The sequence below is a fragment of the Rhizobium terricola genome (assembly GCF_012927355.1).
In the GTDB taxonomy this organism is placed as follows: Bacteria; Pseudomonadota; Alphaproteobacteria; order Rhizobiales; family Rhizobiaceae; genus Allorhizobium; species Allorhizobium terricola.
In genome coordinates, this window is record NZ_JABBGK010000004.1 from 1 (window position 1) to 57,671 (window position 57,671).

General features: G+C 62.5%; 46 protein-coding genes, 1 pseudogene and 1 riboswitch (1 of these 48 running past the window's edge). Of the genes and pseudogenes, 31 read left to right on the forward strand and 16 right to left on the reverse strand.

Annotated features, from left to right (window positions below):
• Positions 1–539 precede the first annotated feature (539 nt).
• Positions 540–1,970: an aldehyde dehydrogenase family protein gene (locus HHL25_RS17610; protein WP_169594071.1), complete on the forward strand. Its 1,431-nt coding sequence runs from the start codon at positions 540–542 to the stop codon at positions 1,968–1,970.
• A gap of 68 nt (positions 1,971–2,038) precedes the next feature.
• Here the strand turns inward: HHL25_RS17610 and HHL25_RS17615 are convergent, their stop codons facing one another.
• Entirely contained in the window at positions 2,039–2,254 is a 216-nt protein-coding gene (locus HHL25_RS17615; RefSeq protein WP_169594073.1) for a hypothetical protein, read from the reverse strand.
• Positions 2,255–2,414: 160 nt separating this feature from the next.
• Positions 2,415–2,629, forward strand: a riboswitch (cobalamin riboswitch).
• Between the two features lie 52 nt (positions 2,630–2,681).
• Here HHL25_RS17615 and HHL25_RS17620 point away from each other — a divergent pair.
• From HHL25_RS17620 to HHL25_RS17645, 6 genes are all read left to right on the forward strand, one after another.
• Positions 2,682–3,335 (forward strand): energy-coupling factor ABC transporter permease, encoded by a 654-nt coding sequence (locus HHL25_RS17620; RefSeq protein ID WP_169594075.1) that lies wholly within the window; start codon positions 2,682–2,684, stop codon positions 3,333–3,335.
• Between the two features lie 194 nt (positions 3,336–3,529).
• On the forward strand, positions 3,530–4,480 hold the full coding sequence (locus HHL25_RS17625; RefSeq protein ID WP_169594077.1) for a phosphoribosylaminoimidazolesuccinocarboxamide synthase: 951 nt from the start codon (positions 3,530–3,532) through the stop codon (positions 4,478–4,480).
• Positions 4,481–4,594: 114 nt separating this feature from the next.
• Positions 4,595–5,155, forward strand: a complete 561-nt coding sequence (locus tag HHL25_RS17630; RefSeq protein ID WP_315853094.1) for a TetR/AcrR family transcriptional regulator — start codon at positions 4,595–4,597, stop codon at positions 5,153–5,155.
• Positions 5,156–5,314: 159 nt separating this feature from the next.
• Positions 5,315–6,535: an efflux RND transporter periplasmic adaptor subunit gene (locus tag HHL25_RS17635; protein ID WP_169594081.1), complete on the forward strand. Its 1,221-nt coding sequence runs from the start codon at positions 5,315–5,317 to the stop codon at positions 6,533–6,535.
• Positions 6,536–6,576: 41 nt separating this feature from the next.
• Positions 6,577–9,690, forward strand: coding sequence for an efflux RND transporter permease subunit (locus HHL25_RS17640; protein ID WP_169594083.1), 3,114 nt, complete (start codon positions 6,577–6,579; stop codon positions 9,688–9,690).
• Positions 9,691–9,825: 135 nt separating this feature from the next.
• Positions 9,826–11,262, forward strand: a complete 1,437-nt coding sequence (locus HHL25_RS17645; protein ID WP_169594085.1) for an efflux transporter outer membrane subunit — start codon at positions 9,826–9,828, stop codon at positions 11,260–11,262.
• Between the two features lie 115 nt (positions 11,263–11,377).
• Here the strand turns inward: HHL25_RS17645 and HHL25_RS17650 are convergent, their stop codons facing one another.
• Positions 11,378–12,208 carry a cupin domain-containing protein gene (locus HHL25_RS17650; protein WP_169594087.1) on the reverse strand — a complete coding sequence of 277 codons (831 nt, stop codon included), beginning with the start codon at positions 12,206–12,208 and terminating at the stop codon, positions 11,378–11,380.
• A 159-nt stretch (positions 12,209–12,367) separates the two neighbouring features.
• Between HHL25_RS17650 and HHL25_RS17655 the strand changes: the two genes are divergently transcribed.
• Both HHL25_RS17655 and HHL25_RS17660 read left to right on the forward strand, forming a co-directional pair.
• Positions 12,368–13,654, forward strand: a complete 1,287-nt coding sequence (locus tag HHL25_RS17655; RefSeq protein ID WP_169594089.1) for a 4-aminobutyrate--2-oxoglutarate transaminase — start codon at positions 12,368–12,370, stop codon at positions 13,652–13,654.
• On the forward strand, positions 13,651–15,135 hold the full coding sequence (locus HHL25_RS17660) for an NAD-dependent succinate-semialdehyde dehydrogenase (RefSeq protein WP_169594091.1): 1,485 nt from the start codon (positions 13,651–13,653) through the stop codon (positions 15,133–15,135). The genes HHL25_RS17655 and HHL25_RS17660 overlap by 4 nt, the downstream gene beginning before the upstream one ends.
• Positions 15,136–15,266: 131 nt before the next feature.
• Here HHL25_RS17660 and efp read toward each other — a convergent pair whose 3' ends face one another.
• Positions 15,267–15,836, reverse strand: coding sequence for an elongation factor P (efp, locus tag HHL25_RS17665; protein WP_169594093.1), 570 nt, complete (start codon positions 15,834–15,836; stop codon positions 15,267–15,269).
• Positions 15,837–15,983: 147 nt separating this feature from the next.
• On the opposite strand from efp, the gene epmA reads away from it, so the two are divergent.
• The 7 genes from epmA (at position 15,984) to HHL25_RS17700 (ending at position 24,076) form a co-directional block, all read left to right on the forward strand.
• Entirely contained in the window at positions 15,984–17,048 is a 1,065-nt protein-coding gene (gene epmA, locus HHL25_RS17670) for an EF-P lysine aminoacylase EpmA (RefSeq protein ID WP_169594095.1), read from the forward strand.
• Complete coding sequence (locus HHL25_RS17675) at positions 17,045–18,085, forward strand: lysine-2,3-aminomutase-like protein (RefSeq protein ID WP_169594097.1); 1,041 nt, start codon at positions 17,045–17,047, stop codon at positions 18,083–18,085. Before epmA ends, HHL25_RS17675 begins: the two co-directional genes overlap by 4 nt.
• A 187-nt stretch (positions 18,086–18,272) precedes the next feature.
• The gene (locus tag HHL25_RS17680; RefSeq protein ID WP_169594099.1) at positions 18,273–18,524 is read left to right on the forward strand and encodes an acyl carrier protein; all 252 of its coding nucleotides are present in this window, start codon (positions 18,273–18,275) and stop codon (positions 18,522–18,524) included.
• A complete protein-coding gene (locus HHL25_RS17685; protein WP_169594101.1) occupies positions 18,524–19,705 on the forward strand; it encodes an acyl-CoA dehydrogenase family protein in 1,182 nt (393 codons plus the stop codon). The genes HHL25_RS17680 and HHL25_RS17685 overlap by 1 nt, the downstream gene beginning before the upstream one ends.
• A gap of 5 nt (positions 19,706–19,710) precedes the next feature.
• A complete protein-coding gene (locus HHL25_RS17690; RefSeq protein ID WP_169594103.1) occupies positions 19,711–20,619 on the forward strand; it encodes an amino acid--[acyl-carrier-protein] ligase in 909 nt (302 codons plus the stop codon).
• Positions 20,620–20,623: 4 nt separating this feature from the next.
• Complete coding sequence (locus HHL25_RS17695; RefSeq protein WP_169594105.1) at positions 20,624–21,592, forward strand: DUF1839 family protein; 969 nt, start codon at positions 20,624–20,626, stop codon at positions 21,590–21,592.
• 9 nt (positions 21,593–21,601) lie between these two features.
• The gene (locus tag HHL25_RS17700; protein WP_169594107.1) at positions 21,602–24,076 is read left to right on the forward strand and encodes a glycoside hydrolase family 2 protein; all 2,475 of its coding nucleotides are present in this window, start codon (positions 21,602–21,604) and stop codon (positions 24,074–24,076) included.
• Positions 24,077–24,091: 15 nt separating this feature from the next.
• Here HHL25_RS17700 and HHL25_RS17705 read toward each other — a convergent pair whose 3' ends face one another.
• The 5 genes from HHL25_RS17705 to HHL25_RS17725 all read right to left on the reverse strand — a co-directional run bounded on the left by HHL25_RS17705 (position 24,092) and on the right by HHL25_RS17725 (position 31,149).
• On the reverse strand, positions 24,092–25,882 hold the full coding sequence (locus tag HHL25_RS17705) for an alpha/beta hydrolase (protein ID WP_169594109.1): 1,791 nt from the start codon (positions 25,880–25,882) through the stop codon (positions 24,092–24,094).
• 25 nt (positions 25,883–25,907) lie between these two features.
• Entirely contained in the window at positions 25,908–27,440 is a 1,533-nt protein-coding gene (locus HHL25_RS17710; protein ID WP_169594111.1) for a lipopolysaccharide biosynthesis protein, read from the reverse strand.
• A gap of 131 nt (positions 27,441–27,571) precedes the next feature.
• Entirely contained in the window at positions 27,572–28,702 is a 1,131-nt protein-coding gene (locus HHL25_RS17715; RefSeq protein ID WP_169594113.1) for a GumK N-terminal domain-containing glycosyltransferase, read from the reverse strand.
• Entirely contained in the window at positions 28,699–29,898 is a 1,200-nt protein-coding gene (locus HHL25_RS17720) for a glycosyltransferase family 4 protein (RefSeq protein WP_169594115.1), read from the reverse strand. Before HHL25_RS17720 ends, HHL25_RS17715 begins: the two co-directional genes overlap by 4 nt.
• 174 nt (positions 29,899–30,072) lie before the next feature.
• Positions 30,073–31,149, reverse strand: a complete 1,077-nt coding sequence (locus HHL25_RS17725; RefSeq protein ID WP_169594117.1) for a glycoside hydrolase family 5 protein — start codon at positions 31,147–31,149, stop codon at positions 30,073–30,075.
• Between the two features lie 362 nt (positions 31,150–31,511).
• Here HHL25_RS17725 and purU point away from each other — a divergent pair, with 362 nt between their 5' ends.
• From purU to HHL25_RS17740, 3 genes are all read left to right on the forward strand, one after another.
• Positions 31,512–32,396, forward strand: a complete 885-nt coding sequence (gene purU, locus HHL25_RS17730; protein WP_169594119.1) for a formyltetrahydrofolate deformylase — start codon at positions 31,512–31,514, stop codon at positions 32,394–32,396.
• Between the two features lie 111 nt (positions 32,397–32,507).
• The gene (locus tag HHL25_RS17735) at positions 32,508–35,435 is read left to right on the forward strand and encodes an aminotransferase (RefSeq protein WP_169594121.1); all 2,928 of its coding nucleotides are present in this window, start codon (positions 32,508–32,510) and stop codon (positions 35,433–35,435) included.
• Positions 35,436–35,611: 176 nt separating this feature from the next.
• The gene (locus HHL25_RS17740) at positions 35,612–36,016 is read left to right on the forward strand and encodes a DUF3307 domain-containing protein (protein WP_169594123.1); all 405 of its coding nucleotides are present in this window, start codon (positions 35,612–35,614) and stop codon (positions 36,014–36,016) included.
• A 3-nt stretch (positions 36,017–36,019) separates the two neighbouring features.
• On the opposite strand, the gene HHL25_RS17745 is transcribed toward HHL25_RS17740, so the two are convergent.
• Complete coding sequence (locus HHL25_RS17745; RefSeq protein ID WP_169594124.1) at positions 36,020–36,922, reverse strand: LysR family transcriptional regulator; 903 nt, start codon at positions 36,920–36,922, stop codon at positions 36,020–36,022.
• Between the two features lie 222 nt (positions 36,923–37,144).
• Here HHL25_RS17745 and HHL25_RS17750 point away from each other — a divergent pair, with 222 nt between their 5' ends.
• From HHL25_RS17750 to HHL25_RS17760, 3 genes are all read left to right on the forward strand, one after another.
• Positions 37,145–38,428 carry an NAD(P)/FAD-dependent oxidoreductase gene (locus tag HHL25_RS17750; protein ID WP_169594126.1) on the forward strand — a complete coding sequence of 428 codons (1,284 nt, stop codon included), beginning with the start codon at positions 37,145–37,147 and terminating at the stop codon, positions 38,426–38,428.
• Positions 38,429–38,491: 63 nt separating this feature from the next.
• Positions 38,492–40,033: an L-piperidine-6-carboxylate dehydrogenase gene (gene amaB / locus HHL25_RS17755; RefSeq protein WP_169594129.1), complete on the forward strand. Its 1,542-nt coding sequence runs from the start codon at positions 38,492–38,494 to the stop codon at positions 40,031–40,033.
• Positions 40,034–40,198: 165 nt separating this feature from the next.
• Complete coding sequence (locus HHL25_RS17760) at positions 40,199–41,740, forward strand: bifunctional aminoglycoside phosphotransferase/ATP-binding protein (RefSeq protein WP_169594131.1); 1,542 nt, start codon at positions 40,199–40,201, stop codon at positions 41,738–41,740.
• A gap of 85 nt (positions 41,741–41,825) precedes the next feature.
• Here HHL25_RS17760 and HHL25_RS17765 read toward each other — a convergent pair whose 3' ends face one another.
• Genes HHL25_RS17765 through exbB form a run of 3 tightly spaced genes read right to left on the reverse strand, consistent with a single transcriptional unit; the run spans position 41,826 to position 44,296 of the window.
• Positions 41,826–42,758, reverse strand: a complete 933-nt coding sequence (locus HHL25_RS17765; protein WP_169594132.1) for an energy transducer TonB family protein — start codon at positions 42,756–42,758, stop codon at positions 41,826–41,828.
• Positions 42,755–43,231 (reverse strand): TonB system transport protein ExbD, encoded by a 477-nt coding sequence (exbD, locus tag HHL25_RS17770; RefSeq protein WP_169594134.1) that lies wholly within the window; start codon positions 43,229–43,231, stop codon positions 42,755–42,757. The genes HHL25_RS17765 and exbD overlap by 4 nt, the downstream gene beginning before the upstream one ends.
• A 6-nt stretch (positions 43,232–43,237) precedes the next feature.
• The gene (gene exbB, locus HHL25_RS17775) at positions 43,238–44,296 is read right to left on the reverse strand and encodes a tonB-system energizer ExbB (protein WP_169594141.1); all 1,059 of its coding nucleotides are present in this window, start codon (positions 44,294–44,296) and stop codon (positions 43,238–43,240) included.
• Between the two features lie 319 nt (positions 44,297–44,615).
• Between exbB and ppsA the strand changes: the two genes are divergently transcribed.
• From ppsA to HHL25_RS17800, 5 genes are all read left to right on the forward strand, one after another.
• Positions 44,616–47,012, forward strand: coding sequence for a phosphoenolpyruvate synthase (gene ppsA, locus HHL25_RS17780; protein ID WP_169594143.1), 2,397 nt, complete (start codon positions 44,616–44,618; stop codon positions 47,010–47,012).
• Between the two features lie 219 nt (positions 47,013–47,231).
• Positions 47,232–48,470, forward strand: a complete 1,239-nt coding sequence (locus HHL25_RS17785) for an ABC transporter substrate-binding protein (RefSeq protein WP_205927912.1) — start codon at positions 47,232–47,234, stop codon at positions 48,468–48,470.
• Positions 48,471–48,583: 113 nt separating this feature from the next.
• A complete protein-coding gene (locus HHL25_RS17790) occupies positions 48,584–49,486 on the forward strand; it encodes a carbohydrate ABC transporter permease (protein ID WP_246701881.1) in 903 nt (300 codons plus the stop codon).
• The gene (locus HHL25_RS17795; protein WP_169594147.1) at positions 49,483–50,376 is read left to right on the forward strand and encodes a carbohydrate ABC transporter permease; all 894 of its coding nucleotides are present in this window, start codon (positions 49,483–49,485) and stop codon (positions 50,374–50,376) included. Before HHL25_RS17790 ends, HHL25_RS17795 begins: the two co-directional genes overlap by 4 nt.
• A 4-nt stretch (positions 50,377–50,380) precedes the next feature.
• On the forward strand, positions 50,381–51,490 hold the full coding sequence (locus HHL25_RS17800) for an ABC transporter ATP-binding protein (protein ID WP_169594149.1): 1,110 nt from the start codon (positions 50,381–50,383) through the stop codon (positions 51,488–51,490).
• A gap of 28 nt (positions 51,491–51,518) precedes the next feature.
• Here HHL25_RS17800 and HHL25_RS17805 read toward each other — a convergent pair whose 3' ends face one another.
• Positions 51,519–52,442 carry a 1-phosphofructokinase family hexose kinase gene (locus HHL25_RS17805; protein WP_169594151.1) on the reverse strand — a complete coding sequence of 308 codons (924 nt, stop codon included), beginning with the start codon at positions 52,440–52,442 and terminating at the stop codon, positions 51,519–51,521.
• A gap of 120 nt (positions 52,443–52,562) precedes the next feature.
• Positions 52,563–53,245 (reverse strand): annotated as a pseudogene (locus tag HHL25_RS17810) (phosphoribosyltransferase).
• A gap of 204 nt (positions 53,246–53,449) precedes the next feature.
• Here HHL25_RS17810 and HHL25_RS17815 point away from each other — a divergent pair.
• Positions 53,450–54,070 carry a riboflavin synthase subunit alpha gene (locus tag HHL25_RS17815; RefSeq protein WP_169594154.1) on the forward strand — a complete coding sequence of 207 codons (621 nt, stop codon included), beginning with the start codon at positions 53,450–53,452 and terminating at the stop codon, positions 54,068–54,070.
• 5 nt (positions 54,071–54,075) lie between these two features.
• Here HHL25_RS17815 and HHL25_RS17820 read toward each other — a convergent pair whose 3' ends face one another.
• Positions 54,076–54,519 carry a response regulator gene (locus tag HHL25_RS17820; RefSeq protein ID WP_246701882.1) on the reverse strand — a complete coding sequence of 148 codons (444 nt, stop codon included), beginning with the start codon at positions 54,517–54,519 and terminating at the stop codon, positions 54,076–54,078.
• 161 nt (positions 54,520–54,680) lie between these two features.
• Here HHL25_RS17820 and HHL25_RS17825 point away from each other — a divergent pair, with 161 nt between their 5' ends.
• Positions 54,681–55,067 carry a hypothetical protein gene (locus HHL25_RS17825; RefSeq protein WP_169594156.1) on the forward strand — a complete coding sequence of 129 codons (387 nt, stop codon included), beginning with the start codon at positions 54,681–54,683 and terminating at the stop codon, positions 55,065–55,067.
• Positions 55,068–55,137: 70 nt separating this feature from the next.
• Positions 55,138–55,638 carry an MgtC/SapB family protein gene (locus HHL25_RS17830; RefSeq protein WP_169594158.1) on the forward strand — a complete coding sequence of 167 codons (501 nt, stop codon included), beginning with the start codon at positions 55,138–55,140 and terminating at the stop codon, positions 55,636–55,638.
• 40 nt (positions 55,639–55,678) lie between these two features.
• Here the strand turns inward: HHL25_RS17830 and HHL25_RS17835 are convergent, their stop codons facing one another.
• The gene (locus tag HHL25_RS17835; protein WP_169594160.1) at positions 55,679–55,867 is read right to left on the reverse strand and encodes a DUF3008 family protein; all 189 of its coding nucleotides are present in this window, start codon (positions 55,865–55,867) and stop codon (positions 55,679–55,681) included.
• A 160-nt stretch (positions 55,868–56,027) separates the two neighbouring features.
• On the opposite strand from HHL25_RS17835, the gene glgX reads away from it, so the two are divergent.
• A protein-coding gene (gene glgX / locus HHL25_RS17840) for a glycogen debranching protein GlgX (RefSeq protein ID WP_169594162.1) crosses the window boundary here: on the forward strand, positions 56,028–57,671 show its 5' portion. It continues 435 nt past the right edge of the window; the window shows 1,644 of its 2,079 coding nt (coding positions 1–1,644); the start codon lies at positions 56,028–56,030; the stop codon falls past the right edge of the window.

Here is a 57,671-nt window from a genome sequence, read left to right on the forward strand (position 1 = left end):
ACCTCGCGCCAAACCCGAAAGCCCGGCTTCCCAATCAGCATCTCAGCCAATTTAGAAGAGTTTCTCTAGAACGAAGGACTTCGTCGCCAGCAGCGCCGCCGCCCTCGTCAGTGAGCGGGGTTATAGAATCGCTTCTTCCGGCAGTCAACAGCCTTTTGTCAAAAAACTGTCTTTTTCTATAAGGCACTGAATTAACTAAGCTATTTCGAAACACGCTCGGATGCGGCCGCCACCGAGTGCCCAAAAGCCCTCTTTTGGACAGAGACAGCATCATATAGAGGGCAGTACCCCGCTCCGAGTGCCATCGGGCGCTGCACGCTGACCGCGAAACGAACGCCACTGGCCTCTCTCTGGTCGCTGCCGGTCGCTACTACGAACTTCGCCTATATATAGGGAGAGCGGCACGATCAGGGGCGCAAGGCAGATATATCAGCCTTGCCAACTCATGCCTGGCCTGACAATTTGCCGCCCGGACCAGAATTCTTAAGGTGCGGCCCATGCGGCTATCACCGAAACACCACGGATCGGAAGGACACTCCATGACATTCAACAATCTCATCGCCGGCGAATGGGTCGGTGGCAACGCCTCGGAAAACCGCAGCCCCTCCGACACCAATGATGTGGTCGGCCTCTATGCACAGGGCACACCGGACGACATGCGGGCTGCCATTGCCGCCGCCAAGGCCGCATTCCCCGCCTGGTCGCGGTCCGGCATCCTGGAACGCCATGCCATACTGAAGAAGACCGGCGACGAGATCCTAGCCCGCAAGGAAGAGCTCGGCACGCTGCTCGCCCGCGAGGAAGGCAAGACGCTGCCGGAAGCGATCGGCGAAACCATCCGCGCCGCACAGATCTTCGACTTCTTTGCCGGCGAATGCCTGCGGCTTGCCGGCGAGAGCCTCCCCTCCGTGCGCCCCGGCATCGGTGTCGAGATCACCCGCGAACCGATCGGTCCGATCGGCCTCATCACGCCGTGGAACTTTCCGATCGCAATCCCAGCCTGGAAGATCGCCCCTGCTCTCTGCTACGGCAACACCGTCGTCCTGAAGCCGGCCGAACTGGTTCCGGGCTGCGCCTGGGCAATCGCCGACATCCTGCATCGTGCCGGACTGCCGAAGGGCGTCTTCAACCTCGTCATGGGCAAAGGCTCGGTCATCGGTCAGGTCATGCTCGACAGCCCGGATCTCGCCGGCATCAGCTTCACCGGTTCGGTCGGCACCGGTAAGCGCGTTGCTCTTTCCTCGATCGAACATGGCCGTAAGTATCAGCTGGAAATGGGCGGCAAGAACCCCTTCGTCATTCTCGACGACGCCGACCTTTCCGTTGCAGTCGAGGCCTCGCTCAACTCCTGCTTCTTCTCGACCGGCCAGCGCTGCACCGCATCGTCGCGCCTGATCGTGACCGAAGGCATCCATGACCGCTTCGTCGCCGCCCTGGTCGAGCGCCTGAAGTCGGTGACGGTGGACAATGCCCTGAAGGCCGGCACCCATATCGGGCCGGTGGTCGACGAACGCCAGTTGATGCAGGACATCGACTATATCGACATCGGTCGCTCGGAAGGCGCAAAGCTCGCCTTTGGCGGCGAACGCCTGAACCGCGAAACGCCCGGCTTCTATCTCCAGCCGGCGCTCTTCACCGAAGCCAGCAACCAGATGCGCATTTCACGCGAGGAGATCTTCGGACCGGTCGCTTCCGTCATCCGCGTCAAGAACTACGAGGAAGCGCTCTCGGTTGCCAACGACACCCCGTTCGGTCTCTCGTCGGGCATTGCCACCACGAGCCTCAAGCATGCGACCCATTTCCGCCGCAACGCCGAGGCCGGCATGGTGATGGTCAATCTCCCGACGGCGGGCGTCGACTTCCACGTGCCCTTCGGCGGCCGCAAGGGCTCGTCCTTCGGTCCGCGCGAACAGGGCCGTTACGCCGCGGAATTCTTCACCACGGTCAAGACCCAGTACACGCTGGCCTGATCCGGCGCCGCTGCGGGGCGGGCTTCAGTCGAATGCGAAACGGGCCGGAATTCCGGCCCGTTTGTCTTTCATCCGTTGGTGATCAGGATCAGGATGACGAACATGGTCGGCACGGCCACAAGCGCCGGAATGATGATCGCCGGATAGCCGAAGGCGAATATCGCAAGCAGCCACAACAGCAAGAGGTTGACGATGAAGAGCACCTTGGCGGTGGTCGGGCCGCTCACGGCCTCCTTCAGCATCCAGCCGAACACCGGCACGTGATAGATCATCCTCGCAATCATCGCACAGTCCTTTCCGGGCAGCGCCCAGTTCTTGATATTTGTCACCCCTAGCGACCGGTTGCGGCTGCCGCAATGCGGCAAAATGACATTCGTCAGGAACGCCGAACAACAATCGCGACATGGCAGATGACGCTTATGGACAGATGCGTGGCGGCAGTCCTATTAGTGTGTCCGTGATGGTTCCAACGACCCGGACGGCGAGGTGGACGAAGAGGGAATACGGTGAGGACTACCCATCAGGGGCCGAAACCGTGGCTGCCCCCGCAACTGTGAGCGGCGAGCGACGTCCAGAGTGCCATTGGCCAGACGGCTGATAAGGCGGACCGAGAGCGAAGACCCGCAAGCCAGGAGACCTGCCATCACCTGAGCCACGAGCGTGGCATCTCACGAAAGACCGCGCGGTGGGCGCGGACGAAAGGAATGACAAATGCATATTGAAGTTGGAATTATCGACCCGATCCGCCTTGCCCTGGCAAATGCGGCCGCCCTCGCCGTTGTGGCCTCTCAGGTTCCGGCTATCGTCAGGAACCCGCTCAACATTCCGAAGGCAGCGCTCGCGGCCGTCGGCTTTTCCGCGATGATGCAGATCTGGCACCTGCCGGTCGGCCCCTCCGAACTGCACCTCATCGGTGCGACCACCATCTACATGCTGTTCGGTTTTGCGCCGGCCATGCTCGGCTTCGCGTTCGGCCTCGTGCTGCAGGCCTTCCTGTTCGAGCCGGGTGACATTCCGCATCTCGGCGTCAATGCGCTCTCCCTGATGCTGCCGATGATTGCCGTTCACTACAGCTTCGGGCGCCGACTGTTCGACGCCGGTCTCAAGGACCGCTTCAGCCTCGGCAAGGTCCTGCGCATCGATGCAGTCTATTATGCCGGCGTCTCAGCAATGGTCGGCTTCTGGCTGATGATCTCGAACGACAGCTTTGCCGTCACGGACTGGGCCACCTGGGTTGCCGCCTATTTTCCAGTCTTCGTCGTCGAGGCCTTCATCACATTCGCAGCGGTGACCTTGATCCGCAACATGCGTTCGAACGGCATCGTCGCCAACATGACGGAAGTGAACCGCCTGACCTTCGCCTGATCGGGCGCAGTCAAACCGCAAGAAGCGGAGAAGACGAAGCGCGGGCCATGGCCCGCGCTTTTTTCTTTGAAAAAGCCCGCCGCTTGCGCTACCGGCCTCTCAGAAGCCGGCGGCGCTTGACATGCGGCCGGTTAAAAACCACGGTCCGGTTGGCTCGCCTGCCGTTTCGACCCGCTCACCAAAGGGTAACGCCGTTGCGCATTCTGTCCGAAGCTCACTTTCCCGAACTGCCGAACTACTACCGCGGCAAGGTGCGGGAGAACTACGACCTGCCCGACGGTCGCCGGATCATCATTTCCACGGACAGGCTCAGTGCCTTCGATCGGATCCTCACCTGCATTCCCTACAAGGGGCAGGTCCTGACCCAGACTGCCCGCTACTGGTTCGAGAAAACGGCCGACATCTGCCCGAACCACGTCATCGACTATCCGGACCCCAATGTCGTCGTCGGCAAGCGGCTCGACATCCTTCCGGTCGAGATCGTCGTGCGCGGCTATCTTGCCGGCACCACCGGCACCTCGATCCTTACGCTCTACAAGAAGGGCGAGCGCAGCATGTACGGCATCACCTTGCCGGATGGTCTGCGCGACAACCAGGCCTTGCCCGAGCCCATCATCACCCCGACCAGCAAGGCCTTCGACGGTGGGCATGACGAACCGCTGAGTGCCGCCCAGATCGTCTCGGAAGGCCTTCTGACGCAAGAACAATGGGACACCGTCTCACGTTATGCGCTGGCCCTCTTCGCCCGCGGCCAGAAACTCGCGGCCGAACGCGGTCTGATCCTCGTCGACACCAAGTACGAATTCGGCACCGACGCAGACGGCAACATCCTGCTGGCGGACGAGATCCACACCCCGGACAGCAGCCGTTACTGGCTGGCCGACAGCTATCCGGAAAGCTTCGAGAAGGGCCAACGCCCGGCGAGCTTCGACAAGGATTTCGTGCGCGCCTGGGTGGCGGAACGCTGCGACCCTTACAAGGACGAGATTCCGGAAATCCCGGTTGAACTGGTCGAGGAGACCTCAAAGGTCTATATAAGAGCCTACGAGACGATCACCGGCCGCAAGTTTGTGCCGGACGATCGCGAAGCAACACCGCGCGAGCGCGTCAAGGCGAACCTCGCCGCCTATTTCCCGGGGAGTTGATACCAGGTGCCAGCCTCGCAGAAAGGTCTTCGGTCAGCGGAAGTCGAACGCGCCTGCCCCGGCGCGCGCCCGACACGGCGTCCGCGCCGACCGGCCGGCGAGACGCGCGAGGACATCCTCAACACGGCCGAGCATCTTTTTCGCACCCGTGGCTATTCCAGCGTGGCGATCGCCGACATCGCAACCGCACTCGGCATGTCGCCGGCCAATATCTTCAAACATTTTCATTCGAAGACGAGCCTGGTGGACGCCATTTCGGCCCGTCATATCGAGAAGATGATCGCCCGCCTTGGCGGTCACGACACGGAGAAGCCGGCTCCGCTGCAGCTACTCGAGTTCGTCAAGCATCTCATGCAGAGTCATCTGCGGGATCTGGCTGAGAACCCCCACATATTCGAGATGGTCGTCCTGACGGCAAAGGACGACCTCCAATGCGGTCACCGCTATCGGGATATGTTGCTGGCCGACCTCGCCACCATCGTCGACGCCGGCATTGCCGAAGGTATCTACAAGGTCACCGACAGCCACAGGGCGGCCAATGCGGCCTTCCTGGCACTCGCCTGTGTTCTCCATCCCGTCATGATCGCGAACGAGAAGGCTGACATATTGGCAACACGCTGCGAAGATGTCGTGGCGCTGATCAATGCCGCACTGCAAAGTCCGCTTGCAAAGTGACGATTTCTTCCATACGTCACTAGCCGGAATTCACATTTTGCAATTCTTCCGATCCTCCCGTCGGCTGGCTCGCTGCGAATTAACAGGAGTTAATTTTGAAGCCGAACCGGTTTATTGTACCGCTGGATCGCCCGCCACATTGATGACCCGGAAAAGACAATGAATAGACACATCAAGCTGACCTCGGCCCTCCTGCTCCTCTCCGCCGTCCTGGCCGGCTGCAACGATGCCGGAACGGCCGGCAATGGTGCGGCAGGTGCCGGAGCCGGTGCGGAGCGCCCGCCATCACCCGTCAGCGTCGTGGTGCTGAAGAAGGCCGTTCAGCCGCTCACCACGCTTCTGCCGGGTCGAGCATCCGCATTCCAGGTCGCGGAAATCCGCCCGCGCGTCAGCGGCATCATCAAGGAAATCGCCTTCAAGGAAGGCAGCGAGGTGAAGGCCGGCGACGTACTCTACAAGATCGAGGACGACACCTATCAGGCCGAAGTCGCGCAGGCGAAGGCAAGCCTTGCCAAGGCCGAAGCAAGTGTGCCGAGTGCCGAGGCGAACCTTGCCCGCTACGAGCGTCTCGTGAACAGCGGCGCCACCCAGATCGAGTTCGAGAACGCCAAGGTGACGCTGCTTCAGGCGCGCGCCGACGTGGCGCAGGCACGGGCTGCGCTGAACGTGTCCCAGATCAACCTCGACCTCACCGAGATCACCGCCCCCTTCGAGGGCGTGACGAACACGTCGAAATTCTCGATCGGCAACGTCGTGACGGCCAATCAGTCCGATGCACTGATGACGCTGCGCCGCCTTGACCCGATCTATATAGACCTCACGGAATCGAGTGCCAACCTGCTTCGTCTCCGCCAGGAGATCGCCGCAGGCCGAATGAACAAGAACGAGAATGACGCAACGGCCGACATTCGCCTGACGCTGGAAGACGGCATCGAATACCCGCATGCCGGCAAGCTCGACATGTCTGAAATGGCCGTCAGCGAAACGACCGGCACCTACTCGATCCGCGCAGTCTTCGACAATCCGGACAACCTGATCCTTCCCGGCATGTATGTTCGCGCGAGCGTCACCGTCGGCAGCGAGGACGGCTACCTGATCCCGCAACGCGCCGCGACCCGCAACGCTCGCGGCGAATTGACGGCGAAGTTCGTGACGGCGGAGAACAAGGTTGAAACCCGGACCTTCGTCAACAGCCACATTTCCGGCAATTCCTGGCTCGTCACGGATGGCATCGCCGACGGCGACAAGCTGATCGTCGATGGTTTCCAGTGGATCGGCGATGGTGCGACGGTCGCCCCGGTCGAGGCGACCGTGGATGCGAGCGGTTTCGTCGTCGAAGCGCCGAAGGCGCAGGACGCAGCGCCGGCCGCGAAGCCCTGAACGGGCTCGGCAGGCAGTACAAAGGCGCTAAGGGGTAATCCATGGCCAAGTTCTTCATTCACCGTCCGATTTTCGCATGGGTGATCGCGATCGTCATCATGCTGGGCGGCGCGCTCGCGATCTCGACGCTCTCCATCTCGCAATATCCGGACATCGCGCCGACCACCGTTCGCATCAGTGCATCCTATAGCGGCGCAAGCGCCGAAACCGTCGAGAAGTCGGTAACCTCGATCATCGAGGACGGCATGACGGGTCTCGATGACCTGAGCTACATGACCTCGTCGTCCAGCACCGGGCAGGCCTCGGTCACGCTGACCTTCGGCAACAGCATCGAGCCGGACATCGCCCAGGTCCAGGTCCAGAACAAGCTGCAGCTCGTCCAGTCGCAGCTCCCCGACATCGTTCAGTCGGCCGGCATCTCCGTTACCCGTTCGACCTCGAGCATCCTGCTCGTCGGCGCACTGGTCTCTACGGACGCCAAGCGCCAGCCGGTCGAACTCGGCGACATCTTCGCGACCCAGATCGAAGACCAGATCAAACGCCTCGAAGGCGTCGGCAGCATCGAGGTGTTCGGCACCGGCTACGCCATGCGCGTCTGGCTCGACCCCTTCAAACTCAACAAGTTCCAACTGACGCCGACCGACGTCACCGCCGCCATTCAGGCGCAGAACACCCAGGTGTCTGTCGGTTCGATCGGCGGCCAGCCGGTCGTCGAAGGCCAGCAACTGAATGTCACCGTTACGGCCCAGAGCCAGCTGCAGACCGTTTCCGACTTCGAATCCATCATCCTGAAGGTCGAGACCGACGGCGCGACTGTCCGCCTGAGTGATGTGGCCCGCATCGAGATCGGCCAGGAAAGCTATGGCACCAACACCCGCGCCAACCGCAACCCGGCGACCGGCTTTGCGGTGAACCTTGCCACCGGCGCCAACGCGCTGGACACGGCCGATCGCGTGAAGACGGCGCTTGCCGCGATCGCACCGTCTCTGCCGGAAAACGTGATCATCACCTATCCCTATGACACGACGCCGTTCGTTCAGCTCTCGATCGAGAAGGTGGTTCACACCCTTATCGAGGCGATCGTCCTGGTCTTCTTCGTCCTGCTGATCTTCCTGCAGAACCTGCGCGCGACCTTCATCCCGATGATCGCCGTGCCGGTCGTCCTGCTTGGCACCTTCGGCATCCTCGCCTTGACGGGATACTCGATCAACACGTTGACCATGTTTGCCATGGTTCTGGCGATCGGCCTCCTCGTCGACGATGCGATCGTCGTCGTTGAGAACGTCGAGCGCATCATGTCGGAGGAAGGCCTGTCGCCTATGGAGGCGACGGAAAAGTCGATGGGCGAAATCACCGGCGCCATCATCGGCATCGCGCTCGTCCTGACCGCCGTGTTCATCCCGATGGCCTTCTTCGGCGGCTCTACCGGCATCATCTATCGGCAGTTCTCCATCACCATCGTCTCGGCGATGCTGTTGTCGGCTCTCGTCGCCGTCGTGCTCACACCGGCTCTCTGCGCCACCATGCTGAAGCCGATCGATCACGAAAAGGAAAAGCGCGGTCCCGGCGCCTGGTTCAACCGCAACTTCGATCGGACCACCAAGGGTTACGTGTCGAGCATCGGCTACCTGCTCAATCGTCCGCTCCGCGTCATGCTGATGTTTGCAATTGTCATCGGCGGTGTGGCCTGGTTCTTCGCCCGCCTTCCGAGCTCTTTCCTCCCGCAGGAAGACCAGGGCGTGCTGATGACCATCGTTCAGCTCCCGAACGGCGCCACCACGGCTCGCACCGAGGAAGTCATCAAGAAGATCGAGGACTACTATCTCGAGCACGAGAAGGAAGCGATCCAGGACGTCTTTGCCGTCTCGGGTTTCAGCTTCACAGGCCAGGGCCAGAACTACGCAATGGTCTTCGCCAAGCTGAAGGACTTCGACGAACGCACCAAGCCAGAGCTTGCGGCTGGCGCAATCGTGCAGCGTGCCATGGGTTACTTCTTCACGCTGCGTGACGCCATGGTGTTCCCGCTCCAGCCGCCGGCAATCCCGGGTCTCGGCACTTCGAGCGGCTTCTCCATGTATCTGGTCGACAGCGGCAAGAACGGCACCGATGCGTTGACGACCGCTTCGAAGCAGCTGCTTCAGATGGGCAACTCGAACCCCAACGTCAGCTCGCTGCGCTCCAACAACCCGGATGCCGAAAGCCAGCTCAAGATTCTCCTCGACCAGGAGAAGATGGGCGCAATGGGTCTCGATATCGCTACCGTGAACTCGATGCTCTCGACGATCTTCGCCGGGCGCGACGTCAACGATTTCACCCTCAACAGCGAGCTGAAGCCGGTCTATGTCCAGGGTGATGCGCCCTACCGCATGCAGGCCGACGCCATCAGCCAGTGGTTCGCCCGCAATGGCGATGGCGAGATGGTGCCGTTCTCCTCGTTCAGCAACGTCGAATGGGTGAGTGGCGCACCGACTCTCTCGCGCTTCAACGGCGTCAGCGCCATTTCGCTTGACGGCGCTGCCGGCGCCGGGGTGAGCTCGGGCACCGCCATGGACACGATGGAAACCCTGACGTCCCAGTTGAACGGTGGTTACACCGTCGCCTGGCAGGGCATCTCCTACCAGGAACGGCTTTCGGGTTCGCAGGCCCCGATGCTCTACGCCCTGTCTGTCCTGATCGTCTTCCTGTGCCTTGCCGCCCTCTATGAAAGCTGGTCGGTTCCGTTCTCCGTCATCATGGCGGTTCCGGTCGGGGTGCTCGGGGCGGTCGCTGCGGCCCACCTCTTCGGACAGGCCAATGACGTCTACTTCAAGGTCGGCCTTCTCACCACGATCGGCCTGGCGGCGAAGAACGCGATCCTGATCGTCGAATTCGCCCGCGACCGGCAGGATCAGGGAGCAAGCCTGCTCGACGCGACGCTCGAGGCGGCTCGTCTTCGGCTGCGCCCGATCATCATGACCTCGCTTGCCTTTATCCTCGGCGTCGTACCGCTCGCCATTGCAACGGGGGCGGGCTCTGCGGCCCAGAACTCGATCGGCATCGGCGTCCTCGGCGGCATGCTGGCGGCCACCCTTCTCGGGATCTTCTTCGTGCCGTCCTTCTTCGTGATCATCAGGAAGCTCACAACCCGTGCAAAACCGAAAGAAGCACTGTCATGATGACCTGTCACTCTTTACGTTAATCAGATATTTACCATAGTTGATTCCTCATGGAACGACAGGCGAAGCGGCAGGACGACATGACGACACGCCTGCCGCGCGACGCAAACCGAGCAAGATAATTAGGATAATATGATGGTATCCATTCGCGTAGCCGCCCCTCTAGCACTGCTGCTGCTCTCGGGTTGCGTCACCGGTCCGGATCACACGCCGCCGCAGACCCCGCTTCCGGACAAGTTCGCCGAAGGCGGCAAGAAGAGCGCGGGCGACGTGTCGCTGGCACCATGGTGGACGGCGTTCAATGATCGTCGCCTCGATGGCCTGGTCGAAAAGGGCCTGTCCGAGAACCTCGACGTCCTTCAGGCGCTCGAGCGCATCACCTCTGCGGAAGCGAACGTCGTCGTCGCAGGCGCGGGCGCCCTTCCGTCTCTGACCCTCTCGGCCGAGGAATCGGTCAGCCGCACGACCGGCACGCGCGACTATGAGACCCGCACCACGGACACGACCTCGACCAGCAGCGGCGGCCTCGGCGTCTCGTGGCTGCTCGACCTCTTCGGTCAGTATCGCCGTGCCAAGGAGGGCGCTGCCGCCTCGCTCGACGCAGCCTATGCCAGCGCCGACGTCGCCAAGCTTTCATATCTGTCGGATCTCGTCACGTCCTACATCAATGCGCGCTACTATCAGGAGCGCATTGCCATCGCGAAGAAGAACCTCGCTTCGCGGCGCGAAACGCTTGAACTGACCAAGCTTCAGCTCGAAGCCGGTGCGGCATCGCGTCTTGACGTCGTGCAGTCGGAAGGCCTCGTCAACCAGACGCTGGCGGACCTGCCGGGCCTGGAAACCAACTTCCGCAAGTCGGCGCATCACATCGCCACCCTGCTCGGCCTGCCGGCTTCGGCTCTGATCAGCGACCTGCAGAAGGGCTCTCCGCAGCCGATCGCCCGCCGCAGTGTCAATGCAGGCGTTCCGGCCGACCTGATCCGCAACCGCCCCGACATCCGCAAGGCCGAACGCGATCTGGCCGCCGCGACGGCCGAAATCGGCGTCGCCGAAGCGCAACTCTACCCGTCGATCACCCTCGGCGGCACGATCTCTCCGTCCTTTGTCGCGACGAAGGGCCTGACGGGCAGCTTGACCTCCTGGTCCTTCGGCCCGAGCCTTACCCTGCCGATCTTCGACGGCGGGCGCCTGAAGGCCAATGTCGACATCGCCAACTCCACGGCTCGCGTCCAGTACATCGCCTGGAAGGCCGCCGTTCTGAATGCAGTCGAGGAAGTCGAGAACGCATTGGCCGCCGTCAATCGTGACAGCCAGACGGTGAATGCCCTTCGGGCAACCGTTCGCTCCTACGAAGAGGCGCTGTCTCTCTCGACGGCAAGCTACAAGGATGGTGCGTCTTCGCTGCTCGACGTGCTCGATGCGCAGCGCTCGGTTTCCTCCGCCCAGGCAAGCCTCGCGGCTGCCGTGCAGCAGATGGCGGCCGACTACGTCGCGCTCAACGTGGCGATCGGTGGCGGTTACGCCTTCGACACCAAGGGCACCAGCGGCACCAAGGTCGCCAAGGCCATGTGAGGCATACGTCGAGCATCGCTCGAGAGATCAGACCCGGCACCGAAAGGTTGCCGGGTTTTTTCATGGCTGTAGACAAGAGGATGGGGAACACCGGTTGTTGGCCGGGATGGAGCCGTCAGAAGGTGGCCGGCGTGTTGATCCAGATGAGCACCGTCTCGCCATCGGACCGGTTATGCCAGGAATGGGGCCGCCGACTTTCGAAGTAGAAACTGTCACCGGCATTCAGCTCGAAGAACTGGTCACCGTCGAGGATGATCTCCAGGCTGCCCGACAGCACATACATGAACTCCTCGCCCTCATGCTGATAGGCGCCTTCGCTGGAAGCACCTGGGGCGAGCTGGAAGCGGTTGCATTCCATCTGGTTGCGCCCTTCGGCGAGCACCTGGATCGCAACACCGGATGACGTGGTCGGCCATGTGGGCCACTTCCCATCCCGGATCAGTGACTCCTTGCCCTTCCCCCGCTCCTGACCACTCAGGGACGCGATCGTCGTACCGAGGAAGGCGGCGACGCCGTGCAGAGCCGTGAAGGAAAGCCCCTGCGAGGTTCGTTCGAACGTGGAAAGCTGGGAAAACGACACCCCTGTCGCCTGCGCGACCGCTTCGAGGGTCTTCCCCGCGTCTCGCCTGAGCCGTCGGACCTTCAGTCCGACAGGGATCTCGGCAGCATCGGCGTTATCCTCCGGGACGGCCTGGGCACCCGACGGCGTTTCAGCCGTCCCTTCATCGCGCAAATTCTCGCGGATCGCGACGGGGTTCAGGCCCTTTTCGCTGCGCAGCCAGGCGATCGTCTTCAAACGCTCGACCAGAGCGCGATCATAGAGCCGCTGCCCCGACGGGGTGCGGATCGGCTGGATCAAGTCCTGCGTTTCCCATAACCTCAAGGTCGAGGGAGAAACCCCCGCCATTCTGGCGGCTTCGGCAATCTTGAAACGGATATCATCCATGAGGACCGAACCCTGTCAGCGCGATGTCATCGCCATGTGTGATAATTGCGACAAACCATATTGCAAGTCTACAGAAAAAATGTAGGAAATATTGCAGCCTTGCGATCGAACAAGAATGGCCGACGCTGAGGGTCAACCGCTTACCAGAGGAATTTGAGAATGAAGAACTCCGAAATCGCAGTTCGCAAGAACGATGCCATCTCGCGTGGCGTCGGCATGACCACTCAGGTATACGCCGCCAAGGCGGAGAACGCCGAGGTATGGGACGTCGAGGGCCGCCGCTACATCGACTTCGCCGGCGGCATCGCGGTTCTCAACACCGGCCATCGCCACCCGAAGGTCATCGACGCCGTCAAGAAGCAGCTCGACTGCTTCACCCACACCTGCCATCAGGTCATGCCCTACGAGAACTATGTCGCGCTCGCCGAGCGGCTGAACAAGATGGTTCCGATCGCTGGCCCGAAGAAGACGATTTTCGCGACCACCGGCGCTGAAGCCGTCGAGAACGCGGTCAAGATCGCGCGTTGCGCCACCGGCCGCTCGGCCGTCATCGCCTTCACCGGCGCCTTCCACGGCCGCACCTTCATGGGCATGGCGCTCACCGGCAAGGTCGTTCCCTACAAGGTCGGTTTCGGCCAGATGATGGGCGACGTCTTCCACGTCCCCTTCCCGATCGAACTGCACGGCATCAGCGTCGAGGAATCGCTCGACGTTCTCGACAAGCTGTTCAAGGCTGACGTCGACCCGAAGCGCGTCGCCGCGATCATTCTCGAGCCGGTGCAGGGCGAAGGCGGCTTCTACGAAGTGCCGCGCGCTCTGATGAAGGCCGTGCGCCAGCTTTGCGACGAGCATGGCATCCTGCTGATCGCCGACGAAGTCCAGACCGGCTTTGCCCGTACCGGCAAGGTTTTCGGCATGGAAAACTATGACGTCCAGCCCGACCTGATGACCATGGCGAAGAGCCTGGCCGGCGGCTTCCCGCTGTCCGCCGTCACCGGCCGCGCCGAACTGATGGACGCCCCCGGCCCGGGCGGCCTTGGCGGCACCTATGCCGGCAACCCGCTGGCGATTGCTGCAGCCCATGCCGTTCTCGACGTCATCGAGGAAGAAAAGCTGTGCGACCGCGCCAACCAGCTCGGTGGCCGCCTGAAGCAGCGCCTTGAAGCTCTCCGCGCCGACGTGCCGGAAATCTCCGACATCCGTGGCCCGGGCTTCATGGTCGCGGTCGAATTCGGCCAGGCCGGCTCCACCAAGCCGAACCCGGACCTCACCAATGCCATCCGCCTGAAGGCACTCGAAAAGGGCCTGATCCTGCTGACCTGCGGCGTTTACGGCAACGTTGTCCGCTTCCTGTCGCCGATCACCATCCAGGACGAGGTTTTCAACGAAGCACTCGACATCATCGAAGCATCCATCCGCGAATGCGCAAGCGAGGCCAAGAAGTGACCATTTCGACCGTTCTCACATCCAAGCTCAAGGACGCATCGCTCGCGACCGACAAGGCTCTTGTCGGCACCGAGTGGCTGGCGAAGTCCGACAGCGGTAAGACCTTCGAAGTCACCAACCCTGCAAACGGCGACGTGATCGCCGTTCTGCCGGATCTCGGCAAGGCAGAGGTAGCCCGCGCGATCGAAGCAGCAGACAAGGCGCAGAAGGCATGGGCGAAGAAGACCGGCAAGGAACGCGCCGGCATCCTTCGCAAGCTTTACGACCTGATGGTTGCCAATGCAGACGACCTGGCAACCATCCTGACCATGGAAATGGGCAAGCCCTGGCCTGAAGCCCGCGGCGAAATCCTCTATGGCGCATCCTACGTGGAATGGTTCGGCGAAGAAGCCAAGCGCGTCTATGGCGATACCATTCCGGGCCATCAGGCAGACAAGCGGCTGATCGTCATCCGCCAGCCCGTCGGCGTGGTCGGTGCAATCACGCCGTGGAACTTCCCGAACGCCATGCTGGCCCGCAAGATGGCTCCCGCCGTCGCCGTCGGTTGCAGCATGGTTTCGAAGCCGGCCGCCCAGACCCCGCTCTCGGCGCTGGCGCTTGCCATCCTTGCCGAACGCGCGGGCCTGCCGCTCGGCGTTTTCTCGGTCGTCACCTCGACCGACGCCGCCATGGTGGGCAAGGAGTTCTGCGAAAACGACAAGGTCCGCAAGCTGACCTTCACCGGCTCGACCAATGTGGGCCGCATCCTGATGCGCCAGGGTGCCGACCAGATCATGAAGCTCGGCCTGGAACTGGGCGGCAACGCTCCGTTCATCGTCTTCGACGATGCGGATCTCGACGCCGCGGTCGAAGGCGCGATGATCTCGAAGTACCGCAATGCCGGCCAGACCTGCGTTTGCGCCAACCGTCTTTACGTTCAGTCGGGCGTCTATGACGCCTTTGCCGCCAAGCTCGCCGAGCGCGTCGGCAAGATGAAGGTGGGTGACGGCTTCGCGGAAGGCGTGACCACCGGTCCGCTGATCGATACCAACGCCCTGAAGAAGGTCGAGGAACATGTGTCCGACGCCGTCTCCAAGGGCGCCAAGGTCGCCGTCGGCGGCAAGCCGGCCGACCAGGGCGGCCTGTTCTTCCAGCCGACGATCCTGACCGGCGTCACTTCCGACATGAAGGTTGCCGTTGAAGAAACCTTCGGCCCGGTTGCGCCGCTCTTCAAGTTCGAAACGGAAGAGGAAGTCATCGAACTCGCCAACAACACCGAGTTCGGTCTCGCCTCCTATTTCTACTCGAAGGACGTGGCCAAGATCTTCCGCGTCGCCGAGGCGCTGGAATACGGCATGGTCGGCATCAACACCGGCCTGATCTCGACCGAAGTCGCTCCGTTCGGCGGCATCAAGCAGTCCGGCCTTGGCCGCGAAGGCTCGAAATACGGCATCGATGACTACACGGAACTGAAATACATGTGCCTCGGCGGCATCGAATAAGCCGCAGGCCCATTGAACAAAGGATCCCCGGCCCTCGCGCCGGGGATTTTTTTGCGTGTTTGGACCACAAGAAAAAGGCCCGGCGCCTGTGGCGGCCGGGCCTTTTCGTCAGATCGAATGAGAATCGGAAATCAGTTCTTGGCGCGCTCGACGTAGGAGTTGTCTTCGGTCGCGATGACAACGCGGGTACCGGCGTCGATATGCGGCGGCACCAAGGTGCGGATGCCGTTCGACAGTATGGCCGGCTTGTAGGACGACGAAGCCGTCTGCCCCTTGACGACCGGCTCGGTCTCGGTGATTTCCAGCGTCACGTGACGCGGCAGTTCGATGGCGAGCGGCACGCCTTCGTGGATGGACAGAACGCAGGTCATGCCTTCCTGGAGATAGGCCTTCTGATCACCCATCGTGTCGACATCGACGACGACCTGATCATAGCTTTCCGGGTTCATGAAGTGGAAGCCTTCGCCATCCTCGTAGAGGAACTGGAAGTTCAGGTCTTCGACGAATGCACGTTCGACCTGCTCGGTCGTGCGCCAGCGTTCGGACACCTTCACACCGTCGACGATGCGGCGCATGTCGACCTGGGTGACAGGCGTGCCCTTGCCGGGGTGGAAGTTCTGGGCAGTGAGCACGACGTAGAGCTTGCCGTCCACGTCGAGAACGTTGCCCTTGCGGACCGAAGAGGCGATGACCTTGACCATTGGAATTCCTTGTAACTGCAAAAGGCCCGTCGTAAAGGACGACACACTGTCCCAGTCGACGTCTTCTTTGAAACTTTCCTGGGCGCAACTAACCCAAAATCGGCGAAATAGCCAGCCCGTGTTGCAACAAGGACCGAGAAAGCCGGAATGAACGATCGCCATCGCTCCTCAGCCGCCTGGTGGACGCCGTCGGCCCATGCCGACCGACGCCCCTTCCTGCTTGGCCGCAACGCGATCCAGGCAGCCTTTCGCCGATACTTCGCCGAACGCGACTTTATCGAAGTCGATACGGCGACGTTGCAGGTTTCCCCCGGCAACGAGGCACACCTGCATGCTTTCGCCACCGAGGCGATCGGCAATGACGGCATTGCCTCACCGCTCTATCTTCACACCTCGCCGGAGTTCGCCTGCAAGAAACTGCTGGCCGCGGGCGAGCCGCGCATCTCCTGTTTCGCCCATGTGTACCGCAATCGAGAACGCGGGCCTCTGCACCACCCCGAATTCACGATGCTCGAATGGTATCGCACCGGCGAAAGCTACGAAGCCCTGATGAGGGACTGCGCGGCCCTTCTTGCCCTCTCGGCCGAGACGATGAAGACGCGCGGTTTTACCTATCGCGGTCAGCGCTGCGATCCCTTCCTCGAGCCGGAGCGCCTGTCGGTCGCCGAAGCCTTCGATCGCCATGCCGGGATCGACCTGCTGGCGTCCGTCTCCGCCGATGGATCGACCGACCACAACCACCTCGCCTCCGAACTTCGCAACGCAGGCATCCGCGTGGCCGGAGATGACACCTGGGCGGATATGTTCAGCCGCGTGATCGTCGAAAAGGTCGAGCCGCATCTGGGTTTCGGCCGCACGACCATCCTCGACGAATACCCGGTCTGCGAGGCCGCCCTTGCCCGCCCCAGCGCAAGGGATCCAAGGGTCGCGGAACGCTTCGAACTCTATGCCTGCGGCGTCGAGCTCGCCAACGCCTTCGGCGAACTGACCGATGCGGACGAGCAACGCCGGCGCTTCGAGGCGGAGATGGCGGAGAAGCAACGCGTCTATGGAGAAACCTATCCGCTCGACGAGGACTTTCTCGAAGCGCTGGCTATCATGCCGGATGCCTCCGGCATTGCCCTCGGTTTCGACCGCCTTGTGATGCTGGCAACCGGCGCATTAAGCATCGACCAGGTGATGTGGGCACCGGTCGCGGAGACGGGCCGGTGAGATCGTCAAGCCTGCATAGCATCGACGACCTCGTCGGCGCAGGGCTCGTCGCCGAGGAAGAGCGTGGCGCGATCGAACCTGTTGCCGCGCGCTATGCCGTCGCTCTGACGCCGACCGTCGCTGCCTTGATCGACAAGTTCGACCCGACAGATCCGATCGCACTGCAATACATCCCGCGCCCCGAAGAACTGAAAGAGACGCCGGAGGAACGCGCCGACCCAATCGGGGATCACGCCCACAGCCCGGTCGAAGGCATCGTCCACCGCTACCCGGATAGAGTCCTCCTGAAGGCGGTGCATGTCTGCCCCGTCTACTGCCGCTTCTGTTTCCGGCGCGAGATGGTCGGCCCGCAGGGCGACGGAAACCTGGCGCCCGCAGCGCTGGAAAAGGCGCTCGACTACATCGGTGCGCATCCGGAAATCTGGGAGGTCATCCTGACCGGCGGAGATCCGCTCGTGCTCTCGCCGCGCCGCCTGAGAGAGATCACGAAGAGGCTGGCAACGATGCCGCACGTGAAGATCCTGCGTGTCCACAGCCGGGTCCCGGTCGTGGACCCCGATCGCATCAGCGCGGAGATGATCGAGGCACTGAAGATCGGCGGCAAGACGGTCTATGTGGCCCTCCATGCCAATCATCCGCGCGAGATGACCCCTGCAGCCCGTCAGGCATGCACGCGTCTGATCGACGCAGGCGTCGTGATGGTCAGCCAGAGCGTCCTGCTGAAGGGGATCAACGACGAACCGGACGTGCTCGCCGATCTCATGCGGGCCTTCGTCGAGACCCGGGTCAAACCGTACTATTTGCACCATCCGGACCTTGCGCCCGGAACGAGCCACTTCCGCCTGACGATCGCCGAGGGACAGGCGATCTTGCGCGCGCTGCGCAGCAAGGTTTCAGGGCTCTGCATCCCGACCTACATCCTCGACCTGCCGGGCGGACATGGCAAGGTGGCCGTCGGCGACGACAGCCTGAAGGAGATCGAACCCGGCCGATACGCGGTCCTCGATCGCCTCGGCGCGGAGCGTTCCTATCCCTGAATCTGCGATGAAATTCCGGTCCTGAACGCACTTCGGAGGCCTCCGGAGCACTCTCTTTCGCCGCGTGTCTGCGCTCAGTCAAACCGCTCAGTTTTCCTTAACTACGGCATTTAGCGGAATCTTATGCTTTCGAGCCTAAGAAATCATCCAACATTTTGGAAGAATAGTATCCGGGAAGGGGAAGTACATGAACGAAACGATCCGTACCTTGTTGACGAAACTCGGCGGCCTGCCGGTTTCCGTCGACACCCTCGCCAATGACGCCGATCTTTATGCGGCGGGGCTCTCCTCATTTGCTTCCGTACAGCTGATGCTCGGCCTTGAAGAAGCCTTCGACATCGAGTTTCCGGACCACCTGCTGAACCGCAAGTCCTTTGCCAGCATTGCCGCCATCGAAGGCACGGTCACGTCCATTCTCGAGGACAGGAAGGTCGCCTGATGGACCTCTCGAGCAAATCCGTCGAAAAGAGCCTCAAGGCTCGCGCTATGCGCGTCGCAACGGTTGCGGCCGCCTATGCGGATGAAGTTGATAAGGTCGGTCGCTTCCCCCGTGAAGCGATCGATGCGATGAAGGCCGAGAAGCTGATGGGCATCATGATCCCCGTCGAGTTCGGCGGCGAAGGCCTCTCCACTTCGGAGATCGCCGAAGTCTGCACCATCCTCGGACAGTCTTGCGCTTCGAGCGCCATGATCTTTGCCATGCATCAGATCAAGGCATCGAGCCTCGTCTGCCATGGTACCGAGGCGGACTGGCACCGCAACTTCATGCGTCGCGTGGTAGCCGAGCAGCTGTTGCTTGGCTCCGCGACGACAGAAGCCGGCATCGGCGGCAACATGCGCAACAGCATCTGCGCGATCGAGGTTAAGGACGGCCGCTGCTACCTTGAGAAGGATGCGACCGTCATCTCCTACGGCGCCGACTGCGACGCCATCCTGATCACCTCCCGCAGCCACAAGGACGCAGCGTCGTCCGACCAGGTCATGACCGTCTTCCTGAAAGAGCAGTACACGCTCGAGCACACCCAGACCTGGGACACCCTCGGCATGCGCGGCACCTGCTCGGATGGCTTCATCTTCCGCGGCGAAGCACCGGCCGAGCAGATCCTGCCCCAGCCCTTCGCCGAAATCGCCGCCCAGTCGATGTTGGCAAGCGCCCATCTGCTGTGGAGCTCGCTGTGGTACGGCATCGCCGTGGACGCCTTCGCCCGCGCCCAGAATTTCGTCCGCGCCGCCGCACGCAAGGCACCCGGCACCCAGCCGCCCGGACTCGTTCAGCTGGCCGAGATGTCGAGCCAGCTCCAAGCCGTGCGCTCCAACATCGTCAACGGACTGCGCTCCTTCGAGGAAGCCCGCCAGGATCAGGATCGCCTGTCGTCCATGGGCTTCGCCGTCGCAATGAACAACGTCAAGATCGCATCCTCCGAGATGATCCTTCCGATCATCAACCAGGCCATGCGCGTCTGCGGCATTCTCGGATACAAGAACGGGACCCCCTACAGTCTCGGTCGCCATCTCCGCGATGCCCATTCCGCCGAGCTCATGATCTCGAACGATCGCATTCTCGCGAACACGTCGAACATGCTGCTCGTCCATAAACAGGAAACAGGTTTGCTGGGGTGAGATCGATGGATATGCAGACGAGCTTTCTGGACCGCCTCTTCGAGAGCGGCCTGCTGATCGAAACCGGTGTGGACGGCCTCTATGGTCGCGGCGGCCGCTTCGAAGACGTGATCGCCGCCTTCGAGCGGCTCATCGACCGCTATGGTGCGGGCGACGGCGCAGAAGCCATCCGCTTTCCGCCGGGCATGAACCGCGCCTATTTCGAAAAGAGCGGCTACATGAAGAGCTTTCCGCAGCTCGCTGGCACGGTGCACAGCTTCTGCGGCAACGAACTTGACCATATCGGCCTGCTGAAATGCATGGATGCCGACGAGGACTGGACGGCCGAGCAAAAGGCGACCGACATCGTCCTGACGCCGGCGGCCTGCTACCCGCTCTATCCGACGATCGCCAAACGCGGCAACCTGCCGGAAAAGGGCGGCCTCTACGACCTGCAGTCCTATTGCTTCCGTCACGAGCCGTCGAACGATCCGGCCCGTCAGCAGCTGTTCCGCATGCGCGAATATGTCTGCATGGGCAGCCAGGAGCAGGTCACCGATTTCCGCCAGACCTGGATGGATCGCGGCCAGAAGATCATGGCCGAGGTCGGCCTGCCGGTGGAGATCGACGTCGCCAACGATCCGTTCTTCGGCCGTGCCGGCAAGATGCTCGCCAACAACCAGCGCGACCAGAACCTGAAGTTCGAGCTGCTGATCCCGATCACCTCCGTCGCCAAGCCGACCGCCTGCATGAGCTTCAACTATCATCAGGATGCCTTCGGCACGAAGTGGGGCCTCAACCTGGCCGACGGCTCGGTCGCCCACACGGCTTGCGTCGGCTTCGGCCTCGAGCGCATCGCGCTCGCGCTGTTCCACCATCACGGTCTCGACGTCGACCAGTGGCCCGCCCCCGTTCGCAAGGCACTCTGGGGCTGATCTGGTGACGAAAGCCGTCTTTCCCGGACTCGATCCGGCCACCTATGTCCCGCATGCCCTGCATGCGAGCGAGCGGATGTGGCCGGAGACGAACTGTTATGTCGACCTCTGGATCGAGGTTCTCGCAAGCCTCGGCGTCGCGCCGGAGGCCATGCTCGGCTTCACCCTGACCCAGGATTTCGAGGGCGACCAGTTCACCTTCTTCAAGGTTCCTCTGGAGGATCTCGAAGACCTCTACGGCATCAAGGTGACCGAACTTGCGATCTACGACACGGTCGAGTCCCATGTCGCCGAGCAGGTGAACCGCGGCAGGCTGTGCCTCGTGGAAATGGACAGCTTCTTCATGCCGGACACCCGGGGCGTCGGCTACCGCCAGGAGCACGGCAAGACGACGGTTGCCGTCAATCGTCTTGATCTGGCCGGCCGCACCATGGACTATTTCCACAATGGCGGCTTCTTCCGGGTCGACGGCGAGGATTTCGACGGTCTGTTCCAGCACCATCTGCCCGAAGGCGCCCTGCCCTTCCTGCCCTATACCGAATTCGCCAAGTTCCCGGGCACCCCGCACACGGCGGCGCATCAGCGCACCGCTGCTAAGCGGTTGCTCGGTCGTCACTTCGCCCGCAGGCCGGATGCCAATCCCATCGCCGCCTTTGCAAGCGTCTTTCCGGATCAGGTCGAGGCGATCGCGGAACGCCCCTTCGGCTTCTTCCACAAATATGCCTTCAACACGCTTCGGCAGTTCGGCGCCAATTTCGAATTGCTGGCAAGCCATCTCACCTGGCTCGCACCGCAGCAGTTCGAGGAGGCCAGCATTCAGGCTCTGAAGATTTCGGAGACGGCAAAGACGGTACAGTTCCAACTCGCCCGGGCCGTCACGCGGAAAAAGTTCGATCCCTTGCGATCGGCCCTCGACCCCGCCGCCGAGGCTTGGGACAAGCTCATCGGAGCACTTGGCGAATCGCTCGCCTGAGGAGGCACGATGACAGGCATGACCACTTATCTCGCCGCGGACGAACGCCCGCTGGAGAGCGGCTGGACAGTGCTCGTCACCGGGGCCGGACGCTATCAGGGACCGGACGAGATCCATCGGCCCGCAGCCCGCATTCCCGCACCTGTTCCCGGCACCGCCGCGTCCGCCTTGGCGGCTGCCGGGCTGTTTGACCCGCAAAAACCGCATCCGCTGCATGACAAGGACGCCTGGTACTTCCGCTCGCTCGACGGCGAGAAGGAAGGCCCGGCAATCCTGCGCCTTGCCGGCCTTGCGACCATTGCCGAGGTCTACATCAACGGCGAACTGCGCCTCCAAAGCGAAAGCATGTTCGAGGCACACGACCTTGCGCTGACTCTCACCGGCAAAGACGAAATCGCCATCTGCTTCCGCGCCCTGCTTCCCCATCTCGACAAACGCGGCCCGCGTGCACGCTGGCGCCCCCAGATGATGGACCATCAGGGGCTGAGACTGATCCGCACGACACCGCTCGGCCACATGCCTGGCTGGTGCCCGGAAATCCATCCCGTCGGCCCCTACCGGCCCGTCAGCCTCATTCGCCGGAACACTCACGCCGTCATCGATCTGATCCTGCAGGCCAACCTTGAGCCCGACCACAGCGGGCGCCTTCTGGTCTCCTTTGACCTCGACGGCGAAGCCTCTGAGCTCAACATTTCCTGCGCCGGCAAGGACGCGCTGATGCGCAAGGGCGAGGACGGCCGCTGGCATGCCGAACTCTCGATCCCGGCCGTCGAACCCTGGTGGCCCCGCACCCATGGCAAACCGAAACTCCATGACGTGCGACTGACGATAGACGGACGGGCGCATTCCCTGGGCCTCGTCGGTTTCCGCCGCGTCGAGATTGACCGGGGCTCTGACGGCCGCGGCTTCAGGATCGTGATCAACGGCCAGCCGATTTTTTGCCGGGGGGCGGTCTGGACCAATGCCGATATCCTCCAGCTGCCCGGCTCTGCCGAAGACTATGCCCCCTGGCTGACGCTTGCGGCAGAGGCCGGCATGAACATGATCCGGGTCGGTGGCACGATGACCTACGAAAGCGCGGACTTCTTCCGCCTCTGCGACCAGTTGGGGCTCATGGCCTGGCAGGACTTCATGTTCGCCAATTTCGACTATCCCACCGGTGACGACGCTTTCGCCGTCCATGTCGAACGGGAGATCGGGCAGCTTCTCGCCTCCCTGCAAGGTTCGCCGTCGTTGACGGTCCTCTGCGGCGGCAGCGAAGTCTATCAGCAGGCAGCCATGCTCGGCCTGCCCGAGCGGATCTGGAGGACCGCGTTCTACGAAGAGACACTGCCGGCCCTCGCACGTTCCTTGCGCCCCGATGTCGCCTATGTCGCGAATTCTCCCTCAGGCGGGGCCATGCCGTTTTCGCCGAACGAAGGCGTCACCCACTATTACGGCGTCGGCGCCTATTGCCGGCCGCTCGACGATGCGCGCCGCGCCGATGTCCGCTTCGCCGCCGAATGCCTCGCCTTCGCCCATGTCCCGCAGCAGTCGACGCTGGATACGCATCTGCCCGTGGCACCGGTCCATGATCCTCGCTGGAAAGAGCGCGTGCCGCGCGACCGCGGCGCCTCCTGGGACTTCGAGGATGTGCGAGACCACTATCTGGCCGACCTCTACAAGCTCGACCCGGCCCGGCTGCGGCGCGAAGACCCGACGCGCTACCTGGATCTCTCACGAGCGGTGACCGGCGAGGTGATGGCGGAGACCTATGCCGAATGGCGACGCGAAGCTTCCAAATGCGGCGGAGCCCTCGCCTGGACGCTTCAGGACCTGCAACCCGGCCCGGGCTGGGGACTGATCGACTCCACCGGAGAACCGAAGCCCGTTTGGTATGCACTCAAGCGCGCCTTTCGACCGGTACAGATCAATCTGCTCGATGAAGGAACCAACGGGCTCGACCTGCACATCCTGAACGAAACCGCATCGGATCTCGCCTGCGAGATCGAGCTTGCCTGCCTGCGGGACGGCAGCCAGCCCGTGGTCAGCGGCCGCCGGTCCCTCACCATCGAGGGCAGGTCTTCGCTGCGGCTTGCCGCTACCGATCTCTTCGGCGCCTTCTTCGACACCACCTATGCCTTCCGCTTCGGCCCTCCTTCGCACGACGTGACCGTCGCCCGCCTGATCGCGCCAGACCACGGACAGATCATTGCCGAGGCCTGCCACTTCCCTCTCGGTCGTGCCGAAGCCATGCATGACGCTGCAATCGAGGCCGCCGTCGAACAGAAAGACGGTGCCTGGAACCTTCTTCTGTCCACGCCCTGTTTCGCCCAGTCGGTCCATATCGACGTGGAAGGTTATCGCCCGGAAGATGACTGGTTTCATCTCCTGCCCGGTCACCCGCGACGCATCGAACTGCGTCCGGGTGGTGCAGGAGCGCACGACCGGAAACCGACAGGTACGGTCACGCAACTCGGCTCGAAGCGTCGTATTTCGTTCTGAGGGAAGCGCCCAGGATCAGGTGCCGGGCGGAAAGCGTCGGGCGAGATCGATGACGGTGTCCGTATAGACACGCCGGGCGGGCGCGGGCGTGAAGTTGTGATCGGCCCCCGGAACCACGGACATATGCGCATTGGGATACCGGCGAAGGCCGCGCCCGGTGCGGCCGAAATGGTCGACGAAATGCTCGAAGCCGACATCGTTCTCGCTGTAGAGCACGACCAGTTCCGTCTTCCGTTCGGCGAGCGTGTGGAACGACCTGCGCACCTCCGCCTGCACGCCGCGCTGGCCTTGCAGCATCCGGATCAGCGGCCGGGCAAACTGCGACAGCCGTCGAACGATGGCCCGGCCGATATTGCCGAGCGCCCGCCTTGCATCGACCCGCCCGGAGAAAAGTCGCCGGAAGGTCTCGAACTGGAACAGGCGTTCACGGTAGTCGTCGAGCGACCGCGGCACGTAGCGCAACGCGCCATCGATATCGACGGCCGGGTTCCAGTAGAAGACGAAGGGATTGACGACCACCGCTGCGGAAAGTCGTTGATCTGCAACGGCGCTGCGGAACGCCAGGTAGGCGCCGCTACAGCGCCCCGCCACCACCATCGGACCAAGGTCGCGCTTGGCGAGGAAATCGAGCGCGGCCTGCACGTCGGCAACCTGGCAATCCTGATATAGCACCTGCATCGGCTGCCCAGCAACGGCCGGGCTGTCGCCGATATTGGCACCGTCGAAGCGCAAACTGGCAATTCCGGCACGCGCAAGCTCGCGCGCCATGTCGACCCCGGAGCGCCCCCATCCGGCATGACGATCATAGGCCGTACCGAGAATGACCACCGTCGCCCCCGTGCGTGGTCCTTGCGGCTCACAGAGGACGCCATAAAGACGGCCATGCTCTCCGAACCGCGCAGGCGTCTCGCGAAACCCGTCACCGAGAAGGGCGGGCGCCTCGGCCGACCGGGGCGACGGAGTCGACGGCAAGGTCGGGAATGCGGCGGCAACGCCCGTTACCCATTCCAGCAGGCGCAGGCGAACGCCCTCCGGCAGTATAGAAGTGGCGGGATTGGAAATGAAATCGTCATAGCCGGCATAATCCGCCACCTGCACATCGATGCCGAGCGTTTCGAGATGACCGGCAAGCTCCGCATCGGCCGGACGGTCCGCACGCTTGCACACGAATGCGCGGGAAAACTGCATCGACGAGAGCTGGCCCACCGCGAGCTTGCGAACATCCGCAGCAATCGCATCCGGCATAGAGAGTCCCGCGATCGATACCCCCTCGCGTTGCCGAAACGCCTCGGGAACGCCGAGCCCTTCATCGACCATCCGCGACCAGATCTGCATCTCGCGCAGGAACGCCCGGCCGGACGTCACCGGTGCGAGCAGTGCCATGCCGGCCACGTCGCCGAGGCTTCCGGAAATCTTTGCCGCGAGTGCCGCACCGAGCCCCTGGGAAATCACGATCAGATGGCGGCAACCCGACATTTCCCTGAGCATATCAGCGGCAGCGACCACGCTCGCCTCCCAGAGCCCAAGTCCTGCCGAGTGATCAGAACCATCGAGCGCATCGCCCGTACCGGGATAGTCGAAGCGAAGGCTGGCAATACCTTGCAACGCCAGTCCTTCGGCCACGACGCGCCAGAACTTGCGCAGGCACATCTCTTCCAGCCCCCAAGGGCTGACGAAGAGAACACCCAAAGCCGATGCCGTGCCTTGGGCCGGCGTAAAGAGCCCGACCGTACCGCTGAACGTCACGGGACAGGCGGCCGAGACGCTTGCCGTCACACCTTCAAGCTTGATCTGTTGTGCTTCCATGCCAATCCCCCAGCACGCGCGCGCGTCAGCTGTCCCCTTCGCTTCTGACCGGCCTGGCGAACAGAAAGCCGAGCATGCGATCGGCGATCGCTGTCGCGGGGCCCGGCAAGCGCCCCGCCAGCATCTCGATCGCCTTCTGGTCCTCGACCGGTACAGCAGCCAGCAGGCGCAGCGCCAACAGATAGACGAGCGCGCCCGTCATGATCGCCGCGGCGAGACCCACCAGTCCTCCGACGAGACCCAGGACACCATAGGCAGACGCGCCACAGGCCGCAGCGGCAACCGAAATCTTGCCGACCGTCAGGAACATCGGCAGCAGCGAGCCTTCGAATTCTATCTTGCGCAACATGAGCAGGGCCATGATCAGGAACACGACCAGACGAACCGCCGCCGCGCCCTCGCCGGCAAATGTCGGCACGAACAGGATTGCCCCGCCCACCATGATGACGGCCCCGACGATCCCGATGTTCAGGCGATCCCGGATGCGATCGAGCGAGAACAGATACTGGGTGCAGATCATGCTGAACACGAAGACCGGGGTCACCAGCGCAAGGATAGCGAGGATCGGGCCACTGGGTTCAAACGCCTGGCCGAAGACCAGTGTCACCAGGGCAGGCGCGATCGCGGCCAGCCCGAAGCTGAGCGGCATGGTGATATAGGCGATGCTCCTGACGACGCTTTCGAAGACGGCCACCGGCAGCCGGTCCGTGTCATGCAGTTTGAGCTTTTCGGAATAATACGGCACGAGGCTGCCCGTCAGCTGGATGGGCAGCTGCATGGCAAGATTGGCAAGCGACAGGGCCGCCGCATAATAGCCCACCATCTCGACGCCGTGGTGCCGCTCGATGAAGAACAGTTCGACGCGGTTGAGGAAGATCGAATCGACGATGTATTGCGCAGAGATGATCAGCGACGAGTTGACCAGATAGCTTGGCGCGATGCCGCACGGGTCGGCGCGATGGCGCAGGATCCCAAGCGAGTAGAGGAACTGCGGCAGGAAACCGAAGATGTAGCCGCACAATGCCCCGGGCACTCCGTAGGTCACGGCTCCCGCAAGCACGGCGCAGAACTGCAGTGCCCCGGCAATCACGGAAATGCGCAGGAACGCCCCGACATTCTGCTCTCCGAGCATCACGTTCTTGGTGAATGAACCGATCGACTGTACGAAGATGAGGGCACCCGTCAGGAGCACCACGGCCGGGGCACTATCGGCCCAGTGCTCATGCTCGGCCACCCAGAAGGCGACGAAGAAGAGGATGGTGATCGCGACCGTCGCGAGGATGACGGGACGCAGGAGATAGGCAGAGAAACCCCGCAAGGCCGCTTCGCCGTGTCCCTGCACCCGCAGTTGCGGTAGCTGCCGGAGAAGGATGACCCCTGTCCCGAGCTCGGAGATCAGTGCCGCCGTGACGGCAAGCCACAGCGAGAAGGCGATCATTCCGTTCGCTTCGGGTCCAAGCAGACGCGCAGTCACGATCGAGCAGACGAAGCCGACCAGCAGGACGGCGAGGCCTGCCGCGGCGTTCAGCGCCGAATTCGCAACGATTGTCTTGGCCATCAGTTCTTCTCTGCCGGATCCGTTCGATACTGACCACGGAAGGTCGGTCGTCGATCTCTTTTTCTAGTGAAAAAGCCTTAAGGCTTCATGCCGGCGCGCGGCAAATGCCTTGACGGCCGGACACTCGGGGCTCACGCGACGTCCTTGTGATCGAACAGCACCTGAACCGCTTCCCGCCAGTTGCGGATCGACGCGGTGTCTATGCTCTCCCGGTCGTAGGACAAGGCCTTGTTGAACGCGTCGACCAGCGATTGCGCATCGTCCGGCTCATAGGCGCAGACATGATCACGGCCGGCCGCAGCGAACCGGGGCGCGACGATCGGCAGGCGGCAATAGCTGTACTGGATCATCTTGAGGCTGGACTGGCTGAGATAGTCGGCCACCTCGCTGCGGCGATAGGGGGCAAGACCGACCTCCGCATATTTGATCATCGGCACGATGGCCTCGAACGCGACCTCGCCATGGCGCAAGATATTCGCTCGGGCGACGACCGGCACGGCATTCTTGCCGAAAAGGTGGAAAGTCCAATCCGGAAAGGCGACCGCCAGCGTATCGATGGCCTGTCCGTCGAACAGCATGTCACCGACGCTGACGGCGTTGCGGGCCTGCGGATAGGGATTCGTCTCAGAACGGTCGAACACGTCCTTGGCGATCCCGTGCTGCAGGTAGAAGACCGGGACATTCGGCGCAAAGTCGGCGCGCATGGCCTCCGCCATGATGTGCACGAGGTCGTAGTCGCCGATGTTGTCGGAAAGCGCCGCTTCGATGCAGGGATGGACGTGGATTGTGTGGAGCCGGTCGGCCGCATGATAGATGATCCGCGCGTCGGGCGCGGCCTTCCGGATGCGGTGGGTCAGAAGCGGAGGCGGTCCGCTCTCGATCAGGATGTGGGTATAGCCCGGCAGGCGGTCCATGACCGCTTTCGGCAGGAACCGGGCATAGAGATTGAAGAGTGGGGTCGAAAGCCGATTCAGAAGCGAAAACTTCAGGTTCATCGGATGGAAGGGCGCGTTCCAGAGGAACTCCTCCAGGTGCTCGTCGACCTTGCGCCAACGGTTGAAACCGCGTTCGCGCGCGTAGGCGAACCGTCCGTCCTTCAGGAAACGGCTGAAGGGGCTCAAACGGCACACGAGGAAATCCACATGATCTCCGCCGGCACGCAGGGCATCCGCCATGAAATGCAGATCCACCTTTCGCGGCGCGTCAGCAAAGTGGTGGCCCGTGACGATCAGAACCCGACGTTTCGCCCCATTGACCGTCATGCAGCGAGGCTCCGGAGGTGTCCGATCGCAGCCGGACCCAGAGCCTGCTTGTAGATGTCGATGTAGCGATCGGCGACGGCATCCCATGCATGCACGGCCGATGCCGCCATCATCTCCGAGCGCTTCGCTGCCGCGTCTCCGGAAAGCAGATCGAAAGCCTTTTCGATCTGCCGGGCGCTTTGCTCAGGCTGGGCGAAGTCGGCGAGGAAGACACCCGGATGCTGACGGGCAAGGACCTGATAGGCCTCGTTGGCATGCAGGACCGGAACGAGGCCGGCACTCATCGCCTCCACGGCGACCAGGCCGAAGCCCTCATACTCGGACGCGGATGCGAACAGGGATGCGCCGCCGATCAGGCGCTTCACCGCTTCGTTGTCGACGCCCACATGCAACGTCACATGATCGGAAAGCCCGCGCCGGGCGATCTCCGCGGAAAGGTCGGCCGCACTGTGGTCCGACGGCGATCCGACGACATCGAGATGCCAGTCTTCGGAACGCCTCGTCAGCACCGCCATGGCGTCAAACAGGCGATCAAGGCGCTTGTTGACCGAAAATCGGCCGATGGTGACGATGCGGCGCGTGGCAGTTGCAGACGAGAGGCCTGCAAACTTGACCGTATCGACGCCATTCTCGACGAGCACGGCTCGGTCGGATGCGATACGGGAAAAAAGGGCCATGTCAGACTGGCTGCAGCAAAGCAGCGATCGATAGGCGAGCGACGACAGGCGCGTCACCGTACGGAACCACAATTTCTTGATGGCAGCATATTTCGGCGTGTGGAAGAAGCCGCCATGCGTCGTCGCTACCATGGGCTTGCCGTGCAGAAGACGGGTCCAGGCGAGCGCGTCGAAGAAGAAGTCGATGCCATGGACATGCACGAGATCGGCATCGGCGATGTGACGGAATACCGAGGGAGCAATCGGATAGCGGCTCGAGCCCTTCCACGGAATGCGCACGACCTCGACGCCGTCGATGGTTTCCGCATCCGGAAGCCGGCGATCACGAGCCGTGAAAAGACTGTCGAGAGTGACGACCCGGACGCGAAAGCCGCGATCCCGCAGGAGCCGGCTGAGATTGGCGACCACGTCTTCCAGCCCGCCCCGCCCGGGCGCGTACTGGCGTACGACCTGAACGATGAGTGGAGCTGCGACTGCCCCTTTTCCGGCAATGTCGTTCGACGGATGGATCCGTGTCATTCTTCACCTGTCGGCGTCGCTCATCGACGCAGGAATACTCACCTTCGGTCGGGGCACATAGAGCACGGAAAACTCTTAAGATCACGTATGTCGCGAGCCGGCTGCGATCGAAATGGCGCGGCAGGGTTAATGGGACTTGGAGAAGGACTTTGACGCGGATCGGCGGGCGCGCGCCTATCGTCGATCCAAGGCAGGACAAGCAGCCACGGCAGGTGTCTTGAGCGCAGCGCTCAGACCCTTGAGTTGCGGCCGGTCGCCTTCCGCGGTGGGCTGGATGTTGAGTTCCTCGCTTGCTGGCCACCAATCGCCGGCGACCCAATAGGACCAGCCGATCCAGAGCGCATTCTCGCGCTCAACCAGCGTCACCATGTCCGAAAGCGCCGATACGCAGACTTCGCCGGCGGGCACGCCGAATTCGCCCAGATATCCGCGTTTGCCGTTGGCCTTCAGCCAGCGGGTGAAATTCTCGACCGCTGCCACGGCATCCGCCGCGCGGCTGCAGTTGCCCCTCGTGCCGGAAAAGTCGTCATCGAAATACTGATGAACCTCATAGGCGTAGTTGTCGCCGGGATCGACGACGCCGAGCATGACCCTGGCGTTCGGCGTTCCGTAACCGCCACCCTCCCAGCTGTGGGCGCCACTCCAGGCGGTACCGGGCACCAGCACGAGATTGTCGGCATTCGCGGTCCGGATGCGGGCGAGTGCCGCATTGGCGGCCTCGAGCCACTGTTCGGCCGGCATTTCGTAAGGTTCATTCATCAAGCCGAACACCACGCCGGCCTGATCGGCAAACTCGCCGGCAAGCCGCCCCCAGAAATCGGCAAACGCCGCGTTCGAGACGTCGGTCGAACCAACGACATGTCCCCGATAGCGGGCATAATTGTGTGGATCGAGAACGACATCCAGTCCAGCCGCGCGCAGCCGCGCCACGCTCTCCTTCAGGCGACCAAGCTCGGCTGGATCGAGGGCGCCGCCCAGTTCCGGTTGCAGACGCTCCCAGAGAAACGGCAGCCGAACCGAATTGAACCCCTTTGCCGCGAAGTAGTCGACCGTCTGCTGTCCCGGATAGGTGTAGTCCTTGCCGAGCAAGCCGCCCGCCTCGCCGAACTCCGCTCCGGAAAGATTGATGCCGCGCAGGCAGGCCTGCCCCGCCCCAGCTTGGCCTGCGAGGAGCGTTGCGACCAGACCCAGGGCAACCAGGCGCTTCGCAAAGCCTCGCTGGAAGCGGTCGGGGAAATGGGCGGCGACCATGTCTTCTATCCGGTTTGGTTCGCGACTAGTTAGAGATTTCGCAGTCCTCCGGTCAATGTCGAAACGCTTTCCGTCGACTGCTCGTCCTGCCCTCATTCCGGACGACGGGGATACGCTTTAGAAAGGCGCAATAGGAACGGAATTTTCCGTACTCTCCCCTAAGTTCGGGAACGACGGATGGAACGCTAGGCATCGCCGTCGCGAATAGGAACCGGCCTCGACACTTGACAATCGAGAGTACGGAATTTTTATTCGAATAACGGAATGTAAATTCCAAAATCGAGCGGAGCGGCCTTTGCCGCATCGTGCGATTGCGGTAGAGACAGCGGCGTTCATCCAAAGGCGAGGAAAAGGTTGATCACATGACGAGCTATGTACTGACGGTATCGTGCAAATCCACCCGTGGCATTGTCGCTGCCATATCGGGTTATCTGGCCGAGCAAGGCTGCAACATCGTCGACTCGTCGCAGTTCGACGACCTCGACACCGGCAAGTTCTTCATGCGCGTCAGCTTCATTTCGCAGGGCGGCGTAAGCCTCGACAAGCTGGTGGAGGGTTTCAAGCCGATCGCCGACAAGTTCGGCATGGTCAGCGAGATCCACGATTCCGCACATCGCATGAAGGTCCTGCTGATGGTGTCGCGCTTCGGCCACTGCCTGAACGATCTTCTCTACCGCTGGAAGATCGGCGCGCTGCCGATCGAGATCGTCGGCGTCGTCTCCAACCACTTCGACTACCAGAAGGTCGTCGTGAACCACGACATCCCCTTCCACCACATCAAGGTGACAAAGGAAAACAAGCCACAGGCCGAAGCACAGCTGTTGGACCTTGTCGAACAGACGGGCACCGAGCTCATCGTGCTGGCCCGCTACATGCAGGTGCTTTCCGACAGTCTCTGCAAGAAGATGTCGGGCAAGATCATCAACATCCACCATTCTTTCCTGCCATCCTTCAAGGGCGCTAACCCCTACAAGCAGGCCTATGAGCGGGGCGTGAAGCTGATCGGCGCCACTGCGCACTATGTGACCGCCGATCTCGACGAAGGCCCGATCATCGAGCAGGATGTTGCCCGCATCACGCATGCCCAGTCGGCAGACGACTATGTCTCGATCGGCCGTGACGTCGAGGCACAGGTGCTCGCCCGGGCGATCCACGCGCATATCCATCACCGCAACTTCATCAACGGCAACCGCACCGTCGTCTTCCCGGCAAGCCCCGGATCCTACGCTTCCGAGCGCATGGGCTGACACGTCTCGCATATCCGGCCCGCCCCGCAAGGCGGGCCGATTTGCGTTCGGGATGGACGAGCGATTTACCTTTGATAATGTCGGCTATGTGATTCTTCCGGGAGAACAGCCATGCCCGACACCGCTCTCCTCCAACGCACGGAGTTGCCGCGCCCCGACGTGTCGGAAGATCAGGCCGCTGTTGTCCTGAAGGAACATTACGGACTCGAAGGCACCATCAAGGAGCTCGGCAGTCAGCAGGACCGCAATTTCCGCATAGACACCGGCGAAGCCCGTTACGTCCTGAAGATCTGCCGTTCCGAATATGCAACGATCGAGCTGGCTGCACAGAACGCCGCCATGCGGCATCTCGCTGCCCAGCCGGACATGGCGCGCATCCCGCAACCCGTTCTCGCCTCGGGCGGTGAAGACATCCTGTTCGTGACCATCAACGACGAGGACTACCAGGTTCGCTTGCTCACCTATCTCGAAGGCGAGCCGCTGACCCGTCGCAAATATCTTGCCCCGTCGGTGGTCGCCGAACTCGGTGCGCTGACGGCACGCGTTGCCCAGGGCCTCAAGGATTTTTCCCATCCCGGTCTGGAACGACAACTGCAATGGGACCTCCGCCGGGCCGGCCCGGTCGCACTCCACCTCCTGAAGTCCGTGACCGATCAGGAGCGCCGCGACCGCATCGCCAAGGCGATGGTGGCCGCCGTCAAGCGCATCCAGCCCCTTGCCGGCAAGCTGCGGGTCCAGGCGATCCACCACGACATCACGGACGACAACGTGGTCGCCCGCCCGGATGAAACGGGCCGGTTGATGCCCGACGGCGTCATCGACTTCGGCGACGTGATCACCGGCTGGCTCATTGCCGATCTGGCCGTCACCTGCACGGCCCTCCTGCATCATGCGGATGGCGACCCCTTCTTCATTCTGCCGGCAGTGCGGGCCTTCCACAGCCGCAATCCGTTGAACGAAGCCGAGCTCAAGGCGCTCTGGCCGCTGATCGTCGCGCGCGCCGGTATCCTGGTCGCAAGCACGGAACAGCAACTCGCGATCGATCCGGACAACGAATACGTGAAGGGCAACGCCGCCCACGAACGCGAGATGTTCGAGGTTGCGACCTCCGTTCCCTTCACGCTGATGGAGACGGCAATTCTCGACCAGGTCGGCCAGAAGGCACCGCCCTTCGATACCGGCACGCTCGGCCGCCTGCTCCCGGATATCGACCCGGAAACGATCCACCTCACCGATCTCTCGGTCACCAGCCGCGACCTCGTGGAGGACAACTGGTCCGATCCCCAGATCGACTGGAAAGTCCTGGCGCGCGCGGCGGCCGACACCGGCGTCGCCTCGACCGCCTATGGCGAATATCGGCTGTCCTATACGCGCACGCTGTCGGAACGGTCGCCTGCGACCTTCGCGCTGCACATTGACATCTGCCTGCCCGCCACCACACCGGCGGTCGCGCCTTTCGCAGGCAGGATCGTCAAGGATGGGCACCACCTCATTCTGTCCTCCGAAGCGATCTCCTTGCACCTCGACGGCCTGGACTGCCCGCTGGATCAAGGCGCAGAGGTCGAGGCCGGCGAGCCGATCGGCGTGGTCGCAGGAGAAAGCGGCGCCGTCGGGGGACTGCGGCTGCAGCTCTGCCGCGACGCCGACCTGGTGCCGCCGCTCTTTGCCCGCCCCGCCCATGTCTCGACCTGGTCCTGGCTCTGCCCATCGCCGTCGGCCCTGATCGGTGCCGATCTGGATGCGCCGCCGCCTCAGAGCGCCGCATTGCTGGCCCGCCGCAGGAAGAGTTTCGCCAAGCCGCAGAAGAACTACTATGCCGATCCCCCGCAGATCGAGCGCGGCTGGAAGGAGCACATGTTCGATGTGACCGGCCGGTCCTACCTCGACATGGTCAACAACGTCACCATTCTCGGCCATGGCCACCCGAAACTCGCACGCGCTGCCGGCCGGCAATGGTCGCTGCTCAACACCAATTCGCGCTTTCACTATGCCGCCGTCGCGGAGTTTTCCGACCGGCTCGCCTCCCTCGCCCCGGAGGGGCTGGATACCGTCTTTCTCGTGAACAGTGGTTCGGAAGCGGTCGACCTCGCCTTGCGCCTCGCCTGGGCCAGGTCAGGTGCCCGTAACATCGTCAGCCTGCTTGAAGCATATCACGGCTGGACGGTGGCGAGCGATGCGGTCTCGACCTCGATCGCCGACAATCCCCGCGCTCTCGAAACGCGACCGGGCTGGGTCCATCCGGTCACCGCCCCGAACACCTATCGCGGCCCTTTTCGTGGTCCCGCATCCACGGCCGACTATGTGGCGAGCGTCGCGAAGGCCCTCGACGAGATCGAGCAGGCGGGTGAAGGCCTCGCGGGCTTCATTTGCGAGAGCGTCTACGGCAATGCCGGCGGCATTCCGCTGCCACCCGGCTATCTCGCCGAGGTTTACGGCATGGTCCGCGCCCGCGGCGGCGTCTGCATCGCCGACGAGGTGCAGGTTGGCTATGGCCGGCTTGGGCATCATTTCTGGGGCTTCGATCAGCAGGGCGTCGTGCCGGACATCATCACCATCGCCAAGGGAATGGGCAACGGCCAGCCGCTCGGCGCCGTGATCACCAGTCGCGAGATCGCCGATGCCCTGGAGAACGAGGGATACTTCTTCTCGTCCGCAGGGGGGAGCCCCGTCAGCTGCGTCGTGGGTATGACCGTGCTCGACATCATGCGCGACGAGGCTCTACAGGAAAACGCTCGCGACACAGGCGACTATCTGAAATCCCGGCTCGAGGCGCTTGGCCAGCGCTTCCCGTTGGTCGGGGCGGTCCACGGGATGGGCCTCTACCTCGGCCTGGAATTCGTCCGTGACCGAGAAACACTGGAGCCGGCGACGGAGGAAACCGCAGGGATCTGCGATCGCCTGCTTGATCTAGGCGTCATCATGCAGCCGACCGGCGACCATCTTAACGTTTTGAAAATAAAGCCGCCGCTCTGCCTGTCGCGTGAAAGCGCCGACTTCTTCGCCGAAATGCTGGAAAAGGTGCTTGCCGACGGCTGGTGAGTGCCGTCAACGCTTCGGACAGTTGCTTAATTCGTGATAACATTGCCGAGTCATCTCGCCGCAAGTCGTAAACGCTTCGCAAATTGCAATACCAAGCGCGTCAGAAACCGCCTTCACAGCCGCTTCGGAGAGTGCCTATCTTCTCCGCGAAAGCATCACTGCGCGAAGGATAAGCAATGGCCGGCATGCCTGATATGATTTCCACCCACTGGATCGTATGGGGCATCGTGCTGTTCCTGATGAAACACCTGCTGGCCGATTTCGTCCTGCAGTCCAGCTGGATCGCCGGGGGAAAGCAACAGCGTGAAGGGTGGCTCGCCCCTCTGACCGTTCATGTCTCTCTGCACGCCGCGCTGACGGGCCTGATCTTGTCGATTCTGGCGCCCGGATTGGTCTGGCTGGCCCTTGTCGATTTCGTCGTGCACTTCGCCATTGACCGGACAAAGGTCATCATAGAGCAGCGTTACGAATTCAAGGCTTCCCAGGCCCGCTACTGGTGGCTGTTCGGCACCGACCAGACACTGCACCACCTCACCCATCTCGGCTTCGCGGTGATCCTCGCGGCCAACAAATCGATGTGACAGCTAGGCCGACTGCTCGGCAGCCGCTTCCTTGAGGATCCAGTCACGAAACGCCACGAGAGGCGGATAGCTGGCGCGTTCCCGGGTATAGGCCAGGTAATAATGCTCCCGGCTCTCTATCTCGCGATTGACCGCGGGAACCAGATCGCCGCGTTCGAGCTCATCACGAAACAGGAATACGGGCAGAAGCGCGACGCCGAGGCCACCGATCGCGGCCTGGGATGCGGTGGCAAACTGGTCGAACAGCATGCCGTGAACGGTCTCGAACGAGACCCCGTTCGCCGATAGCCAGCGTTCCCAGGCATCAGGCCGCGTCGTCAGGTGCAGAAGCGGGACGCCGAGAATGTCGGCCGGCTCTTCGAGCTTGTGAGCCCGCTTGAATTCCGGGCTGCAGACCGGAATGGTCGTCTCCCCGCGCAGTAGAGTGAGTTCGGCACCCGGCCAGGCCGGCTCGCCAAAATGGATTGCCGCATCGATCGTGTCGAGCCGGAAGTCGAAAGGTGACAGGCGCGTGATCATGTTGATCGTAATGCCTGGATTGGCGGAAAGGAAGTTGTTCAGCCTCGGGGCGAGCCACCGCGCGCCGAAGGTCGGCAGGATCGCCAGGTTGAGCGTTCCGCCATGCGGATTGGCCCTAAGGTTGAGCGAGGCGCTCGAAATACGCCGGAGCGCTTCGCGGATCTCGCGGGCATAGCCATCGCCCGCGACCGTCAGGCGGATCGTCTGGCGTTCGCGCAGGAACAGCTCCACACCAAGCTGATCCTCGAGCGCCTTGATCTGCCGGCTGACGGCACTCTGGGTCAGATCGAGCTCGCGTGCCGCTGCCGTAATGCTGCCGGTTCGCGCCGCAGCCTCAAAGGCGGCCAGCAGCGACAGGGAGGGAAGGAAACGCCGGGCCGGCAGCATGTTATACCTCGACGGAATGAACTCTTGAGAAATTATCGTTGGAATGGGTTAGTTTCGTCTTCTAGATTTCGCAAGACTTTACGTTTCGGAATGACGCGCGAAAACGGCGTCCCTTCGTTGCCCCCTTCGCGGGGTGCGCCCCAGGGAGACCGGAAGGCCGCGCGACCCGCCGGACGAACGCGTCTTTTACGGCTACCCCCGGCCGCTCCTGAGGAAGACATCATGCTGAACGACAATCGCTCCCACGGCCTGTGGGAAAAGACCGCTCCCGCCGCTCCCGTGACACCGCCGCTTTCCGGTCGCGTCGATGCAGACGTCGTCATCGTCGGCGGCGGCTATACGGGTATCTCGGCGGCACTTCATCTGGCCGAAGCTGGCACCAGGGTCGTCGTTCTCGAGGCCACCGAGATCGGTTTCGGCGGCGCTGGCCGCAATGTCGGCCTGATCAACGGCGGCATGTGGGTTATGCCCTCCGAGATCCCCGGCGTTCTCGGACCGGTCTACGGCGAACGCGTCCTGGACCTGCTCGGCAACGCGCCGCTCCTGGTGCGCGCACTGGTCGAGAAACATGACATTGCCTGCGAGATCGAAAAGAACGGCACGCTGCATTGCGCCGTCGGCGAAGCCGGTCTCAAGGAAATCAAGGAACGTTGCAGCCAGTGGGCGGCGCGTGGCGCGGATGTCCGCATCCTGTCGGCCGAAGAAACGGCGAAGCGCATCGGCACCACTGCCTATGCCGGCTCGTTGCTCGACATGCGCGCCGGCACGCTCCAGCCGCTGGCTTACGTTCGGGGGCTCGCCAAGGCGGCAATCGCCGCGGGCGCGAAAATCCACACCGGCAGCGCTGCGGTTTCGACCGAGCGTGATGGAAGCCGCTGGGTGGTGAAGACGGCGGGCGGGTCGGTGTCGGCCGACTGGATCGTCGTGGCCTCCGAATACTATTCCACCGGCCCGTGGGAGGCCGTCCGCAAGGAGCAGGTTCTCCTGCCGTACTTCAACTTTGCGACCAAGCCGCTCCCGGCCGACCTGTTGAAGAAGATTTTGCCGGGACGCGAAGGCTGCTGGGACACCAAGGAGGTCCTGTCCTCGTTCCGCATGGACAAGGCCGGCCGCCTCGTGTTCGGCAGCTGCGGTGCGCTGCGCAACACCGGCCTGCCGATCCACCGCGCCTGGGCCAAGCGGGCCCTGAAGAAGCTCTTCCCCGAGCTCGGCGACGTGGAATTCGAGACCGAATGGTATGGCCGCATCGGCATGACCGACGATGCCATTCCGCGTTTCCACAAGTTCGGACCGAATGTCGTGGGCTTCTCGGGCTATAACGGCCGCGGCATTGCGCCGGGCACCGTTTTCGGTAAGACACTGGCCCGACATATTCTTGGCGAACTTGGCGAAGCGGATCTGCCGCTGCCCGTCCGGGACGTCGTCGAAGCCCCGCTTCGTAATCTGAAGGGCGCCTATTACGAGGCCGGCGCCCAGATCGCCCATTTCGCCGGCGCGCGCTTCTGAACCGGAAGCACGACACGCCAGACACCCCATAACGGAACACCCGATATCACTGGAAGGAACACCATGACCCTTGCCAACCTCAACTTCTCGGCCGAAGTGGCCGCCATCATGGGCCGCCTCGGCGTCCCGGCCGCCAGCCTTTCCGGCGGCACGCTCGCCGTACGCTCGCCGATCAACGGCGAGAAGATCGCCGCCGTCGCCGAGATCAGCGCCGCCGACACGAAGGCTGCCATCGAAGCCGCCCACAAGGCCTTCCTCGAATGGCGTCTGGTTCCGGCGCCGAAGCGTGGCGAACTGATCCGCCTTCTCGGCGAGGAACTGCGCGCCGCCAAGGACGACCTCGGCCGCCTGGTTTCGATCGAAGTTGGCAAGATCACCTCCGAGGGCCTCGGCGAGGTTCAGGAAATGATCGACATCTGCGACTTCGCCGTCGGCCTGTCGCGCCAGCTCTACGGCCTGACGATCGCCACCGAGCGCTCCGAGCACCGCATGATGGAAACCTGGCACCCGCTCGGCGTGACCGGTATCATCTCCGCCTTCAACTTCCCGGTCGCCGTATGGTCGTGGAACTCGGCGCTCGCATTGGTCTGCGGCAACTCCACGATCTGGAAGCCGTCGGAAAAGACCCCGCTCACCGCCATCGCCACCCAGGCTATCTTCGAGAAGGCCGTCAAGCGCTACGTCGCCGATGGCGGCAAGGCTCCGGCCAATCTCTCGACTCTGCTGATCGGCGGCCGTGATATCGGCGAAATCCTCGTCGACAACCCGAAGGTCCCGCTGATCTCGGCCACCGGCTCCACAGCCATGGGTCGCGCCGTCGGTCCGCGCGTCGCCAACCGCTTCGGTCGCTCGATCCTCGAACTCGGCGGCAACAACGCCGCGATCGTCTGCCCGACCGCCGACCTCGACCTGACGCTGCGCGGCGTCGCCTTCGCCGCCATGGGCACCGCCGGTCAGCGCTGCACTTCGCTGCGCCGCCTCTTTGTGCATGAGAGCGTCTACGACACCCTCGTGCCGCGCCTGATCAAGGCCTATGGTTCGGTCACGATCGGCAACCCGCTCGAAACCGGCACGCTGATCGGCCCGCTGGTCGACAAGGGTGCGTTCGACCGCATGCAGCATGCGCTGGAGGCAGCAAAGGCAGCCGGCGGCAAGGTTTCCGGCGGCGACCGCGTGAATGCAGGCGAAGCTTCGGACGCCTACTATGTCCGTCCCGCCCTCGTCGAAATGCCGAGCCAGACCGGCCCGGTTATCGAGGAAACCTTCGCGCCGATCCTGTACGTCATCAAGTACAAGGAATTCGATGACGCGCTGGCACTGAACAACGACGTTCCGCAGGGCCTGTCGTCCTCGATCTTCACCAACGACCTGCGCGAAGCGGAAGCCTTCGTGTCGGACCGCGGCTCGGATTGCGGCATTGCCAACGTCAACATCGGCCCGTCGGGTGCCGAAATCGGCGGCGCCTTCGGTGGCGAAAAGGAAACCGGCGGTGGCCGCGAATCCGGCTCCGACGCCTGGAAGGCTTACATGCGCCGCGCGACCAACACGATCAACTTCGGCAAGACGCTCCCGCTCGCCCAGGGCGTCAAGTTCGACGTGGGCTGATCGCCTTTCTATCGATGAATGAAGCCGCGCGGTTCGACGAACCGCGCGGTTTTCTTTTGGTCATGTCCGCTGACCTCTAAGACCAAGGTTCGATCCGTCGCTCTGGCCTTCGCCGGAGGAATCGGCGAAGGTGCGGCCGTGAAAGCAGCACCCGCTGGAGGGCGAATGGACATTCACGACCAGACCGCGGCTACGGCTTTCCTGAGCAGCGCCGCGAGCTATGGCGAGACGGGCGACGTCAAGATCATCGAGACGCACATCTCGCTGGTTTTCCTGATCGACGGTCGGGCCTTCAAGCTCAAACGCGCGGTCAAGTTGCCTTACGTGGATTTCTCGACCTATGACCTGCGCCTCCACTATTGCCTTCGTGAAGTCGAGCTGAACGGGCGTGCAACGCCGGATCTCTATCTCGGCATCCGCCGCATCACGCGCGAGGCCGACGGCAGCCTGGTTTTTGACGGAGAAGGCGAGCCGCTTGACGTCGTGGTCGAGATGACCCGCTTCGCCCAGCATGACCTGTTCGACCGGATGGCTGCCGAAGGCAAGCTGGACATCCCGCTGATGGAAGAGACCGCACGTATGATCGCGGCCGTCCATGCGACGGCGCCGGTTGTCCACGCCGGCAGCGGCTCGGCAAACATGGGCGACGTCCTCGACATCAACGAGGCAGGCTTTGCCACGAGTCACGTCTTTGCGGACGAAGACGTCGAAAGGCTCACCGGCGCGTTCCGTCGGGCCTGGCAAGAGCGCATCGCTCTGATGGATCGCCGCGAGGCAGGCGGCATGATACGCCTCTGCCATGGCGACCTGCACCTGCGAAACCTCTTCATGAGCCCCGCCGGGCCGCGCATGTTCGATTGCATCGACTTCAACGATCAGATCGCGACCGTCGACGTACTTTACGATCTGGCCTTTCTGCTCATGGATCTCTGGCATCGCGGCTTCCCGCCCTTCGCCAATGTCGTGATGAACCGTTATCTAGACATCACCGGAGATGACGGCGGCTTTGCCTTGCTGCCCTTCTTCATGGCCGTCAGGGCCGCGGTACGCGCGCATGTGACCGCGACCCAGATCGAAGAGTCCGGCAAACCCGACCAGGATCTCCTGGGAAGTGGGAAGGGCTATTTCGACTTCGCGGCCGAACTTCTGGGTAACGGTCAACCGAGGCTGGTGGCGATCGGTGGATTGAGCGGGTCAGGAAAATCCACGCTCGCGGACTCCCTCGCCCCGCTTATCGGCAAGGCGCCCGGAGCAAGGCTTCTCGAAAGCGACCGACTGCGCAAGGCGATGTTCCAGGTCGCCCCCGGCGAGCGCCTGCCGCTGGACGCATACCGGCCCGAGGTGTCGCGCAGGGTCTATGACGAAATGGCAGACCGCGCCCGGATCGTGGTCGCCGGCGGAGGCACAGCTCTCGTCGATGCCGTGTTCGACCGCCCTGAAGATCGCGCCATGATCGAGGCTGTCGCGGTCGAGCTCGGCATTCCCTTCACGGGTATATGGCTGGAAGCAGATCCAGCGACCCTGAAGGCCAGAGTGGCGGCCCGTCCCCAGGGGCAATCCGATGCAACAACCGACGTCCTTGAACGTCAACTCGCCAAAGACCTTGGTGAGATCACCTGGAGCCGGCTTGCGTCCACCAGCTCCCTCGAAGCCTTGAGGGAGGCAGCGCTGCGGCTGATCGGCTCACCAGCGGTGGCAGACCGCTGAGCGACGGAAGAGAACGAAGCATCACTCCTTGGCTCCGAGGCCTCGGACATCCTGGCCGGAGCCTACCGAAGTCCGCCACCCCGGCTCACTTGAACCGGACCGGCAGGGACAGATAATTCGGAACGCCAGCCGGTGGCGCCGGCAGTGGCGAGGAACGCCGGACCATGGCCGCCGCGACCTGATCGAGCGAGGCATCGCCGGACGAACTCCTCGCCGACACCGAAAGGACATTGCCTGACTTGTCGAAGGTGATGTGCAGCTGAACCATCGACGTCTCCGCGATGGTCCTCGACAGGGACTTGGCACGGCGCGCGATATGCGCCCGCACCCGGTCCCGCCACTTGGCCGGCGACACATTGCTGCCGCTGCCGCTGGTCGTCTGCTGTGCAGCGGTCCGATTGGACTGCTTGACTTCGGCCTTGGCTTGCAGTGCGGCCTTAGAAGCCGGCGGCGCCGGGGCCTTGGGTTTCGACGCCTTCTTCTTCTCCGGCTGTTTCTTGGGCTTTTCCTCGACCGGCTTCGGCAGAGGCGGTCGCATGACCGGGATCGGCACGGCGACATTCTCGAGCTGGGCCATCACCAGCTGCTCGATCGGATCGAGCTCCTCAACCGGTTCCGGCAAAGGCTCAGGCAACGGCCGTGGCTCGATCACCGGTTCAGGAAGGGCTTCCGCCACCTCTTCCACCGGAGGCTCCGGCAGGGGCTGAGGCATGGGCTCGGGTGGCGTCTCCTTGACCGGCACCGGAGCAGGCTCGTGTGAGGCGGTCTTGATTTCCTCGGCATCGACCGTGTCGGGAACGATCTGCTCCTCCTCGACGGCTGCGGCTTCGGGTTCGGGCGCAAGTTCGATCATGATCGCAGCCGGCGGCGCCGCGTCGGCCAGCTCGATTTCGGGCTGCTGAAGCAACAGTGCGACGGCGCCCGCATGGACGGCTGCAACGCAAAGGGCAGCGCTCGTCCAGAGCAGCAGCTCCCCGCCGGTCCGGAAACGCGACTTCTGGGAAAGATGAACGCTCATTGCACCGCCCCTTCGCTCGAGGCCGGGGAATTGGCCGAAGACGGGGCAGAAGGCAGTGTCTCCAGACCGACCAGCGCGATCTTCAGGTAACCGGCATCCCGCAACAAGTTCATCACCTCCATGAAGGCGCCGTAGTCTACGGCCTTGTCGGCGCGCAGGAAGATGCGGGCTTCCTTGTTGCCCTTGGTCAAGCTGTCGAGATCGGCTGCAAGCGCTTCCCGTGCCACCGTCTCGTTGCCGAGCGACAGGCTCATGTCTTCCTTCAGAGTCACATAGACCGGCTCTTCCGGCCGCTCGGCAGGCTTTGCGGTGGAAGCCGGCAGGTCGACGCTGACATCGACGGTCGCGAGCGGCGCCGCGACCATGAAGATGATCAGCAGCACCAGCATGACGTCGATGAAGGGCGTGACGTTGATCTCGTGGTTTTCCGCGAGTTCGTCGCCTGAGTGGTTTTCGCGAATGCCGCCGGCCATGGTGGGTTACTCCGCAGCGATCGGCTGAAGGACGCCCTGCGCGTCGCGCGGCACCCGGCGATAGTCGAGGTCGCGGCTCACCAGCCGCTCGATACCGGCGGCGGCATCGGCCAGCAGTTGGCGATAGCCGGTCACGGAGCGGGCGAAGACATTGTAGATGATGACCGCCGGAATGGCGGCGACCAGGCCGATCGCGGTCGCCAGCAGGGCTTCGGCGATGCCCGGTGCCACGACGGCGAGATTGGTCGTCTGCGATTCCGATATGCCGATGAACGAATTCATGATGCCCCAGACGGTACCGAACAGGCCGACGAAGGGAGCCGTCGAACCGATCGTGGCCAGCACGCCCGTACCCTTGGAAATCTGCCGTCCGGCGCGCACCTCGATCCGGGCGAGTCCCGACGCGACACGCTCCTTCACACCGTCTCCGCCGGCATGGTCGATCGCGGCGTCTGACAGGCGGATCTCCTCGCTCGCGGCGCGGATCATCGCGGCGACCACGCCACCGCGTCCCTCCATGTGCGAAAGCGCATGCGCGAGCGTCGGCGCGGCGGCAATGGCCTTCAGCCCGCGGAACGCCCGGAACCTTGCACCGGTCAGCTGCAAGGTCTTGGCAAGCCAGACAGTCCAGGTGACGAGCGAGGCAAAGGCAAGAGCGATCATCACCGACTTGACCACCCAGTCGGCCGCCATGAACATGCCGAGCGGTGACAGGTTGTGCGGCAGGTCCTCGCGGGTGACGTCCGTGCTTTCGGGAGTGTCGATCTGAACCGCAGAATTGACGGCATCGGGCGCACTCGGCGCGACAGTGCCGACCGAAGACGGCTGTGCGGCCTGCGACCCGCCATCGCTTGTAGGCGGGGATTGAACCGGAGCCGCGGCTTCGGAGCCGGACGCTACCGCCGGAGATTGCGGCTGGACGACGATCGGATCGGCAGGCGCCGTCTGCAGAGCTGCAGGTGCAACCGGTGCCGCATCCTGCGCCAATGCCGCGCCGGATGTGAGGGCGAGAAGTCCGCCGAGGGCCAAGGCCACGGTCGAAGGTCCCGAATGACGAGGAAACATTGGGGAGCTCCTTTTACGGCAAAAAACATTGAGACACAGGACATTGACCGCACGGCGGCACGCCGACGATCCGCCCCATCGCTTCTTCGATAATAAACTTGAGTTTGATTGACAAGTAATAAGCCGACACTCCGCGAAAAAACTTGATTGGAATTCGCATCTTTTTTCGGGCGACTGCGCTTGCGGCTTCACAGCGCAGCATGCCTTGATCATTGTCAAAGCACTGCAATCGCGCGGTGGTTATCGTTGACAACATAGAGGTGCAACCAAGCCCTTCGCGCCAGACCGTCATTTAAGAACGCAACCAGGGAGAGTCTTCATGTCCAAAGTCGCTGAATCCATCGCATGGTTCGAAACCCTGGGGCGCCATGACGTTCCCCGCGTGGGCGGCAAGAACGCCTCGCTCGGAGAAATGGTGCAGACCCTCGCCGCGAAGGGCATTCGTGTGCCACCGGGCTTCGCGACGACTGCCGACGCCTACTGGCACTACGTCGGTGCCAACAGCCTCACAGATCGCATGACGGCCTTCATCGCGGACTGGGAAGCAGGCAAGGCGACCCTTGCCGAAACAGGTCAGGCGATCCGCAACATCTTCCTGAAGGGCGACTGGCCCGCCGAAATCGAGACTGCGATCCGCGCCGCCTATCGCGAACTGTCGAAACGGGCGGGCGTGGACGAGGTGGAGGTCGCCGTGCGGTCGAGCGCAACGGCAGAAGACCTGCCCGACGCGAGCTTCGCCGGCCAGCAGGAGACCTTCCTGAACATCAAGGGCGAAACCGCACTGATCGACGCCTGCCGCCGCTGCTACGCATCTCTCTTCACCGATCGCGCCATCAGCTACCGCAAGGCCAAGGGCTTCGACCACATGAAGGTGGCGCTTTCGATCGGCGTGCAGCAGATGGTGCGTTCGGATATCGGCGGGTCGGGCGTCATGTTCTCGATCGACACCGAGACGGGCTTCGACAAGGTCGTCCTCATCAACGCCGCCTGGGGGCTCGGCGAGAATGTCGTTCAGGGCGCAGTCGACCCCGACGAGTATCAGGTCTTCAAGCCCCTGCTGGGAGATCCCAAGCTGACGCCGATCATCGAGAAGAAGAAGGGCGCCAAGGACATCAAGATGATCTATGCGGTCGGGGAAAAGCCGACCCGCAACGTGCCGACCTCCAAGGCCGAACGCGCCGCCTGGGTCTTAAGTGATCCGGAAATCGTCGAACTCGCCCGCTGGGCCGCGACGATCGAAACGCATTACGGCTGCCCGATGGACATGGAATGGGCACGCGACGGCAAGACCGGAGATATGTACATCGTGCAGGCCCGTCCAGAGACGGTCCAGGCACGCCGCGGCGCCGGCGCCTTCAAGACTTATACAATCGGCAACAAGGGCAAGGTGCTGACCAAGGGCCTGTCGATCGGCGACGCGGTCGCCAGCGGTCAGGTCTGCCTGATCGAGACCGCCAGGGACATCGACCGGTTCATCGACGGCTCCATCCTGGTCACCCAGACCACCGACCCGGACTGGGTGCCGATCATGAAGCGTGCCGCTGCGATCGTGACAGATCATGGCGGGCGAACCTCGCATGCCGCGATCGTCAGCCGTGAACTGGGGCTCCCCGCAGTCGTCGGGACGGGCAATGCGACCGAAATCCTGCACACGGGCCAGGATGTGACGATCTCCTGCGCCGAAGGCGACGAAGGCTTCGTCTACGAAGGCATCGCCGACTACTCCGTGGAGGAACTGGACGTCACCGATCTCCCGGAAACCCGAACCAAGGTGATGTTGAACCTCGCCAACCCCGGTTCTGCCTTCCGTTGGTGGCGCATGCCGGCCGACGGCATCGGTCTTGCCCGCATGGAGTTTGTCGTATCGAACGCGATCCGCGTTCACCCGATGGCCCTTGTCCACTTCGACAAGCTCAAGGACGAGGAGGCCAGGGCGGAGATCGCAGCCCTCACCGCCGGCTACGACAGCAAGCCGGACTACTTCGTCGACAAGCTGGCGCGCGGATTGGCGCGCCTTGCCGCGGCCGTCCATCCGAAGCCGGTCATCATTCGCATGAGCGACTTCAAGACCAACGAATATGCGGGCCTCGTCGGCGGTGCGGAATTCGAGCCGGCGGAGGAAAACCCGATGATCGGCTTCCGCGGTGCCTCCCGTTACTACTCGCCTCGCTATCGCGAAGGCTTCGCGCTCGAATGCAAGGCAATCAAGCGCCTGCGAGACGAAATGGGTTTCACCAATGTCGTGGTGATGATCCCGTTCTGCCGTTCGGTCGGCGAGGCGGACAAGGTGCTTGGCGTCATGGCCGAAAACGGTCTCAAGCGCGGTGAAAACGGTCTTCAGGTCTACGTGATGTGCGAAATTCCCTCGAACGTGATCCTGGCGGCCAAGTTTGCCGACCGCTTCGACGGCTTCTCGATCGGCTCGAACGACCTTACACAGCTGACCCTCGGAGTCGATCGCGACTCCGGCGAACTCGCCGATCTCTTCGACGAACAGGACGAGGCGGTCAAATGGATGATCGAAAAGGTCATCTCCGAGGCCAACAAGGCCGGTGCCAAGATCGGTCTCTGCGGCCAGGCTCCGAGCGATCATCCGGAATTTGCCGAGTTCCTCGTGGAATGCGGCATCGACTCCATGTCGGTCAGCCCCGACAGTTTCATCGCCGTGAAACAGATCGTCGCGCAGGCCGAAAAAGCAAAAACGGGACGCGGCTGACCGCTATTGATTGAAAAACGGTGCGGGCAATTGCCCGCACCGTTTGATTCGAGTCAAAACATTCCGGCAAAAGCCTTGTATCGTGATATTGTTTGAATGCCCGCGGTGCGTGCATAACAACGGCCACGGGTTTCCTACGCAGACAGAGTAGCCTTTTCCAACGCCATAAGGCGAACGGGCTTTGACGCCCGCAATTTTCGGGAGGATGCCATGCGTTACATGAAATCATTCATCACTGCGACTGCCGTTTCACTTCTCATGCTGCCGGCCGCGGGCCATGCGGGTGGCACTGTGGAGGTTCTTCACTGGTGGACGTCCGGCGGCGAGGCAAAGGCCGTCGGCACGCTCAAGGAAGCCTTCGAAAAGCAGGGCGGGAAATGGGAGGATTCGCCGATCGCCGGCGGCGGCGGCGATGCAGCCATGACGGCCCTGCGCGCCCGTGTCATGGCCGGCAACCCGCCGGCGGCCGTCCAGCTGAAGGGCCCCGGCATTCAGGAATGGGCCGAACAGGGTGGGTTGGCCGACGTCGAAGACGTGGCCTCGGCGGAAAAATGGGACAGTGTGCTGCCGCCATCGCTCGCCGAAATCATGAAGTACCAGGGCAAGTATGTGGCAGCGCCGGTCAACATCCACCGCATCGACTGGATGTGGATCAATCCGGCGGTCCTGGCCAAGGTCGGCGCGGAGGTGCCGAAGACTTGGGACGAGTTCAATGCCGTCGCCGACAAGCTGAAGGCCGCAGGCATCACGCCGCTCGCCCATGGCGGGCAACCCTGGCAGGACGCCACCGTCTTTGAAACCATCGTGCTCAGCATGGGAGCGGATTTCTATCGCAAGGCCCTCATCGAACTCGACGAACAGGCACTGACTGGCGAGACGATGATCAAGGTCTTCGACCAGCTTCGCAAACTGCGCGGTTATGTCGATCCCGGCTTTTCTGGCCGCGACTGGAACCTCGCCACCGCGATGGTCATGAACGGCGAGGCTGGCTTCCAGATCATGGGCGACTGGGCCAAGGGCGAATTCCTCGCAGCCGGCAAGGTGCCGGGCAAGGACTTCCTCTGCGCCCCGACCCCGGGCAACGGCTACAGCTTCAACACCGACAGCTTCGCCTTCTTCAAGGTCGAAGGCGCCGACCGTGTTGAGGGCCAGAAGGTGCTGGCCAGCCTGATCATGTCGCCCCAGTTCCAGGAGACCTTCAATCTGGCCAAGGGCTCGATCCCGGCAAGAACCGACATCAAACTCGACAAGTTCGACAGCTGCGCGCTCAAGTCCCACGAAGACCTGACTGCGGCCGTGAAGAACAACACCTTCGTGCCGTCAATGGCGCACGAGATGGCCGTGCCCCGGACCGTGCGCGGGGAGTTCCTCGATGTGGTCACCAACTTCTTCAACTCGGACATGAGCTCGGCCGACGCGGCCAAGGCTCTCGCCGCGGCTGTGAAGCGGGCCCAATAGGCTGACGGACCATAGACAACGGGATCCGGTCTCACGGCCGGGTCCCGAACGATCCGGACGAAGTAGAGCCGGACCGGATGGTGATATGCGGGAGGAAGTGAGGGAGGGGGCTGATGATGAATCCGAAGAGCCGGCGCGTGGCCGTGGACCGCTTCGTCGAGCGCTGGCTGCCGCAGATCGTGGTATCCCCGATCTTTGCGACGAGCCTGCTGTTCGTCTACGGCTTCATCGCCTGGACCGTCTACATCTCCTTCACCAAGTCCGGAGTGATGCCGAACTACACGCTTGTCGGCTTCGCGCAGTATGTCCGCCTCTGGAGCACGCCACGCTGGCTGGTGGCGCTGGAAAACCTTTTCATTTTCACCAGCCTGTTCATCATCGGCTGCATGCTGATCGGCCTCGTGCTGGCCATTCTCCTGGACCAGCGCATTCGTGTCGAGGGCGTGATCCGCACCATCTATCTCTATCCGATGGCGCTCTCCTTCATCGTCACCGGCACCGCCTGGAAGTGGATCCTGAACCCGACGCTCGGGATCGAGAAGATCGTTCAGGATCTCGGATTTCCGGGCTTCAATTTTGACTGGCTGGTCGACTCGAACATGGCGATCTACACCATCGTTATAGCCGGGGTCTGGCAATCCTCCGGCTATGTGATGGCGCTGTTCCTTGCCGGCCTCCGCTCGGTCGATGACGAGATCATCAAGGCAGCAGCCATCGACGGCGCCGGACCGTTCCGGACCTATTGGAGCATCATCCTGCCGATCGTACGACCGGTCTTCTTCTCGTCCTTCATCATCCTCTCGCATCTGGCGATCAAGAGCTTCGATCTGGTCATGGCGCTGACCGGCGGCGGACCGGGTTATGCCACCGACATGCCCGCCACCTTCATGTACTCCTTCGCCTTCCAGAGGAGCGAACTGGGAACGGCAGCGGCAAGCGCCGTCATGATGCTGGTGACGGTGACCGCCATCTTCGTACCCTACCTCTATTCTGAACTGAGGAGGCCGGCCAGATGAGCAGCACGTCCGTCTCCGGCATCGTCCGCCCGAAGGGCCTGAAGAACAGCCTGCTGCGGCTGCTGCTCTTCGCCATACTCGGGCTGTTCTGCCTCTATTATCTGATGCCCCTGTTCGTCATGATCTCCACCTCCCTGAAGTCCCTGGAGGAAATCCGGACCTCCTCGCTGATCAGCCTGCCGAAGGAAGTGACCTTCGCAGCCTGGGAAAAGGCTTGGAACGCGGCCTGCGTCGGCGTCCGGTGCACGGGTCTCCAGCCTTACTTCATGAACTCGGTGCTGATGGTCCTGCCCGCGGTGTTCATTTCGACGCTTCTCGGGGCGATCAACGGTTACGCGCTCACGAAGTGGCGGTTCCCCGGCGCCGATATCATCTTTGCCCTCATGCTCTTCGGTTCGTTCATTCCCTACCAGGTGGTCCTGCTGCCCATGGCGCGCATGCTGGGCTACTTCGGTCTCGCGGGCAGCGTCTACGGCCTGATCCTGGTGCACACCGTCTACGGGCTCGCCTTCACGACCCTCTTCTTCCGGAACTTCTTCGTCACCGTCTCGGACGGCATCGTCCAGGCCGCCAAGATCGACGGAGCCGGTTTCTTCGGCATCTTCTTCGGGGTCCTTCTTCCGATGGCCCCGCCCACCATCGTCGTCACCGTCATCTGGCAATTCACGCAGATCTGGAATGACTTCCTGTTCGGCGTCGCATTCACGGTCGGCGACAGCAACCCGGTAACCGTCGCGCTCAACAACATCGTCGCGACCTCCACCGGCGTGAAGGAATACAATGTCGACATGGCCGCCGCGATCATCGCCGCCTTGCCGACGCTTCTGGTCTACGTGGTGGCCGGCAAATATTTCGTCCGCGGCCTGGCCGCCGGCGCGGTGAAGGGATGAACGCATGGCAAGAGTGGAACTCAGCAAGGTCTGGAAGAAGTTCGGCCCGGTGGAAGTCATCAAGGGTGTCGACCTCAGCATCGACGACGGGGAATTCGTCGTTCTCGTCGGCCCGTCCGGCTGCGGAAAGTCGACCCTCCTCAACATCATCGCCGGTCTGGAAACGCTGACCAGCGGTGAGGTGCGGATCGGCGACCAGGTGGTCAATGACGTGCCGCCGCGGAATCGCAACATCGCCATGGTGTTCCAGTCCTACGCGCTCTACCCGACCAAGACGGTCCGCGAAAATATTACCTTCGGCATGCAGACGCGCGGGATAGCGGAGAGCGAACAGAACCAGGCCGTGTCCGGGGTCTCGCAACTGCTGCATATCGAGCAGCTTCTCGATCGAAAGCCGGGCCAGTTGTCCGGCGGCCAGCGCCAGCGCGTGGCCATGGGCCGCGCACTCGTGAGGAACCCCGACGTATTCCTGTTCGACGAACCCCTCTCCAATCTCGATGCCAAGCTGCGCATCGAGATGCGCACCGAGGTAAAGAAGCTTCATCTGCGCCTGGGCAAGACTACGATCTACGTGACCCATGACCAGATCGAGGCCATGACGCTGGCCTCGCGCATCGCGGTGATGGACAACGGCCACGTTCGCCAGTTCGGCACGCCTGAGGAGATCTACGAAAACCCGGTGGACCTCTTCGTCGCCGGCTTCATGGGATCCCCCTCGATGAACATCGTCACCGGCCGGGTGGTGGACGAGAACGGGCTCGCGATCGCCGTCGGCGACGAGGAAGGAACGATCCTCTTCAGGACGGGGCCGGAACAGGCGGCAAAGTTGCGGGGCCGGGAAGGCGAAGAGATCCACCTCGGCCTCCGCCCCGAGACGATAACCCATGTCGGCGCCCATGAAGCACACGACTCCGACCTCTTCGTAATCGAACGGGTGGTGGACGTGGTGGAGCCGACCGGTCCCGACACCATGCTGGTCTTCACGCTTGGCGGCGTCGAGGCCATTGCCCGCGTCCGACCCGAGGAGCGCGTCAAGCCCGGCGAGATGTTCCGCTTCGAGGTCAACATGGCGAAGGCCAAGCTGTTCGACAGCCGGACTGGCCTCAGGCTCTAGCCTGCGGTCAGGCAGGCACCGGCGAAGATCAGCCCTTGTTGGTCTCGTAAAGTGAAAGCACGTCCGCGCGCCGGCAAAGATCAGTGCCGGAGGTCATGACCGTCGCCGCGCCGGCGGCAAGGCCAAAACGGAACGCGTCGCCGATCTCGTGGCCCTCGGCGAGCGACCATGCCATCGCCGCGACGAAACTGTCCCCCGCCCCGACGGCAGACTGGACGGGAACCTCGATCGCCGGGACGCGGTGAATGCGCTCGGCATCGACCAGAATTGCGCCGTCGGAGCCCAGCGTGACTGCAATAAATTGAGCGACACCACGCCTGATGATTTCCTGAGCGGCAGCGCCTGCATCCTCGTGGCCGACCTTGCGTCCAACAAAGCTCTCCAACTCGCCAAGGCTCGGCTTGACCAGGAAGACCTTGGCGCTCGCCAAGGTCGTCTGAAGCGCATCGCCAGACGTGTCGAGGATAAAGCGGGCATTCTTTCGTTCGGCGATCTCGGCCATACGGGCATAGGTGTCTTCCGGCACGCCGCGCGGCAGGCTCCCGCTGGCAATGATGTATTCCGCAGGAGTCTTTTCGAGGAGATCGAAGACCGGCGCGAGTTCTGCTTCACTGACCAGCGGCCCTTCTGGAACGAAGCGGTATTCGAGATTGGTGGAAATCTCGCGAACGTTGTAGGCAATGCGCACCGGATCATGGATCTTCAGGGGCACCTGCCTGATGTTCAGAGGCTTAAGCATGGCCTCAAGCAACTCGCCCGTGGCGCCTCCAGACAAATAGATCAGCTCGCAATGCCCTCCCAGCTCGGCGATGACACGCGCGACATTGATGCCGCCGCCGCCCGGATTCTGGCGCTGGTTGTGCGTACGCGTCTTGTGCGTATGGCGAACGGTTTCGGCCTCGCTGGAGATATCGATGGCCGGATTGAGGGCAATGCAAAGGATTCTGGACATGCCGGAACCTAACGCCCTCCGATGACAAATCCAAGACGTGCCTGCAGAGCGGATGAGCGAAAGAAAGCGTCGGCGCAAAGTGCCGGAAATCGTCTCCTGTCGCCTTCATGGCGGCTTCGCTCAACGATCCGCCTGCCAGATGCCCTCTCCGGCCCTGGTGAGCAGCGGTGTCGAAAAGACGCCGAACGTCCTATCCGGCCAGTCACTGCCCAAGGCTGAAATCTGCTCCTTCCAGCGTTCCGTCTGCAGCATGGCAGCACCGAGCGCCACGGGATTGATGCCGAGCGCTCCCAGCAGCGTCAGGCCGGAAACCATCGATGCTCCACTGGACATGACGTCGTCGACCAGAGCGACGCGACGCCCCTGGAGCAACGGGAGCATGCGCGGATCGGTAAAGAGCCTCTTCTGTTGGTGGGGCGTCGTGATCGAACTCATCGGCACGGAGAGCTCATCGATATACCAGAACTTGCGCGACGTGCCGAACGGGACATAACGATCGTGACCAAGCTTCTGGGCGACGGCGGCGGCCAGCGTGAGGCCAAGTGTCGGCAGACCGACGATGACCTCCGGCTCGGCGCGACGCAGCTTGTCGGCGAGGCTGGCCGCGAGCGCGTCAAGCACGCCGAAACTTGCCTGGTTGATGATCAGGGAGGCGATCCCATGGGTTCCGTCAGCGAGAGCCCGGATCGGCAACAGAACCTGCCGGCCGTCGTCCAGCATCGCCGGATAGCTCGCACCATAGGGACCTGTCGTGCAAAACTCCCGGGCGGGTAAATGCTTTGCCAGTAATCATGCGCGTGCATCGCAGGTCCTTTCCACCGCGCGTCAGGGACGCTTCGTTGCCAGTTCATCGCAAGCCGGCGCTGCTTTGGCAACGCAGAGCGGGGGCTCGTTCAGCAACTCTTGACGAACCGTTACGATTTCGCGGTTGTCTTTGCCCGATTGCACATTACCTTTGCATGGAATTCACGGCGGGCACAAAAGGCCTCCAGGACACAGGAACACACATGTACACCGGTATCGTTCAGGCGGTGGCCCCGGTCACCGACATCATCCGTCATGACGGATATACGGAATTCCACGTCGAGTTTCCGGCTCGACTGGTCGAGGGGCTGCAGATCGGCGGCAGCGTCTCGGTCGAGGGCGTCTGCCTTTCGGCAACCTCCATCCGGGGCAATACGGTGACCTTCGATGCGATGGACGCAACCCTTTCGCGGACCAATCTTTCGGACCTCAAGGTCGGCGACGGCGTGAACATCGAACGGTCGGCAAAACCGACCGACGAGAACGGCGGCCATGCGATCGCAGGTCATATCGCGACCACCGCGACGCTCGTCGGCTCAAAGAGCGAGATGCCCGGCGCCCACATCCGCTTTTCCGTACCGGAGGATTGGGCGAAGTACATTTTTCCGCGCGGCTTTCTCGCGGTCAACGGCGCAAGCCTGACGGTCGCCGAAGCCGAAGGCAATGTTTTCCAGATCAACCTCATTCCCGAGACACTGCGCCAGACCACATTCCCTCGCTACACGGTCGGCGACAAGCTGAACATCGAGGTGGACCACCAGACGATGGTCATGGTGGATGTCGTGGAACGAACGCTGACCCGTCTGCTGGACAAGCGTCAGTAACGATCTCAATGGCTCGGACGCAACGCCGTCCACGGCCTTTCGCTGATCAGTGAAATCAGGATCTTGACATAGTCGGCCGGCTTCTGTGCGCAGAGGCCTGCCGGAATTCCCTTATCGGCGATCTCCGCCAGGGGAGAGCCTGACACGATGCGAAAAGGGATACCCCTCTGCCGAAGCCGGTCCACAACCGGCGTCACGGCACCATCCCGCACCTGGAAGTCAAGAATTGCCACGGAAATCTCTTCCGTTTCCAGAATGTCGAGCGCGTCACTGACAGTTTCTGCAGTGACCACGTTGACTCCCACGCGCGAAACGCTGTCGGCTGCGTCCATCGAAATGAAGACGTCATCCTCGACGATCAGGACGGTATCTGCGGGCATGCTGCGGTTGTTCTTGAACATGGCAAATCTCCTTTGTCCGGAGAACGCTCGCCATCCGTCTTTGTTCATATTTTACTAAATTCACATCCATGATGGTAAACAGATTCTGAACGATCGCATGCGGCCTATTCGCCTTCTTTCCACCATCTGCCCGATGCCGTGGAAGTATCGCCTGGAACCTATATCGATTGGCTGCGTTTTCATCCGGTCATGAAGATGGGAGAAAGACCATGCAGATCGTTGATACACAGGTTCACCAGGACGTGGGCGGCGTTCCGGGCTTCACGGTCGAGTTCGTCGGCGATGGCGGAGAGGTCGTCTCCGTTCGCATGAAGCAGGGAAGTTCAGATCAGCTGACCCGCGAGAATGCCTTGGAGAAGGCACGGGTACTCCTGTTGCAGGTCGGATCCTTCGACGGAGCGGTTGAACCGTTCGACAAGGCGGAAAACGACCAAGGCAAGGATGCGATCTCCGATGCAGTCCTGAGCGCCCGCCGCGCGCAGGACGAGGCGGAATTGGAGGCCCAGGTCGACGAAGGACTGCTGGACTCATTTCCCGCAAGCGATCCTGTCTCGGCGACCTATTCGTCGACACCGGGCGCGAGGAAGACCCACTAGTCGCATCGTCTACAATTAACGCGCCGGTCGCCGCCGGCGCGTTTCCTGACTGAGACCCGCAGGATTGCCCATGACGTTAGCCCCATATTTTGCCACCGAAACCTGGTTGCCGCTCACGGTCATCGTCCTGAGGTTACTGGTCGCGATGCTGTGTGGAGGAGCGATCGGCTACGAGCGGGAGCGGAAGAACCGGTCTGCGGGCCTGAGAACCCATATTCTGGTTTGCCTGTCGAGCGCGATCGTAGCGATCCTGACCATCGAAATAGCCCATCACGACGCCTTTCAGGGTGAATCTGCCCGGATCGACCCTCTTCGTCTCATCGAGGCCATCACGGCGGGCGTTGCTTTTCTCGCTGCTGGTCTGATCGTGTTTTCCAAGGGCGAGGTGCGTGGACTGACAACCGGCGCAGGCCTTTGGTTTTCCGGAGCCATCGGCCTGTCGTCCGGTCTTGGCTTCTGGCAGATCAGTCTGCTCGCCACCGCTTTCGCACTTGTTGTTCTCTGGCTCTTGCACGCTGTTGAAGCGCGTTTCTGCAACCGTGCGGAAGATCCCGGTCCTCACCCCGAGTGAGTGGGGCGGCCCAGATCGGGCACTCCTTACCTCGCAACCGTCAGTGCTTCGCCACGTGCTCCGGCTTGCCCTTGCGTTTTGTGGAGGCGAGTTCCTCGAGTTCTTTTTCCGTCATGGAATCGTGCATCTCTTTCGACGCACCCTTCAATGCGCTCTTTCCTGCCTCGCCACGCTTCACGGCGAGCGCAGCGCCGGCGGCCTTTTGCTGGGCTTTCGATTTTGCGGGCATGGAGACCTCCTTCAAAGGGTTATGGCTGCAGAAACACCAAACTCGCGGTCGCCGACCTTGGTTCCCGCGACGCTTGCGACGGGGTCCAACAGCACAAGGGGAACAAACGTCGCCGTCGCGGATTTATGCAGCGCAGCATTAAGCGACAAGGACCCTTCCGATGGATGCCAGAACGAGAACGATCGACGTGAAAGCCGGTGACTGGCGATCGCTTGGTGCACATCATGACGGCGAGGGAACCAACTTCGCTCTCTTTTCCGCCCATGCAGAACGCGTGGAACTCTGCCTCTTTGACGAGAGTGGTAGATCCGAAGTGGCACGGGTAGAACTCCCCGAATTCACCAACGAGGTGTGGCACGGCTATTTGCCCGACGTGAAGCCTGGCACCCTGTACGGCTATCGCGTCCATGGTCCCTATGACCCGGCCAACGGTCATCGCTTTAATCCCAACAAGTTGCTGCTTGATCCCTATGCGCGCGAGATTGTCGGAGACATCCCGTGGTCCAATGCGCATTTCGGCTACGACATCGACAGCGTCGAGAAGGATCTTTCATTCAGCACGCTCGACAGCGCGGCAGCGATGCCGAAGTGCCGCGTCATTGATCCCAGGGAAAGCCGGGAATACGACGGCAATCCGTCCGTCGCCTGGGCCGATGCAATCGTCTACGAAACGCATGTGAAGGGGTTCACGCAGCTCAACCCGGCAGTCCCGGAGAACCTGCGCGGTACCTTCGAGGGACTTGGCCACAAGGCTGCCGTCGACTACATCAAGCAGCTCGGCATCACGTCGGTCGAGCTCTTGCCGGTCCATGCCTTTCCCGATGACAGCCACCTGCTCGACAAGGGCCTGCGCAACTACTGGGGCTATAACACGATCGGTTTCTTTGCGCCCGCCAGCCGCTATTACGGCCCCAAGGGCCTCAGAGGTTTTCGCGACATGGTTCGCGCCTTTCACGATGCCGGCATCGAGGTGATCCTTGACGTCGTTTACAACCACACCGCCGAAGGCAACGAACTCGGCCCGACCCTTTCCTTCAAGGGTATCGACAATTTCTCCTACTACCGGACGTTGCCGGACAATCATCGCTACTACATCAACGATACGGGCACCGGAAATACGGTCAACACATCACATCCCCGCGTCCTGCAGATGGTGATGGATTCTCTCCGTTACTGGGCGCAGGAAATGCACGTTGACGGTTTTCGTTTCGACCTTGGCACCATCCTGGGCCGAGAACCGGAGGGCTTCGACCAGCGGGGCGGTTTCTTTGATGCCGTGACCCAGGATCCCGTGCTGTCGCGGGTCAAGCTGATCGGCGAGCCCTGGGACATCGGTCCGGGAGGTTACCAGGTGGGTGGTTTCCCACCCGGCTGGGCGGAATGGAACGACAAGTATCGCGACTCGACGCGCGAGTATTGGCTGAACGGCGACAATTGCGCTCCCGACTTCGCGGCCCGTCTTCTCGGATCCGGCGACATCTACGACCAGCGCGGACGCCGTCCCTGGGCGAGCGTCAACTTCGTTACCGCCCATGACGGGTTCACCCTGAACGACCTAGTATCCTATGACCAGAAGCACAACGAGGCCAATGGCGAGGACAACAATGACGGCCACAACGGCAATCGAAGCCACAACTACGGCACCGAAGGCCCGACCGATGACGAGGGCATAAATGCGCTGCGCGAGCGGCAGAAGCGCAACTTCCTCGCGACGCTCTTCTTCTCCCATGGAACGCCGATGCTGCTCGCGGGCGACGAATTCGGTCGATCACAGATGGGCAACAACAACGGCTATTGCCAGGAC

Excerpts from the sequence above, each read along its gene's own strand:
- HHL25_RS17615 (WP_169594073.1), bottom strand. The coding sequence starts at position 2,254 with ATGATTGCGAGGATGATCTATCACGTGCCGGTGTTCGGCTGGATGCTG.
- HHL25_RS17645 (WP_169594085.1), top strand. The coding sequence starts at position 9,826 with ATGGTATCCATTCGCGTAGCCGCCCCTCTAGCACTGCTGCTGCTCTCG.
- efp (WP_169594093.1), bottom strand. The coding sequence starts at position 15,836 with ATGGTCAAGGTCATCGCCTCTTCGGTCCGCAAGGGCAACGTTCTCGAC.
- exbB (WP_169594141.1), bottom strand. The coding sequence starts at position 44,296 with ATGTTTCCTCGTCATTCGGGACCTTCGACCGTGGCCTTGGCCCTCGGC.
- HHL25_RS17710 (WP_169594111.1), bottom strand. The coding sequence starts at position 27,440 with ATGGCCAAGACAATCGTTGCGAATTCGGCGCTGAACGCCGCGGCAGGC.
- exbD (WP_169594134.1), bottom strand. The coding sequence starts at position 43,231 with ATGGCCGGCGGCATTCGCGAAAACCACTCAGGCGACGAACTCGCGGAA.
- ppsA (WP_169594143.1), top strand. The coding sequence starts at position 44,616 with ATGTCCAAAGTCGCTGAATCCATCGCATGGTTCGAAACCCTGGGGCGC.
- HHL25_RS17720 (WP_169594115.1), bottom strand. The coding sequence starts at position 29,898 with ATGACACGGATCCATCCGTCGAACGACATTGCCGGAAAAGGGGCAGTC.
- HHL25_RS17745 (WP_169594124.1), bottom strand. The coding sequence starts at position 36,922 with ATGCTGCCGGCCCGGCGTTTCCTTCCCTCCCTGTCGCTGCTGGCCGCC.
- HHL25_RS17815 (WP_169594154.1), top strand. The coding sequence starts at position 53,450 with ATGTACACCGGTATCGTTCAGGCGGTGGCCCCGGTCACCGACATCATC.
- HHL25_RS17680 (WP_169594099.1), top strand. The coding sequence starts at position 18,273 with ATGAACGAAACGATCCGTACCTTGTTGACGAAACTCGGCGGCCTGCCG.
- HHL25_RS17705 (WP_169594109.1), bottom strand. The coding sequence starts at position 25,882 with ATGGAAGCACAACAGATCAAGCTTGAAGGTGTGACGGCAAGCGTCTCG.
- HHL25_RS17700 (WP_169594107.1), top strand. The coding sequence starts at position 21,602 with ATGACAGGCATGACCACTTATCTCGCCGCGGACGAACGCCCGCTGGAG.
- HHL25_RS17795 (WP_169594147.1), top strand. The coding sequence starts at position 49,483 with ATGAGCAGCACGTCCGTCTCCGGCATCGTCCGCCCGAAGGGCCTGAAG.
- HHL25_RS17715 (WP_169594113.1), bottom strand. The coding sequence starts at position 28,702 with ATGACGGTCAATGGGGCGAAACGTCGGGTTCTGATCGTCACGGGCCAC.
- HHL25_RS17750 (WP_169594126.1), top strand. The coding sequence starts at position 37,145 with ATGCTGAACGACAATCGCTCCCACGGCCTGTGGGAAAAGACCGCTCCC.
- HHL25_RS17655 (WP_169594089.1), top strand. The coding sequence starts at position 12,368 with ATGAAGAACTCCGAAATCGCAGTTCGCAAGAACGATGCCATCTCGCGT.
- HHL25_RS17620 (WP_169594075.1), top strand. The coding sequence starts at position 2,682 with ATGCATATTGAAGTTGGAATTATCGACCCGATCCGCCTTGCCCTGGCA.
- HHL25_RS17635 (WP_169594081.1), top strand. The coding sequence starts at position 5,315 with ATGAATAGACACATCAAGCTGACCTCGGCCCTCCTGCTCCTCTCCGCC.
- HHL25_RS17765 (WP_169594132.1), bottom strand. The coding sequence starts at position 42,758 with ATGAGCGTTCATCTTTCCCAGAAGTCGCGTTTCCGGACCGGCGGGGAG.
- HHL25_RS17650 (WP_169594087.1), bottom strand. The coding sequence starts at position 12,208 with ATGGATGATATCCGTTTCAAGATTGCCGAAGCCGCCAGAATGGCGGGG.
- HHL25_RS17760 (WP_169594131.1), top strand. The coding sequence starts at position 40,199 with ATGGACATTCACGACCAGACCGCGGCTACGGCTTTCCTGAGCAGCGCC.
- HHL25_RS17685 (WP_169594101.1), top strand. The coding sequence starts at position 18,524 with ATGGACCTCTCGAGCAAATCCGTCGAAAAGAGCCTCAAGGCTCGCGCT.
- HHL25_RS17830 (WP_169594158.1), top strand. The coding sequence starts at position 55,138 with ATGACGTTAGCCCCATATTTTGCCACCGAAACCTGGTTGCCGCTCACG.
- HHL25_RS17790 (WP_246701881.1), top strand. The coding sequence starts at position 48,584 with ATGATGAATCCGAAGAGCCGGCGCGTGGCCGTGGACCGCTTCGTCGAG.
- HHL25_RS17610 (WP_169594071.1), top strand. The coding sequence starts at position 540 with ATGACATTCAACAATCTCATCGCCGGCGAATGGGTCGGTGGCAACGCC.
- purU (WP_169594119.1), top strand. The coding sequence starts at position 31,512 with ATGACGAGCTATGTACTGACGGTATCGTGCAAATCCACCCGTGGCATT.
- HHL25_RS17785 (WP_205927912.1), top strand. The coding sequence starts at position 47,232 with ATGAAATCATTCATCACTGCGACTGCCGTTTCACTTCTCATGCTGCCG.
- HHL25_RS17735 (WP_169594121.1), top strand. The coding sequence starts at position 32,508 with ATGCCCGACACCGCTCTCCTCCAACGCACGGAGTTGCCGCGCCCCGAC.
- HHL25_RS17820 (WP_246701882.1), bottom strand. The coding sequence starts at position 54,519 with ATGAACAAAGACGGATGGCGAGCGTTCTCCGGACAAAGGAGATTTGCC.
- amaB (WP_169594129.1), top strand. The coding sequence starts at position 38,492 with ATGACCCTTGCCAACCTCAACTTCTCGGCCGAAGTGGCCGCCATCATG.
- HHL25_RS17800 (WP_169594149.1), top strand. The coding sequence starts at position 50,381 with ATGGCAAGAGTGGAACTCAGCAAGGTCTGGAAGAAGTTCGGCCCGGTG.
- HHL25_RS17690 (WP_169594103.1), top strand. The coding sequence starts at position 19,711 with ATGGATATGCAGACGAGCTTTCTGGACCGCCTCTTCGAGAGCGGCCTG.
- HHL25_RS17835 (WP_169594160.1), bottom strand. The coding sequence starts at position 55,867 with ATGCCCGCAAAATCGAAAGCCCAGCAAAAGGCCGCCGGCGCTGCGCTC.
- HHL25_RS17725 (WP_169594117.1), bottom strand. The coding sequence starts at position 31,149 with ATGGTCGCCGCCCATTTCCCCGACCGCTTCCAGCGAGGCTTTGCGAAG.
- HHL25_RS17740 (WP_169594123.1), top strand. The coding sequence starts at position 35,612 with ATGGCCGGCATGCCTGATATGATTTCCACCCACTGGATCGTATGGGGC.
- HHL25_RS17825 (WP_169594156.1), top strand. The coding sequence starts at position 54,681 with ATGCAGATCGTTGATACACAGGTTCACCAGGACGTGGGCGGCGTTCCG.
- HHL25_RS17640 (WP_169594083.1), top strand. The coding sequence starts at position 6,577 with ATGGCCAAGTTCTTCATTCACCGTCCGATTTTCGCATGGGTGATCGCG.
- HHL25_RS17805 (WP_169594151.1), bottom strand. The coding sequence starts at position 52,442 with ATGTCCAGAATCCTTTGCATTGCCCTCAATCCGGCCATCGATATCTCC.
- epmA (WP_169594095.1), top strand. The coding sequence starts at position 15,984 with ATGAACGATCGCCATCGCTCCTCAGCCGCCTGGTGGACGCCGTCGGCC.